Raw genomic sequence first — 51,489 nt, forward strand, 5'->3', positions numbered from 1 at the left:
TTCTGCCTCCTGCCTCCTGCCTCCTGCCTCAAAACTCCAATTTCTAGCGGAGGGCTGCAAAGGTGAGATGCTCCCATCCGGTGCAACCGGAATTGATATCAATTGCTGTTTGAATATCAGTCGGGTAATTTTAGATTTTAAATTTTAGATTTTAGATTGAGCTAATGTATATCGAACTTAGCATCAGCGAGATTTGCCCCCCTGAAGGAAGTACCCTCAGCATTTCCAATCTCTCGCACCATAGCCGAGAGAGACACAAACGCAAACCAAAGATACAGCAGCGACAGAAAACCGAAACACATACCCCAAAACAGTTTGTGAGTGCTCAGAAAAGCGCTCGCCGTTGCACTGAACAAAAAAGCTGCTGCGTAAGTCGCCACACTTCCAGCCGATGCGATCGCCACCTGTGCAAATTGGCTACGAATCCGGGAATTCACAAAAAACATTAACACCCCGCCGATCGACATTCCAGCAAGAGCAGCCTGGGAATTATTATTAGTTGCAGTACCAGCATAGAAAAATCCCAACAAAGCTCCTGATAGAATAGCAGAAATTGTTCGTGCCAATCTACCCGCTTTTGAGGTTTTTGGCTGTTTGCTGGCGATCGCCGAAGCGAAGCCAGCAGCGCTCAAAACCCCGTACAGCAACAGAACAAAAGGCCAACTGCCAGAGCCCGGTAATTGTCCTTGAGTTCCCAAAATCAGTCGAGTCAGAACATCGCCCACAACCAAACAAATCGCGATCGCCCCACCACTCAAAACAGCTATCTGTCGCCGAGAAAGGCCGATTTTCGCACCGACAAAATTCGCACCCGCTAACTGAGCATTTCTAAAATTGCAGCCTCGAACATCCGCACCGCTGAAATCAGCACCGTTAAGAACTTGTCCTTGGAACGATCGATTTCGTAAAATTTGATTGCTAAAATTATTGGAATCCGAATACTTCATATTAGTACAGGATGCTTGAAAATATATAAATATGTCAGTCTTCCCGTCCCCTATCTAAAATCTAAAATGGTATGACTTATCGACCCACGATCAAACAAATTTGGCATATTCTCGGTCTCGGAATATTGCTCGCACCAATACTACTCTACAACATTCCCTACTTTTTGCGTCCCCAACAAACAAACGAAGCCCGATCGCTCTTTCAAGGAATAGCCTACCGCAGGGAATTTCGGACTAATCCGCGTCCCACCCTAATTCACATTGTTAGCATCGACCTAAAAGCGCCGGGAATAGGAATTTTTGTCACTCCCGGAAACCCAACACCCGATTTAACAGAAACCAATGCCCGCACCGCTACTGAATTCCTGAAAGAATTTAAATTGCAATTAGCAGTCAACGGCAATTTTTTTTATCCCTGCATCGAGAAAGCACCTTGGGATTACTATCCCCGCAGTGGCGATCGAGTAAATAATGTCGGACACGCCATTGCCAAAAGCCAAGCTTATTCTCAACCAGATCCAGACTTTCCCGCCCTTTGTTTTGATGCCAAAAACCGCGCTAAAATAATCGAAAACGGCACTTGCCCTGCGGGAACAGCCTATGCAGTTGCCGGAGATACTTTGCTGGTAAAAAATGGCCAACCCGTAGCACAAAGCCAGAAAGAACGCACACAGGATAAACCCTATCCCCGTGCCGTCGCGGCGATCGACAAAACAGGCGACAAGTTGTGGTTAATTGTGGCAGACGGCAAGCAGAGGCTTTACAGTGAAGGGCTGAAATTGAGCGAAATAACTGATATTTCGATGCAGTTGGGAGTTGAGACAGTGCTAAATTTAGATGGCGGCGGGTCGGTAACTTTTGCAGTAGCATCGCCGTCAGGAGCGAAACTGTTGAATGCTCCGATTCAGAATAAAATCCCCATGCAGGAACGTCCAATTGCCAATCACCTGGGATTTTATGCGCGGGAAAATTAGGCTTTTAAATTGCGCTTTAATCTCAAAAATTAGGGTTAAAAATGATTCTATTCTGCACCGCGCCCAGCCGCTGCTTGTAACAAATCTGCTGTTAAAACCTATTTGAAAAAAAACCAAAAATGCCTCCGCCTACTCAAATAAATATGGTACTGATTGCCTTCATTACTAATACAAAAGTGCGCTTAAATACGCACAAAAATTTTTATTCAGCAGTGAATTTTTTTTTAATCTGCCCAAAATCCGGGAATAATTGCTAAAATTGTAAAGAAACGTAACAAAAATTTATAATTGGCTTATGAAAATTAGCGAAATCCAAGCAGCGCTGCAAAGTTCGGATTCTCAAGAGAGGCTGCGGGGGGTAACGGCTCTGAGAAAGTGCGATTCTGCGGTGGCGCTACCGATGTTGCTGAGCCAAGTGGACGATCGCGAGTTTATGGTGCGATCGTTCGTGGCGATGGGATTGCGGCAGATTCAAACTGCGGAAGCTTTTGCGGCGCTGTTAAAAATGATGCAGTTCGATCGCGATCCGAACGTGCGCGCCGAAGCCGCTAACTCTTTGTCAAGGTTCGGAACCGAGGCAATTTCTCATTTAGTGGAAGCTTTTCGCCGCGATGACAATTGGCTCGTCCGCCGCAGCATTATGGCTCCGCTGTACGAAATGCAGTGTCCTGATGCAGTATTTGAAATTTGTGCGATCGGTCTTGGCGGCGAAGATTTACCAGTTCAGGAAGTAGCAATTGACGGATTGGGCCTGCTGGCAAATACCCCGAAGCAAGAACAGGCATTGCAGCAATTATTACCTCTAGTAAGTTCAGATTACTGGGGAATTCGGCTGCGAGTTGCTCGCGCGCTGAGCAAATTTGACAATCCTCAAGCTCGCGCGGCTGTGAGCTATTTGGCAAAAGATCGAGATCATCGGGTTGCAGGTGGGACTTTACACCTTTAGGGTAAGATACTGTAGTTCTCTATCAGAGTATGGGACTCATGAAGCTCAATGAAGAACCCCGATCGGCTTCAGCTTTTTAATTCCATCCCTCAATTGCACGCAAATCCTCAATCCAGAGTCATCAAGGAAAGGACAGGTACGTTTACAGACAATATGAAATTACCTATCCATAGGTGGTTTCGCTATTCGGCGGGATTCTCAGCAGCTTGGGTCGAACAAGTCATAGCAGAGTTAGAACCTCAAACTATCCTCGATCCATTTGCAGGATCTGGTACTGTTTGCGTCACTGCCGATAAGCTTGGTATAAATTCTTGCGGTATCGAAGCGCATCCTTTTGTTTGTAAGCTTGCAAAAGGTAAACTCGCCTGGATGGTAAACATTCCTGAATTTTTGGCAGCAGTTACCGAAATTAAGGCTTTTGCTGCAAGTCTACCGCCAAAGCTTCCAGAAAAAATTCCAGTATTACTAAGCAAATGCTACACAGATGAGAGGTTAATAGACCTCTTCAAAATTAGACAAGCTTATCTTGAAATAGCCCCGTCTCTATCTGAAGAATTGCAGTCTCTCATTTTTCTAGCCATTTGTGCCATTCTACGACCATCAAGTCATGTAGGTACAGCACAGTGGCAATATATTCTCCCTAACAAACGCAAAGCTAAGACTTGTGAACCATTCGAGATCCTAGAAAAGCAGGTTGCTATGATGCAAGAAGATATGTATCAAATGCAATTTATTTCTAGAGAAAGTAGAGCCACTTTCATTCAAGAAGATGCGAGAAAATTAAAAAGTATTCCCGCTAGATCTATAGATTTAATAATAACTTCTCCCCCCTATGCAAATAACTACGATTATGCAGATGCTACACGTCTGGAAATGACATTCTGGGGCGAGGTAAATTCTTGGGGAGATTTACATGATACTGTTCGTAAATATCTAATTCGTTCAAGTTCACAGCACGTTTCAAAGGATCGAGTATGCTTAGATACTCTGATAGGTGAATCTATAATTTATCCGATTCGAGACGAGCTGATACCGATTTGTCAAGAACTAAAGGAGATTCGAGTAACTAAGAGTGGCAATAAGGCATATCACACAATGATTGCTGCTTATTTTATCGACATGGGATTTGTATTTCAGGCCCTGCGGCGAGTTGCAGGCTCTAATTGCAAAATTTGCTTTGTAATCGGAGATTCTGCTCCCTACGGAGTGTATGTTCCGGTCGAGCAGTGGCTTGGTCAACTGGCTGTTGGGGCAGGGTTTAATTCCTGGCATTTTGAGCAGATTAGGGAGCGTAACGTCAAGTGGAAAAACCGAAAACACAATATTCCGCTCCATGAAGGAAGACTTTGGATAGACAGTTAATTTATGGCGCAATCTCCATCACATAAGTTTGGGCAGGCTCTAGGCAAACTTTTTGAAGATATTGTACTCGACGATATTCTCAAACCTCGGCTACAACAGTTTGCACAAACCAAAAACTACTACCTCGATTGGCAGCGTTCTCGTCCAGCTAGAAGCGGTAAAAAAGTTACTTGGGAAGACAAATACGGGAACAAACATGATTTAGATTTTGTAATTGAGATCGACGGTACAGATGACCAGCTCGGTAGACCTGTTGCATTTATCGAGTCTGCATGGCGTAGATATACGAAACACTCAAAAAACAAAGCTCAAGAAATCCAAGGCGCTATACTACCTATCATTGAGCTTCATCATTTGTCAGCGCCATTTTATGGTGCGGTGTTAGTTGGAGATTTCACGAAAGCAGCTTTAGATCAACTGAGAAATAATGGATTTGCAATTATCTATATTCCTTAGAGAGATGTGGTAGCAGCATTTAAGGAAATTGATTTTGATGTTGCATTTGACGAAACAACTGCGGACGAAAGCTATACCGCAGCTTCAAAGAGGTTGGCGGGTCTCAAGATTTCAGAAAAAAATAAGCTGCGGCTGGCTTTGATGCGTGTTTCAAAACAAGAAGTCGATAGGTTTATGGATACGCTCAGAAACTGCCTCGATCGTTTCATTTCCCAAATAATTATCATGCCACTTTTCGGTACAAAATACGAGTTTGAGAATATTGATGATGCACTAACAGAGCTAAACACAGTTGATATCGATCGCCCAAGCGGTGAGTTTGAGAGGTTTGAAGTTATTATTAATTACAGCAACAGCGACACAATTCGAGCAACTTTTCAGAACAAGATTTTGGTGGCAGACTTCTTGAGGAAGCTGAAAAGCTGAACTCAGTATCCTGACGGGCGTTGGAGCGGACGGAACATACTGGGTCGATCGAACAAATTTTTCAAGCTCATCAACCGCACCTTCCCTGGAGTGGCGACTTTCCAGAGGAAGCTAAGCAGTTTTTCTCGTTGGCGTTTCTGTGGGATCGTCCCAAGGAAAGGAAAATTTTGGCAATTCCGGTTTTTGCAGGGTTCAAAGACTATGTGGCGGCTTATTTGGATTTGGTCGATCGCGCCGAACCTGTGAGATCGGGCGCAAAGTTAGATAGTATCTTAACAAGCTCAACTGTGCTATCTGCGGTATCTTGCCGAAAAAACCCCTGGTCAGGAAATGTTCACGCGGTGCTACGGGGAGGAATGGATCGAAGAATACATTCACGGCTTTTTGTTCAATTGGGAACGCAAGCTGGCACAATTGGTAAGTAACAAGAATTAATTTTAATACAAGCTTCAGCCACTATACTAATAAGTGTAGGTTGGCATGAGGAAAATGCCAATGGTCAAAAAAAATCGCAATGTAGTTAGTTCCAATTCAGACAGCAAAGTCAAAATCGGACTTTCGCTGACTTCTTCTAGTGCCGATCGATTGAACACGATCGCTCGCAAGCTCGGAATATCAAGGTCGGAACTCCTAGAACGCTTGGCACAAGGCGCTCTGGATATTTCTAAGGACAAGACGGAAGTTACTGTCACTTGGAAAAAAGGTGAAGAAACTGAGGTAGAAGCCGCTGACTTGGAAGGGGAAACAGCCGAAGAAAGCGAAATTAATGACGCTAGAACGGCAGAAACTCAATTGGACTCGGTGAACGTACAGCCAAATCCGCTGCAAGAAAGTTACGAAACTTTACAGAAGCAGTTGGCTGAACGCGAAAGTTCGATCGCATCTTTACAGCAGCAACTCGCTACCGAAAAGCAAAATCTCGAAAGCCAATTAGCCGAAACTGTAGCGAAGTCAAGTTACGAAAGTTTACAGCAGCAGTTGAGTGAACGCGAAAGTTCGATCGCTTCTTTGCAGCAGCAATTAGCTACCGAAAAGCAAAATCTAGAAAGCCAATTGCAGCAAACTGTAGCGAAGTCAAGTTACGAAACTTTACAGCAGCAGTTGAGTGAACGCGAAAGTTCGATCGCATCTTTGCACCAGCAATTCGCTACCGAAAAGCAAAATCTCGAAAGCCAATTAGCCGAAACAGTAGCGAAGTCAAGTTACGAAAGTTTACAGCAACAGTTGAGTGAACGCGAAAGTTCGATCGCATCTTTACAGCAGCAACTCGCTACTGAAAAGCAAAATCTCGAAAGCCACTTAGCCGAAACTGTAGCGAAGTCAAGTTACGAAAGTTTACAGCAGCAGTTGAGTGAACGCGAAAGTTCGATCGCTTCTTTGCAGCAGCAATTCGCCGAAAAAGACCACCGGGAACACGAGTTTCAGCAACAGCTAGCAGAAAAATCGAGTGCTCTGGAATCTTTGCAGCAGCAAATCGCCGAAAAAGACCACCGGGAACACGAATTTCAGCAGCAGCTAGCAGAAAAATCGAGTTCGATCGCATCTTTGCAGCAGCAAGTCGCCGAAAAAGAACACGAGTTTCAGCAACAGCTAGCAGAAAAATCCAGTGCTCTGGAATCTTTGCAGCAGCAAATCGCCGAAAAAGACCACCGGGAACACGAATTTCAGCAACAGCTAGCAGAAAAATCGAGTTCGATCGCTTCTTTGCAGCAGCAAGTCGCCGAAAAAGAACACGAGTTTCAGCAGCAGCTAGCAGAAAAATCCAGTGCTCTGGAATCTTTGCACCAGCAACTCGCCGAAAAATCCAGTGCTCTGGAATCTTTGCAGCAGCAATTCGCCACCGAAAAGCAAAATCTCGAAAGCCAATTGCAGCAAACCGTGTCGAAGTCGAGTTACGAATCTTTGCAGCACGAGTTAGCAGAAAAGTCAAGTGCGATCGGCGAATTCCAAGTTCAACGAAGCAAGTTGCAATCTCTAGAAAATCAATTGAGCCAGAGTGCCGCGATACAGCGAAATTACGACGCTTTGCAGCAACAGTCTCAAGAACAGCTAAGAACCATCAAAGCTTTACGGGAACAGCTAGGTCAAATGCAGGCTGTGGCTGGGATTGGCGAAGCTTATCTCAACAAGTGGCGCCGTCAGTGATTCTCTAATCAACACGGCACTGTCTAACGCTCCGGGTGCAGCAGGAGCACTTTACCCCTAAAACGTCCTCTAAACTCGGCCTCATTCCTCTTGTAGCGATAGATTTCAACCTGTCGCTACAAGAGCTTTTTATTGCAAAATATGAGCATACTATTAAGAAATATTACAATAAATAAATTTATGACAGGCGATCGCACCCCTTTTGGCAAATCCAGTCCCACAGACACTAAGGGCCGCGTCACGGTAATTGGAGGCGGAATCGGCGGACTCACTGCAGCAGCCCTGTTAGCCCGCAGAGGATACAAAGTGCTAGTCTTAGACCAGGCGATCGTCCCCGGAGGATGCGCTTCCACCTTCAAACGCAAAGGCTTTACCTTCGATGTCGGCGCCACGCAGGTTGCAGGATTGGAACCCGGAGGCATTCACCACCGAATTTTCTCAGAATTAGACATAGAACTTCCCGCAGCCACACCCTGCGATCCCGCTTGTGCGGTGTTTTTGCCTGGAGAAACCGCACCGATTAGCGTGTGGCGAGATCCGCAAAAGTGGCTGGAAGAAAGGCAGCGGCAGTTTCCGGGAAGCGAACCTTTTTGGCAATTATTGTCTGCATTGTTCCAAGCTAGCTGGAAATTTCAAGGGCGCGATCCAGTTTTACCGCCCAGAAACTTCTGGGATTTCTGGCAATTAATTCAAGCAGTTCGCCCCGATACTTTAATTACTTTGCCTTTCACTTTTATGACAGTGGGAGATGCTTTGCGGCTTTGTGGGTTAGGCGACAATTTGCGCTTGAAAACTTTTCTGGATTTGCAGTTAAAATTGTATTCTCAAGTTGATACCGAAGAAACGGCGCTACTTTACGCGGCGACGGCTTTAGGAGTTTCGCAAGAGCCGCAGGGATTGTATCATCTACAAGGAAGTATGCAGGTATTGAGCGATCGACTTGTAGAGGCGATCGAACGAGACGGCGGCAAAGTCCTGTTGCGACACACAGTTGAAAGCATTATCACCGCCAACGGCCAAGCCACCGGTACAGTGATTCGCAATCAAAAAACAGGCGAAGTTTGGACAGAAACAGCCGATCGCATTGTTGCCAACGTGACCGCGCAAAATCTAGTAAAATTGTTGTCAAGCGAGCCAAGTCTCGGCAATTTAATAGATAATTTATCGGTTAAATCAGAGAATTCAGAAACAACAAATCAACTCCCAAATCAAATGGCAGGCTACAAATATCGAGTCGATAAATTGCCGCCCGCATCCGGTGCTTTTGTGATATATTTGGGAGTCCATGAAAGCGCAATTCCGGCCAATTGTCCGCCGCACCTTCAGTTTCTTTACGATTACGACGGTGAGATTGGGGAGAATAATTCATTATTTGTTTCTGTCAGTCATCCGGGTGATGGGCGAGCACCGGAGGGAATGGCGACAATTATCGCTTCGTCATTTACTGATACTCGAATGTGGTGGAATTCGGTTGATTATGAAGGATTAAAGCAAAAATATACCGCAGGGGCGATCGCCCGTTTGAGCAAATATTTCAATTTGACACCAGAGTCGATCGTACACCAAGAAGCCGCCACACCCCGCACCTTTGCCCGCTACACAGCGAGAGATAGAGGCGTTGTCGGCGGCATCGGCCAGCGAATACCAACTTTCGGGCCCTTCGGATTTGCCAATCGCACACCAATTAAAAACTTGTGGTTAGTAGGCGACTCCACCCATCCCGGAGAAGGAACTGCCGGTGTTTCCTATTCTGCTTTAACAGTAGTGCGGCAAATGGAAGCTGCCTCTAAAATCTAAGGAATGAGAATTAAATAACTTAGAATTTTGATAGTTCTTGTGGGATGGGCGTCCCGCCCGTCCAGAAAGGGCGGGCTAAGAGTGCCCAATCCCTACTCCCCACTTTCCTTGTGTAAATTATTTAATTCGCGATCCTAAGAGGACACAGCAAGGCCGTTTCCCTACGCCAAAAATAATTAATCGCGCGAGAGATGTAACTATCGCGCGATTAATTTTAAGGAATAGTTAATAGTTAACAGTTAACAGTTAACAGTTAACAGTTAACAGTTAACAGTCAACAGTCAACAGTCAACAGTCAACAGTCAACCATCATTCCGGTGTCACCGGAATTGATATCAACTACATTCTCTGACTACTTGATAGCAATCTTTGCGCCCACAGCTTCAAGCTGTTTCTTCATTTCTTCAGCAGCTTCCTTAGCAATAGCTTCCTTAACTGCTTTCGGTGCGGCTTCTACCAAGTCTTTCGCTTCCTTCAGGCCCAGACCGGTAATCGCGCGGACTTCCTTCAGAATTGCGATTTTCTTGTCAGCAGGAACTTCTTCAAGAATCACGCTGAACTCAGTTTGTACTTCTTCGGGTTCAGCAGCGGCAGTAGCAGGGCCGCCCATCATCATCATGCCGCCGACAGGAGCAGCAGCGCTAACGCCGAAAGCTTCTTCAATTTGCTTGACCAATTCAGAAGCTTCGAGCAAAGTCAGAGACTTAAGTTTATCCAAGATTTCGTCAGTTGCTGTAGACATTTTTTGAACTCCTAGTTCGATTGTAGATTTGGAATTTGAGACTTTCGATTGCTCATTAATTATTAGTTTCTCGTCTCCAGTGATCAGTTTGTTTCTCAAAACTAACGACTCTTGACTCGTGACTAATTACTAATGACTTACGCAGATGTGCTGTCTGCTTCTGCTGGTGCTTCTGCTTCAGGTTGTGCTGCTGCTTCTGCTTCAGGTTGCGCTGGTGCTTCTGCTTCAGGTTGTGCTGCTGCTTCTGCTTCAGGTTGTGCTGCTGCTTCTGCTTCAGGTTGTGCTGGTGCTTCTGCTTCTACTTCTGCTAAATCGCCGTCTTTTTCAGCATAAGCTTTAAGACCGCGAGCGATCGAAGTAGGAACTTGATTGATACCCACAGCCAACTTGGTTGCGACACCGTTGATAGCGCCAGCAATTTGAGCCATGAGTTGTTCTTTCGACGGCAGATCAGCTAATGCTTTAACATCAGCTTCTTTCAGTACCCGTCCTTCCATTACGCCGCCGCGAAGTTCTGTCTTCTTAGAGACTTTTTGGAATTCTTGGTAAGCTTTAATCGCGCCGCCAATATCTTCTTGCACGAACACGAATGCCGACGTACCGGTCAGCAATTCTTGTATCGGCTGCCAGGTTTCGTTGCCTTCAACAGCAATTCGCATTAGCGTGTTTTTTGCCACTTGGCAACTGCTGCCTTTCGGACGCAAACGCCGACGCAAATCTGTGATTTCAGCAACAGTTAAGCCCGTGTAGTCAATCACGATCGCCAATTGAGATTCGCTCAAGGTTTGCTTGAGGTCTGCAATAATCTCATTTTTTACCGCTAAAGTTTTGCCCATACTTATTTCACCTCCTTTTAGGATCGAAAACTGCCCGTCAAAAACCCCGACCTTCGAGCCGGGGCAGAGAATTAAAAATTAACAAGTCAGAATTAAAAATAGAAAATTTCTAATCTTTGAGTCTTGAGTTTTTATTTCTTCAGCCTCGGCAGGAAATTAAGCGATCGGCACCTGCGGTCTTCAGCTTATTGATTTTTGATTAGGCTATCACTAGAAGGCAGACATAGCAAGGCTATGACGCAAATCTTGTGAGAGATTTACACAGACAGCCGAAGCTGTCTTTTACCTTCTGCCTTCTGCTTAATTCTTTCTACGCAGCATCAAGTTTGGTATCGCGCAGAGCACTGATATCGACTTCGATCGACGGGCCCATTGTTGCGGATACGTACAAACTGCGCCAGTAGCGACCTTTAGCACCAGAAGGACGGTTGCGGTCAACAGTTTCTTGCAAAGCATGAAGGTTGACGAGCAAATCTTCCGCTGAGAAAGCTGCCTTGCCAAACATAACATGAACGATGCCAGTTCGATCGGCACGGAATTCTAGTTTACCACCTTTAAACTCGTTGATCGCCTGAGCAATGTCAGTCGTCACCGTGCCACCTTTCGGAGAAGGCATCAAACCGCGCGGGCCCAACAACCGACCCAATTTTGCCACCAACGGCATCACGTCTGGGGTAGCAATCAGGCAATCGAAGTCCATCATGCCCTTCTGAATTTCATCGATCAACTCTTCAGAACCAGCAATATCCGCGCCGGCATTTAGGGCTTCTTTAACTTTTTCGCCCTTAGCAATCACCGCAATTCTGACTACTTGACCAGTTCCTTTTGGTAGCGATACAGTTGTCCGCAACTGTTGGTCAGTATATTTCGGGTCAATTCCCAAACGGATGTGAGCTTCAGCAGCTTCGCCAAACTTAGCGGTTGCTGTTTCTTTCAAAAGTTGCAGAGCTTCCAGCGGTAGATAAGGTCTGTCTTCAACTTTCTTTTGAAGTTCTTGCAGTCTTCGCGATACTTTCTTTGCCATTGTTATCTCCTGGGGTCAGTCGATTTTAGATTTTAGATTTTAGATTTTAGATTGAACCTATCGGACAATCTTAAAATCTACCAGTTTTCGGTTACTAGCGAAGCTTTGCTTCTCCCCCTGAACCGATCGATTTTGGATTTTGGATTTTGGATTTTGGATTGAAGATTTTACCTTCAAAATCAGGAATTTTGGATTAGCAATTTGGAACTTGGACTAGGAAAACTCTTCCTTCTTCCTTCTTCCTTCTTCCTTCTTCCTTCTTCCTTTAATCCGCGATCGCCACGCCCATATTTTTAGCCGTTCCTGCCACAATTTTCATAGCAGCCTCAACATCATTAGCATTGAGGTCAGGCATTTTGGTTTCAGCGATTTCTCGCAGTTGAGCCTGTGTAATCGAGCCTACTTGCTTGCGATTAGGTTCTCCCGAACCCTTAGCAATGCCAGCAGCTTTTTGAATCAAAACTGAAGCCGGCGGGGTTTTGAGAATAAATGTAAAACTGCGGTCTTCAAAAACCGAAATTTCTACCGGAACCACCAGACCCGCTTGGTCTGCGGTTCTAGCATTGTACTCCTTGCAAAACATCATAATATTGACGCCGTGCTGACCCAGAGCTGGGCCGATCGGAGGAGCTGGGTTGGCTTTTCCCGCCGTAATCGCCAACTTAATTACTGCAACAACTTTCTTTGCCATTAGTTAGTTCTGTTTCTGAACCTGATTGAACTCCAATTCTACAGGCGTATCGCGCCCAAAAATCGAGAGTAAAACTTTGAGCTTGTTTCGTTCCGGGCTAACTTCAATCACATCACCTTCAAAATCCTTAAATGGCCCGGAAAGTACCACAACGTGGTCTCCAGTAGACATCGATACTTTGACAACTGGTTCTGATTCCTGAGCGTTTCTGAAGATCCGTTCTACTTCCGAATGACTCAGAGGTAGCGGTTTGACGTGACCCCTGCCGCGCCCGTAGCGGCGTTTCTGCTCTGCCCCGACAAAATTAATTACATTCGGGGTATTCTTGATCACCTGCCACGTATCCTCGTCCATAAACATACGGATGAGTACGTAGCCGGGAAAGATTTTTTCATCTGACTGCCGCCTGGAACCGTCTTTGCCGACTTTGATTGCCGGAGTTTGCGGAATTTCTACTTGAACGATGCGATCGGCAACATCCAAAGTTTGAATCCGCTGATCCAAGTTTGCCTTCACCCGCTTCTCGCAGCCAGAGGCAACTTGAACAGCATACCAGCGAGCATCAATTTCCGGCACATCTGGCGATGCTGCCTGTCCCGTCGCTTCTGTGGAATACTCAGATTCTTCTGATGCAAAAGTCATGGCCCAAACACCTTTCCCGCGCCCCAGTTAAAGAAGTTATCCACCAAATAGATCAGGCTTGCTGAGAGGATTACCATCAAAAGCACGGCCAAAGACTCGCTGATTAGCTGCTGCCTGCTGGGCCAAACCACTTTGTCGAGTTCTTCTCTAGTTTCCTTTAAAAAACCCGTAGGATTAAACCCAGGCGCCGTCATTTCTTGAGTTTCTTGAGCTTCGTCTTTTTTCGCCACGATTCAATCCCCCTTGCGATTTTAGATTTTAGATTTTAGATTTTAGATGGTGTGAGTGGCCCGCGGCTCTCAGATTTTGTGACACTAACCACTTACGCCAAAGTCCCAAATCTCAAATCTAAAGCCACGACTTTTTTACAAGCCCAACCAATCAACGGCGTAAATGCCGATCGCCGAAACCGACGATCGAGAAGCGACACCGAGGATTTGTTGATGGCATTTTTTGCGAACCGCCCACAAAAATTAATTCTACCCGAAAGTTTGCGGTTTTGACTGTTGCCAGCCAATAATCCGGGCGCTTTCGGGCAGAATTTAAAGTTTGGTGATTCAGCGCGCCCTGGAGGACTTGAACCCCCGACATCAGGTTTTGGAGACCTGCGTTCTACCAACTGAACTAAGAGCGCACAGGTGAGGTTGCTGAAATTCGCTTAACCTCTAGATTTCTATTTTAACACAGTGCGCTCTAAATGGGAAACTTTTTTTTTAAATTTCTCAATTTCCCATGAACCATGAACCAAGGGGAAGCTGGGTGCATTCCTACAGGGAGCGATCGAACCGCTGTTTGACGCGAGTAGCTTTGCCCACCCGATCGCGCAGGTAGTAAAGTTTTGCTCTGCGGACTTTCCCGCGGCGCATCACTTGGATCGTGGCGATTCGGGGCGAGTGAATCAAAAACACCCGTTCCACGCCGACGCCCTGAAACACGCGGCGGACGGTGATTGTTTCATTAATCCCGCCGTTACGCATGGCAATCACAGTCCCTTCGTAGGGCTGAACCCGTTCTTTGTTACCCTCTTTAATTCTTACGCCGACTCGCACTGTGTCGCCCACGTAAATTTCGGGAACTTGTTTATTGAGTTCTTGCTTGACTCTATCTATTTCTGCCGTTTCGATCGAACGGATTATTTCTGCGCCTTTCATAAAAAAACTCGGTAAGTGGGACACTCAGTGGCTTGAGCCCTGAGAGGGAAACGACACGAGCGGTTTAAACCGCCTACCCCTTTCGGGGCTAGACAAGTAGAGGAATGGTACTTGTCTAATCCCTGTATTGCCGGGAGCGCCTTGCCATTCCAGTAATGTTAGCTTCGCCAATGTTTAGTGAGCTTTTTAGACTTGCAACACTGTCTCAGTGACCTTAAGACTGTTTAATTGCAAATGACAGAGCAGGAAACTAGCTACGCATTTCCAGGTGTCGTGACTCAAAAAACGTAGTCAGTTAAGACTGAGGCTGGTCAGTACGGCTTGCGGGAATTGCTCTTGCAAGCCCCATCTCTTTTAGACCTGGGTTACTGACAATCCCTTATCATATATCGAACTACCAGTTTTATGTCAAAAAACTTCTATGTTAAATACCTCTGGGGTCGTATTTCTGCAACTAGGGGCAATGGCCGCACTCGCGTTGTACGTCGCCGCCAACTTGGGGGCCAACGATGTCGCTAACTCGATGGGGACATCCGTAGGCTCGAAGGCTCTAACGCTGCGACAGGCAATAATTGTTGCAGGCATACTGGAGTTTTCCGGCGCAGTGCTGTTCGGACAAGGAGTTTCCGAAACTCTCGCAACAGGAGTTGTGAATGCAGAAGTGTTCGCGGCCAAACCGCAAGTATTTTTGATCGGGATGGTGTCAGTGCTGATAGCTTGCGGGATATGGCTGCAAATCGCTACCAGTCGAGGTTTGCCGGTTTCTTCATCCCATGCAGTCGTGGGCGCGATCGCGGGTTTTAGCTGTGTTGCAGCCGGAATTAATGCAGTTGATTGGCGAACCATCGGCACCATCTCCCTAACTTGGGTGGCGACACCTGTTGCCAGCGGTGCTTTAGCCGCACTATTTTACAGTGTGGTGAAGTATTCGATTCTCGATCGACCAGATCCTCTATCTCAAATGCGCGAGTGGATACCCTGGCTGAGTGCAGCAATGCTGAGCGTATTTGGGATAATTGTACTGCCGTCTGTTGTGAATGTCGCTTTCGTGCAGACAGGGGCGATCGCCGCCGCGCACGATCGATTTGGCTGGAATCTTCCAATTCACGATATTGTCATTGGCATCGGGGCAATAGCTGCGATCGCCCTCACACTCAATAGCTGGAAAAAATTAGAATCAGTTGAGAAGGAAGAAGGTTCGGCAGCGGATTTTGTAACGGATGTAACGGATGTAACGGATGCAAGGAATAAGAAAGAGGGAATATTTTCCCAATCTCCCCCTCTCCCCCTCTCCCCCTCTCCCCCTCCCCGCCACTCTCCCATCGAGCAACAAATGGCGAGATTTCAAGTCTTGAGCGCCTGTTTTGTAGCATTTTCCCACGGTTCCAACGACGTAGGAAATGCAGTTGCTCCCCTAGCTGCGATCGCCTACATCCGGCGTACAGGTTCCTTTCCCTCAGAAGATTTCAGCGTTCCCCTGTGGATTTTAGTCCTCGGAGGCGCAGGAATAGTCATCGGTTTAACCATCTGGGGCAAAAATGTAATAGCCACAGTCGGCGAAAAGATCATCGAACTCCAGCCAAGCGGCGGATTTTGTGCGGAATTAGCCACAGCCACCACAGTCTTGCTAGCATCCCGCTTCGGTTTGCCAGTTTCCACATCCCACGCTTTAGTCGGTGCAGTTGTCGGAGTCGGGCTGATCAAAGCTTGGAAATCAGTACGCTTGCAAACTTTGCTGTCAATTGGTTCGGCTTGGCTGGTGACAATTCCGATCGCAGCAGGTTTGGCTGCTATCATCTTCAGCATCGCGCAATCCATTGGGCAATTTTAGATTTTAGATTTTAGATTTTAGATTGAGGCATTTCAGAACAGTCAACAGTCAACAGTCAACCGTCAACAGTCAACAGTCAACAGTACAGTAGGGACACGGCAATGCCCATTAGTGTCAATTTAACGTCAAACCCAGTCACAGACTACTTTTTGACGATTGAGGCCAGATCCCCCCTAGCCCCCCTTAAGAAGGGGGGGACAGGAGTTTTTTTCAAAGTCCCCCTTCTTAAGGGGGATTTAGGGGGATCTAGACTTAGGGAAAAACGAGATTTATCAAGGCTTTCAGGCTTAAGTGGACACCTATGGGCTTTTGGAGTGTCCCTTTAGTCTCATAAAACTCACTCGGACTAAAGTCCTCACTACAAACGTGATAAAGATTATTTTATTCGACACACAAGCACGCGGGTTCCTCAATCACTTAATTCCTTCTCCAAGCAATGCCTTAGCTGTTGAGCCAGCACCTCGACGCAGGGCTTTCTCAGCATAGTAAGATGATTTCCCGGAACTCTAATCACCTCTACTTTTTCCGTCGTTAATTCACTCCAGCCAAGAGTCGGATCTTGATGACTCATGCTTAGCTTTTCCCTCGATCTAAACAGAGTAATTCGCTGCGGATAAATTTTCGATCGATAGCTGAGAGTTGCTTGACTATTAGCCTGAAATACAGTAAACATCGAAGGAATTGCCAGCTCGCGCCAGCTTCTTTCTTTTGACTCCTGAGATAGGATGCTAACCATAACAGCCTGTTTCCAATTCCAGCGATGCAAAAAATTAGCTGCCAAATTAAGCATCTTATTTAATTTCGGAAATTTGGCAGCAATACCGCCACTTTGAACATTTTCCGCAGCAGCCACCAAGCGAAAATAATCTACTACAAAAGGCCAGATAGAGCGCGAAACAGTAGTCAGAATAAACTTGCAACCGTCCCAAAAAGAAGGTTTGTTAGCAGAAACAGGCGCTAAAGTATCCAGCACAGCAAGCAAAGCCACTTCATCCCCCGCTGCGAGCAACTGTTGAGCCATCTCAAAAGCAACCAAACCCCCAAAAGACCAGCCTCCTAAAAAATAAGGCCCTTTTGGTTGAACGGTACGCAAGGCTGCGATGTAGTCAGCCGCCATGTCTTCAATGCTAGTTAACGGAGAACTTTCGCCGTCAATACCCCTTGGTTGCAGCCCGTAAAACGGTTGATTTTCTCCTAGCCCAAAGGCTAACTCGACATAAGGAAATACGACGCCAAAGATGGGATGGACGCAGAAGAACGGGGGATTTTTACCGCGAGGCTTAATTGCAACTAAAGGCGACCATTCCAGAGAATTTGTTTCTGAAGATAGCGAATCGGCTAAACCTTCAATTGTCGGATTTAAAAAAAGAGCAGACAGCGGCAACTCGCGCTGAAATTGCTGGTTAATCTCATTGATGAGGCGGATTGCCAGCAGGGAATCTCCACCCAAATCAAAGAAGTTATCGCGAATACCAACGCACTCTGCGTTGAGGATTGTGGCCCAAATGTGGGCGAGGGTTGACTCGGTTGGTGTGCGAGGTGCAATGCAGCTTTTATCTATTGAATTGCTAGTTAGAGTTCCCGGTACAGGTAGGCGCAGGCGGTCAATTTTGCCATTGGGAGTTAGGGGCAGAAAATCCATCGCCACAAAAGCACTGGGAATCATGTAATTGGGCAGTTGTTGTTTGAGGAAATTGCGTATTTCCCCGGAATTAAACGTCTGATTTTGATTGGGAACGACATAAGCAACTAGGCGTTTGTTGCCCGACAAATCATCCACAGCAACCGCCGCTGTTTCTTTGACTGCTGGATGCTGAACCAGCAGCGCTTCAATTTCTCCCAATTCTATTCGATAACCGCGAATTTTTACCTGTTCGTCAGTGCGGCCTAAAAACTCAATATTGCCGTCGGGAAAATAGCGCGCTAAGTCACCAGTTTTATAAATTCGTTCTCCTGCTTTCTGGCTAAACGGATTAGCAATAAATCGCTGGGCGGTTAATTCGGGGCGCTTCAGGTAGCCTCGCGCCAATCCGCTGCCGCCGATGTACAATTCACCAGGAATTCCAACGGGTAAAGGCTGTAAATTTTTATCTAAAATATAGAGTTGAGTGTTAGCTATTGGGCGGCCGATGGGCGGTTTTTTGGGCTCGCCAATTTCGGCCAAACTTGACCAGACTGTCGCTTCTGTAGGGCCGTAAGCGTTAAAAAATCTGCGCCCAGAAGCCCAGCGTTTAACAATATCCGGGGAACAGGATTCCCCAGCACAGATGATTGTTTGCAGTGCGGGAAGTTCGGCGTTTGGAAGGACAGCTAGCAGCGAGGGCGGGAGGGTAGCGTGGGTAATAGCATTGTCCTGCAAAAATTGGATTAATGTTTGTCCTGGCAACAAAGATTCTTTCTTGGCACAGTAAAGTGTTGCTCCGGTTCCCAAGGCCATGACAATCTCAAAGATTGAGGCATCAAAACTCAGGGAGGCGAATTGCAAAATGCGGTGATTGGAGTTTATTTTAAAAGCTTCTATTTGAGCTAGGGCTAAGTTGTAGAGTCCCCGATGTTCGATTAGAACGCCTTTGGGTTTTCCGGTTGAACCAGATGTGTAAATGACGTAGGCTAGGTTTTTTGGGAGGATTTTTATAGTTGGGTTTTCTGGGCTTTGTTGGGCGATAATTTCTCTGTCGGAGTCCAAACACACTACTGAAAAAACTCCGAAATTTTCCGGCTGCGTCAAGTTTTGGGCTAAGTGCTGCTGAGTTACCAAAATCGACACCTGAGCATCTTCTAACATGAAGTTAAGCCGCTCTTGAGGATAAGTTGGATCTAAAGGCAGGTAGGCTGCGCCTGCTTTGATAATGCCTAGCAATCCGACGATCGCATCTAAGGAACGTTCTACACAAAGGCCCACTAAAACTTCTGGTGCTGCTCCCAATTTCTGCAAGTAATGTGCAAGTTGGTTGGCTCGGCTGTTGAGTTGGCGGTAGGTTAACTGCTGGTTTTCAAAGACGGCGGCGACAGCATCGGGCGTTAGCTCGACTTGCTCTTCAAATAGCTGATGGAAACACTGGTTTTGCGGATAATCTCTCTGAGTGTCATTCCAATCGATTAATAATTGCTGGTATTCTGGCGCTGTCAGCAAAGCCAAGTCGCTGAGGTGCTGTTTGGGATTGGCAACAATGGCTGCGAGCAGCGTTTGGAAATGTCCCGCCATCCGCGCAATTGTGCCGCTATCAAATAAATCTGTGCTGTAGACAAATTGCCCTTGAATACTTCCTGCATCTTCCCACAAGTGGCACTCTAAATCTAGCTTGGCGGTTCCCGCATCAAAGTCGATCGCCTCTCCAACGATTCCCGGCAATTCCAGCGCTGCTACAGGAGTGTTTTGCAGGCTAAAACTAACTTGAAATAGGGGGTTGCGGCTCAACTCGCGATCGGGGTGCATTTCCTCAACCAACTTCTCGAAGGGCAAATCTTGGTGGGCGTAGGCTGCCATTGCGACGTTTTTTACCCGATGCAATAGTTCCCGAAAAGTTGGATTTCCTGATAAATCTGCACGCAGCACCAAACTGTTGACAAAAAAACCGATTAATGCTTCTATTTCGCTCAGGTTGCGATTGGCGATCGGCGTTCCTACTGCAATATCTACTTGTCCTGTATAGCGGTACAGCAAAGTTTGAAAAGCGGCTAGTAGAGTGATAAATAAAGTCGCGCTTTCTTGCTGGCTAAATGACTTTAGCGCCTCGCTCAAAGCAGGTGATAGTGTTATAAATTGTTTAGCGCCGCGGTAGGATGGAACGGCTGGTCTTTGCCTGTCTGTTGGTAGATTGAGTGTGGTAATTCCATTTAACTGCTGCCGCCAATAAGCTAACTGGGTTTCTAATACTTCGCCCTGCAACCATTGGTGCTGCCACTCTGCAAAGTCGGCGTACTGCACGGGCAGTGCTGGTAAGTGCGAGATGCCATTTTTTACAAATGCTGTGTAGAGCGTTCCCAGCTCTCGAATTAGCACTCCAATCGACCAACCATCAGCCACAATATGATGTAAATTCAGCAACAATATATGTTCTGTTTCACTGAGTTGTAACAGCGTTACTTTGAATAACGGCCCGGCGGCTAAATCGAAAGGGCATTGCGCTGCATCGGTTGCGAGTTGCAGCGCTGCGGTTTCCTGCTGAGTTGGCGAGAGATTTTGTAAGTCGATTGTGGGGAGGGATACGGTTAGAATGGGAGCAATAATTTGTACGAGTTCCCCTTCCAAAAGCGTAAAAGTTGTGCGTAAAGTTTCGTGCCGCTGCACAATTTCATTGAAGGTTTGCTCTAAGGATCTTAAGTTGAGGGAACCTGTTAAGCGGAGCGCTGTTGAGACATTGTAGAAAGGATTGCCCGGTGCTAATTGATTGAGGAACCAAAGCCGCTGCTGGGCAAAGGATGCCGGGAAGACGAAAACTTCTGTTTCTTCGGGAAGATTAAGCTTTTCTTCACCAGCCGGGAGGGAATTGTCGGAAAGATACTGAGTCATATCAAATTATCAGGCAAGCCTCAAAGGAAAGCGCGTACAAAGTAGCCTACAAATATTACATAGATAAGATTTCATCTCTTTGATTAAAATCTTTACCAAGGCAATACTAGACTATAACTCGTTTCGATATGCTGCTTCATGCCGAGGTCGGTAACATTCACAAGATGTGTAAAAAACACATCAACATCGTCTATCGCTTTAGCCGTAAGCCGAACTTTTCCGGTTGCTGTTTGAGTCCAAGAAAGCGCGGGAATAGCAAAACCATGTGCAAAACTGTGCCGCACTCTTAAAATCTCATTTAGCTTCTGCCGAACGGCTAATCCGCTCAGGCTTCTTGCAGACCAAATCCAATCGCCAATAGGATCGTAACCAGTGTTTTGAATCAGAAGGTTTCGCGTGTTCTCCGCGTTTGGTGTATTAAATCTTTCAAGTGCGCGTTCCGCCGCATCTCTAGCAATAGAATGTACGGCATGAAATTTGGGATCTAAAGGATTTGCAGTTGCAGCGAAAAAGTTGCGAACGAGTTCGTTTATGTAAGCATCCCATACAGCAACAAATGCAGCTAGAGCGGAGTGATAGTAGACTTGAGTTTTACTGCGCGATATTGGTTGCAAGCGGGGATCTGTAGCTGTTTCGCGAAGTGTTCTAGCCGTGTTGGACGCTGTTTTGTACTTCAATGCTGCTGGTGACGGCACGGCGATTTCCTAAATACAGTTCACGAACTTTTCAAGTGCATCTCGGTACCTTTGCAATGACTCTGCATTCAATTGCACCTGCTCGCCCGCGATGTTTTTGGCTGCTGGTGTGAGTTTGTGCAAGGGCGTGCCAGTCGTAGCAGCGAGTACAGAACCGCTGGTAAAATCTGGGATTTCAATGAAGGTGTTACTCGGCTTGTCTTTGGAGTTAGCAAAAATATGACGGTGCTTCTTGTGTATATCATCCATCATCTGCATAATTCTCTGGTTTACAGCTTCGGATGCCTTGCTCGCTCTCCCTTTGTACAAAGTCAAATTTAGGCTCACGAATGTATGTAATTTTGGTACAGGTACACCTTCTTCCTTAGCGCGTTTTGCAAAAGCAATTCGTGCGTATGGCGCAGTATGGGGGTCGGTTATGGCATAGAGAATTGCGAGGACATTCTCGATCGCAAGACGTGAAGTATAGTCCGCTATAAATGGTACAATCAAGTTTTCGGCAGCCACAAGAGCAAGCTGTGTAGAAATAGCAAAAGTAGGACTACAGTCTATGAAGAATATGGTATCGCGATCGCCGCTATATGAACGCAGGGCAACCGTCAGGTCTCGTCCCCAAGTTAGCACCTGTTTCCACGAGTCATAAGGTATTTCCAACTGGGATGTTTGTCGGATTGCTTCAGAAATTATTTCCAGGTAATTGTCCCCGCATACAAGTCTTAGATTCTCTGGTATATTCTGATTGAATTCTCTCGGTTCGCATAGATATGGGGATACGTCTGCAACCATCCGAAATGGAGAATTCAGACGCGCTTCTAGATAGCCTGCTACTGTTGCGCGCGGAGTTTTGCTCATTAAAAAATGCAGCGCATCTGGGCTAGTGAAATATCCGCCAAGTAGCATTTCTGACACATTCGCCTGCGGACATAAATCAATTACATAGACATCTGTATCGGGGTAACGGTAAGCATATTCGGAAGCTGCTGCAAAGCAAAGGAAGCTTTTGCCGACGCCGCCTTTATTGTTCCAGAAAGCGTATGAACTCATGGGTATAATTTCTTTAAAAATAATATAATTTTCATGATTTCTCTTTGCTTTCTTGGTTGAGAGATGATAATTTGAACCTGCGGCTCTCGCGAGAAACAGGCACTAAAGCAGGAGCTTTAATTTTAGCATCGCTCTCTTTCAAACTCTCAACAATCTTAGATAATTCTGCAATTGTCGGTGCTTCAAAAACCCGGCGCAAAGGTAACTCTACCGCGAAAGCATCTCGCACTCTAGAAACAAGCTGAGTCGCCAGCAGAGAATGGCCTCCCAATTCAAAGAAATTGTCCCGGATACCCACTCGCTTTATCCCCAAAACCTCAGCCCAAATTTTCACTAAAACTTCCTCAATAGAAGTATGAGGCGCAACATAACCGCCAGCCCATTCTAACTTAATCGGCTGCGGTGCAGGCAAAGCGAGGCGATCGACCTTTCCGTTAGCCGTCACAGGTAGCGACTCCAGCACCACAAAAGCCGACGGAACCATATATTCCGGCAGTTTTTCTGCTAGATAAGCCTGCAACTGTGGCACTAATTTACGCGCTGCTTTAGCTTGTAAGGGATTGTTAGCATAAGAGCGCCAAGGACGCAAGTTATCGCTTCTGGTTTCTGGCACAAAATCTCTAGTTTCGCCCCGTGCAAACACTACATCGTAGCGCCCTTGACTGTCGGAATTAGACCAACTAATATTAACATTATACGGAACTTCCAAAGCATACCACGCTTCGGGATCGACTCCTAAATCCTCGACTTTTTCCACGGCTTTCTGCAACTGACCTGCCGTTGAAAATTTATCGACAACAGACAGCAACTCTGTCGCCTTAACTGCTGCCGTTACCCGCGCATTAGGCACATTAGCAATTCTTAAAACATCGAGTTGATTTTGCAATAATATTTGTTGCACCTTGGTAACAGTCAGATTCTGATTTTCATCCAACCAATCCAGCCGTTTCGATCCCCCCAACTCCCCTTGTGCGGGGGATTGGGGGCAGGGCGGTTTCATTCTCGGTAGGGGCAATCCCCCTGTGGTTGTCCCCATGTCCCAAACGCCTGTGAAATCGTCTGTGGGTGGGGGCGGGCACGGGGGCACCGCCCCTACAAAAGCCTGATTTTGGTGAGAATGAAACCGCCCTGCCCTTGCTAAGGGGGGGAGCAAGAGTTTATTTCTATTGGTAAAGGGATAAGTCAAGCCTTCTTCCTTCTTCCTTCTTCCTTCTTCCTTCTTCCTTCGGGTATAATGAAATGCTGCACGCAAAAAACGGTAATCTGGAGGGAAGTATGTCTCGGAAATGTCAGCTAACGGGAAAGAAGGCTAATAACGGTTTTGCAGTTTCTCACTCGCACCACCGCACTCACAAATTGCAAGACGCCAATTTGCAGTGGAAGCGGGTTTGGTGGCCGCAGGAGAAGCGCTGGGTAAGATTGCACCTTTCTACAAAGGCGATTAAAACCTTGCAACACAAGGGTTTGGAAATCATGGCGAAGGAAGCTGGAATTAACCTGTACAAGCTTTAAAAAACTTGGCTAGTGTAAAAGTAAGGGCGATCGCACATTTGAGAGTGCGATCGCCCTTACTTTTAGAGAAAAACCTTTACTAAAGCAACTTTCTGCCTTGCAGTAAATAAGTAGTCATCTCGCCTTTGCCTTTAACTTCGATCGCGCCGCGGTTTTCAAAGAAATACTTTTCTCGCAATTCCTGATAAGTTGTTTCTGTTACCTGAATACTCCCTGGCTTGCCGTGAGATTCCATGCGGGAAGCAGTGTTAACGGTGTCTCCCCACAAATCGTAAATAAATTTTTTAATACCGATGACTCCGGCAACAACCGGGCCAGTGTTGATGCCGATTCTGATGCTAAAATCTTGCTTGTGGGTATCGCTGAAGTCAGTAATTGCCTGCAGCATATCGATCGCCATTTCTGCGATCGCTTCTGCGTGATCCGGGCGAGGAATTGGCAGCCCTCCTACTACCATGTAAGCGTCGCCAATCGTCTTAATTTTTTCCAAACCGTGCCTTTCTGCTAGGTTGTCGAAGGTCGAAAAGATGTCATTCAGCAAGGCTACTAATTGCGTTGGAGAAACTCGCGAGCTCAATTGAGTAAAGCCTACTATGTCCGCAAACAAGACAGTAACGTCAGCAAAAGTATCTGCGATCGTACTGTCTCCTCGTTTCAAACGACTTGCTATTTCTTCAGGCAAAATATTCAACAACAAGCGTTCTGATTGTTCCTGTTGAACTTGCAGTGCACTTAAAGTATCATTCAGAGCATTAGTTCGTTCTTCCACTCTAAATTCTAACTCTTCATTCAGCTTGTAAAGTGCCATTTCAGCCCGCCTGCGGTCTGTGATATCCGTACCGATTGCCAGCATTCCCGCGAACTTTCCTGCCGCGTCAAACAGCGGTTTATTTGCCCAGGATACCCAAACGCGATCGCCGCTGCGCCGGATGCTTTCATTTTCATTTCGCGTGTATTGTTCTGGGTTTTGCAAAATATCTCTCACCTTTGCGGCCAAGTCATTTCCTGTTGTATCTGTCTGGGGAATAATTGTTCCCACGGCGTTTTTGCCAATTATCTCTTTTTCATCGTAACCAAAAAACTTCTGTGCAAATTCGTTAAAAAAAGTAATATTTCCTGCCCTATCTACTTTTAAAATAATGCTGTTAGCATTTTCCACTAATTCCCGATACTTAATTTCGCTTTGGCGCAGCGAATCCTCTGCTGATGCGCGTTCGGCTACAGTGGCGGCCAACAGCAGCGATGTAACTACAATTACGCTCATAAAAGCCTGCAAAAATAAGATTGCCTGATTGATATTTTCCGCTTTGGCAATAAAAGGCCCGCCTCCCTGAGAACCGCCCCAAATGGCGATACTGGATACAATGAAAGATGCTAAAACCGCCCCTACCTGACCGAATTGAATGGTTGCCCAAATTACTAAGGGAAATGGCAAGTATTCGAGGGGATAACCGGAGAGATTACTTTCACTTTTTGAGTTGTAGATTAGCCAACTGACTGTTACTAATAACAGCAGGCATATTCCGGCACCGATGCGATTGAGAATCGTTTGAGAATCTGTATTTGGTGAAGGGCGGGGCGCTGGTTTGTGGTTGTATATAATCAACAGCAGGGGAGTAAAGATTAACACTCCTAATGTATCTCCGAGATACCAATTCCATCGAATGTTCCAATATTCGCTCCAGTCAACTAAACCAGTTACACAGAGGCGCAGCGTGCCGAGAGTGCAGTTGATTTGAGTGGCAACTATAGCGCCGCCCAAGACTAAATTGACTACATCTATGAGCCGAGATAGTGATGAGCGAAAGTTGAGTCTTCGCAACAAAGCAAATGCAAAAAAAGCTTGCAAGCAAGCACTTAACGCAGCTAACAATGCACTAAAAAATGACATTTTGTTGATAGTCTCGAACAAAAATACGCCTAAAGCTATTCCCGGCCAAACTCGCCGACCCAATAATAAAAGTGCAGCTTGTGCAATTCCTGCCGGCGGCCAGACGCAGCTAGCTAATGTATTGACGCCTGGGATTGAAATTGCTATTTTTCCTCCCAAAGCGTAAGCAAAAGCAATGGCAGCTACTTTTGCTAAGTATTGCGAATTTCTAGATTGAGTAAATCGCAGAAACTGATTTTTTTTTGGAATCATACTGAGTGTTATATTTTTAACTAACTATAGCAACCGCCAGCGAATATTAGGATGTTCTTAATTGCTGAAACATGAGTTATTATATTGCTTCTTCCTTCTTTTTATGCTGAGCGAAGCCGAAAAGCCTTTTTCCTTACAGCTATAACTTGATGCCTGTAAGAAAATAAGTGTTCATCTCGCCTTTGCCTTTAACTTCGATCGCGCCGCGACTTTCAAATACATACTTGTCCTGCAATATATCATAAATTGCCGACGTGACTTGAATGCACCCCGGCAAGCCGTGGGATTCCATGCGGGAAGCGGTGTTAACGGTGTCTCCCCATAAATCGTAAATAAATTTTTTAATACCGATTACTCCCGCGACAACTGGGCCGCTGTTGATGCCGATTCTGATGCTGAAATCTTGATTGTGGGTATTGCTGAAGTCAATAATTGCCTGCTGCATATCAAGGGCCATTTGTGCGATCGCCTCTGCATGATCGCTGCGGGGCATGGGCAGCCCTCCTACTACCATGTAAGCGTCGCCAATAGTCTTAATTTTCTCCAATCCGTGCTTTTCTGCTAGGCGATCGAAGGTGGAAAAAATGTCGTTTAGCAAGGAAACTAATTCCGGTGGAGAAATTTGGGAACTAATTTGGGTAAAACCGACTATATCTGCAAACAATACTGTTACGTCGGAAAAAGTATCGGCGATGATGCTTTGGTCTTGTTTTAATCTATCGGCGATCGCTTGCGGTAAAACGTTGAGCAGGAGACGGTCAGATTTTTCTTGTTCTAAGCGCAAAGCGGCCTCAGCTTGTTTGCGAGTTGTGATATCTTGAACAGTACCTTCGTAATAAAGCAAATTTCCATGTCTGTCGCAGACAGTATAAGCATTCTCCGCAATCCAAATTATACTGCCATCTTGGCGGTAAACTTGAGATTCAAAATCTGATACCTTGCCGTTTTTTCGCATTAACTTAATGACTTCGGCGCGGCGTTTGGGGCATACATATAGCTGGCGGTTAATATTTGTTAAATTTTCCTTCAACTCTTCAAAGGAACTATAACCGTAAATACGAATTAAAGCAGGGTTGACGCTGAGATATTCCCCATCGGGAGTAGTTTGAAAGATGCCGACGATCGCATTTTCAAAAATGCTGCGGTATTTTGCCTCAGCTTGTCGCAGCGCTTCTTCAGCGCGCTGGCGTTCTCGCGCTTCCACTGCGAAAGTTACAGAGTCTGCTAGAGAAACAGCGAAACTTTGTTCTTCAATCGTCCAATAGCGGGGCATTCCTACGTGTTCTAAACAGAGGACTCCTGCTGTTTCTCCGCCTATTTGAATCGGCGTATCTAGCATGGAAGTGATGCCGAACGGAATTAGGTAAGATTCCGCAAATTCTCTCGTTCTAAAATCGTTTTGCGCGTCAAAGGCAGCAATTGCGCGTTCTTCTCGCAGTGCTTGGAAATAGACAGGATAGTCTGCTTCTGCTAATTCCAAACCGTCTGAGTGCTGGTTGACAGCGCGATCGAACAAATCCAGGCACTCGATCTTGGATTTAGTGCGATCGTACAGCCAGACGCTCGATCGGGCAACTTCCAGAGTACGGCTAGCAGTTTCAGTTATTTCTTGAAGCGCCTTTGTTAAGTCGCCTTGATTCAGCGCTTTATTTTTGGCTAAATCAATTAATGCCGATTTCTGTTTCTGTAGCTGAAGTTCGCTGTGTTTCAGGGCATTTGTCCGCTCTTCAACTCGGATTTCCAGCTTTTCATTCAGCTTTTGCAGCGCTATTTCAGCTTTTCGGCGAGCGGTGATATCTGTGCCGATGCAGAGGATTCCCAGGATTTCTCCCGCTGAACCAACCAGCGGTTTATTTGCCCAAGATACCCAAACGCGATCGCCACTGCGCCGGATATTTTCATTTTCATAGCTGGTAAAGCGATCGGGATTTTGTAAAATTTCATGATAAACCAACTGTAAGTTATTCCCTTCGATGTCTGTCTGCGGAAGAATTGTTCCCATTGCATTTTTACCCAGGATTTCTTCCTGAGTGTAGCCAAAGAATATTTCGGCAAATTCGTTAAAAAAAGTAATATAGCCGTCAGCATCCAATTTCATAATAATGCTGCTAGCATTTTCCACCAATTCTCGATATTTTATTTCGCTTTCTCGCAGGGAATTTTCTGCCTCGGCGCGTTCAGCTACCGTCGCTGCCAATAACAGCGAGGTAATTGTAACTACAGCCATAAAAGCTTGCAAAAATAAGATAGCCTGAGTGATATTTTCGGCTTTGGCTATGAACGGCCCCCCTCCCTGAGAACTGCCCATAATTGCGATGCTTGAGACAATGAACGAGGCTAGGACAGCGGCTCGTTGACCGAATTGGAGCGCCGACCAAATTATGAAAGGAAACGGCAAATATTCCAGGGGATAACTAGAAATAGAAGCTTCATTTTTCGACACAAAGACAATCCAGCTCACCCCAATTAATAATAATAACCATACTGCCCGCCAAATTAAATATCTTTGCTGGTGGCCTGTTTGTCTTTTTAAACGATCGGCGGTTACTTTAGGGCGAAAAAATATTAGGATTAAGGGAGTTAAAATTAAAACTCCCATTGTGTCTCCCAACCACCAATTCCATCGAACCGACAAATATTCTGTCCAATCTACTTTGCCCGCAAAATATAGGGAAAACGCGCCAATCGTGCAACTGATTTGAGTAGAAATTAGACCGCCAAACAAGATTAAATTAACTACATCTTTCAAGCGAGCGAGAGATGGACGAAACCCCATCCAGCGCAGGGCAGTTACTGCAAAAACAGCTTGCAGAATTGCCCCGGCGTTTCCTCCCAGCCAAACCGCGAATATCTGTTCATTTGGGTTAACCAAATTTAGCAGAAATGTACCCAAAACTATGGCCGGCCAGACTTTTCTCCCAAACAATAAAAGTCCAGCTTGTGCAATTCCTGCGGGTGGCCACACCGAGGCCGCAAAGGGACTAACACCTTGAATTGAAATTGCTAGCCTCGCTCCCACGGCGTAAGCGACAGCAACGACAGTTACTTGAGCTAAGTACCGCCCAATTCGGGATTGAGGGAATCGCAGAAACTGATTTAGGTTCAGATTCATACCGAGTTTTAAGTTTTAGGGAATTTCACATCTCAAAGAAGAGGGAAGTTCGGCAACGGATTCTGTAACGGATGTAACGGATGTCAGGAAGAAGGAAGAGGGAAGAGGGAAGAGGGAAGAAGGAAGAGAGAAGAAGGAAGAGAGAAGAAGGAAGAAGGAAGAGAGAAGAAGGAAGAGGGAAGAGCATCTCATATTTGTAAAAACACTGGGAGCATCTCATATTTGCAAAAACACTTCTTTCTTCTTCCTTCTGACTCTTTTCTCCTGGCTCCTGACTCCTGACTCCTAATTCCAATTTCGAGCTTTGCTGCTTTCATTGAGATGCTCCCAAAACACTTCTTGTGGCTCCTTCTTTTTTCCTCTTTCCTCCTGCATTTTGCATCCTGCCTCCTGTCTCCTGCCTCCCAACTCCAATTTCTAGCTGGGCTGAAAAAGTGTGATGCTCCCAAGAGGCTCGCAATGTAGGGTGTACACCGGGAACATTGCGAGCCTAAATGTAGGTGCACGGTGCGCGCACCTTACCAATTATAAAGGCTTAGTTGATGGCGGCTTCAATCCACTGTTTTAAAGTAGAATTTACTTCATCAATGAGAATTTCATGTGATTTGTGAGTTGCTCTTTCCACGACTTCAACTTTGCCTGCTTTGAGCGAACGACCCGGAACAATGCGATAGGGAATGCCGATTAAATCAGCATCTTTGAATTTAACTCCGGCTCGTTCGTCGCGGTCATCTAGTAGGGTTTCAATGCCAGATTGGTTGAGTTCTGCATAGAGTTTTTCGGCGACTTCTACTTGTTGGGCGTCGGAAATATTGGGGATGCTAATGATGGCGTGATACGGGGCGATCGCCACTGGCCAAATTATCCCGTCTTTGTCGTAGGATTGTTCTACGGCCGATTGAGCTAGCCGCGACACGCCGACGCCGTAGCAGCCCATCACAAAGGGCATTTCTTCGCCTTGTTCGCTGGTGTAGGTGGCACCCATTGCTTGAGAGTATTTGGTTCCTAATTGGAAGATGTGGCCGACTTCGATGCCTCTGGCGCTTTGCAAGGTTTGTTCGGGGTTGTGCACTGCCCGATCGCCCTTTTTGGCTGTTCTGACGCCTACAACCGTTGCTGGTAGCGGAAATTCTTTATCCCAATTAGCCCCGACAACGTGGTATCCTGATTCGTTTGAACCAGTGACAAAGTTTGTCAGGTCAACTGCGGTGCGATCGACCAAACGCAAAAACTTAGAGTTTACCTCCTTGCTCCCAGCGATATAATCATCAGCAAGATCCGGAGCCATATAACCCAGAGGTAAAGATTTAGCCGCCCATTTCCGCTGAGCTTCCGCATCGGGAACAGTCAAAAATAAAACAGTTTTAGCTTGATAATTGCCCGCTAACTTCGTCAACTCATTCAGCAACTTTACCTGATTCACATCTTGGTCGCCGCGAATGCTTACCAAGACCAAGACTGTGATCCCATTCTCGTAAACAGCTTGATAAAGCACATTTTTGACAACTTGCGTCGGAGAACATTTCAAAAATTTGCAAAGTTTATCAATTGTTTCAGTTCCCGGCGTTTCCCGCTTTTCAAACGTTGCAAAGGGCGACGGTTCGGCATCAGCAGGCATCGATACAGCCTTTTCCACATTAGCTGCATACTGACCATCTTCAGTATAAAGAACTTCATCTTCTCCCGCTTCAGCCAACACCATAAACTCTTGAGAACCAGAGCCGCCAATTGCTCCAGAATCAGCATCTACTGCTCGGAATTGCAAGCCCGATCGGCGCAGCATATTGCTATAAGCTTGAGCCATATCCTGATAAGTTTTTTTCAAACTTTCTTCGTTTGTATGGAAAGAATAGCCATCTTTCATAATGAATTCGCGACCGCGCATCAACCCAAAACGCGGGCGAATTTCATCGCGAAACTTAGTTTGGATTTGATAAAGATGTAAAGGCAATTGCCGATAGGAACGAATCATATCTTTAGCAATTGTAGTAATTACTTCTTCGTGAGTTGGGCCCAGTCCCAATTCTCGCTGCTGCCTATCTGTCATGGCAAACATAATACCTTCAGCTTGAGTGTAGGTGTCCCAGCGGCCGGATTCCCGCCACAAATCAGCCGGTTGCAATTGCGGGAGGAGACATTCTTGAGCGCCGGTAGCGTCCATTTCTTCGCGCACAATTTGAGATACTTTTTTGAGAACTCGCCACATTAAAGGTAGATAAGCGTAAATTCCGCTACCGATGCGCCGGATGTATCCGGCACGGAGTAATAGTTTGTGGCTAGGAATTTCTGCTTCTGCCGGGTCTTCGCGCAGGGTAACAAAAAGCATTTGAGATAGTCGCATGGCTGATTTCCTTAAAATACCGGATGAGTGTAATTTTAGATCAACTTCTGATATTATCAGAACTAAGCCCGATTTGATTAAATATATGAATAAAATTTGGCAAAACTACGAAAAAGGTATGGCAGTCTTTGATAATTGTCACTCTCCTACTGTGCAATCTCAGTGGCTTGCCTTAAAAGATGAAATAGGAGAATTTGTTCAAGAACCTAATTTAAGCGAAATTTGGGATATTGTTCATGCTGCTGGTCGATTGCTTTACAAACTAATCGGAATTCCATTATATTTACTGGCCTATCCTACTGTTCGCAAACACAGTCAACGTTTCGAGGAGTACGGCTGTATTCGCAGCATTCGCAACTGTGAGGGTAAATGCTGCGGCAAAAATTCGTAGGGTACGCTGCGGCGCACCTGATATCATGTTTGTTGAATGACGCGCAATTACATTCTAATGACCGACAGCATCCAGGATACCCGCCACGTGATTCATCCGTCCAGAAATAAAAAACCTGTATCCGATGAAACTTGCCGAACGTATTTATCCGTGGGATCAATGCTTCAATTCTTTAATCTAAAATCTAAAATCTAAAATGGATTGACCGGATTCAAAAAACCATGCAACTTGAGGCAAGCGCCAAACCCATATCCAGTAACTAATTCCCCCTCTAAAATCTAAAATCGCATGACCAGATTTATTCACGACCAATTTGCCAAACAGTATCTGAAAGAACTATTAACCCCTCTCGGTAATGTAGAAACCAGCCGGGATGTCGCTGGAGAAGTAAGGCAGGTTGACGTTTTATTTTCCCCGAAAGCAGAACCGGAAGTCGAAGCAACAGCCCTCGGCATTTTGGGTCAAATTGCAGCAAAACCCGCTGTATTTGAACCCTTCCGCAGCCCCGTCCAAATCGGAGAAATTCGCAGTTGTCTGGGCAAACTCTTCGATATCCACGGCGAATTTGAACGCGCGGCAGTTAGAGAAAATACCCGGATTGCAGAGGCAGACTTGCCCCAACTTTGGATACTGTCGCCGACTGTTTCCGACACGATATTAGCTGGATTTCGAGCGATTCCCGAACCGGAAAATTGGGTAAGTGGAGTTTATTTTATGGGTGCGTCTCTGAAAGCAGCGATTATTGCCATTCACCAACTCCCCCGGACTCCAGAAACCCTGTGGCTGAGAGTTTTAGGGAAGGGAAACGTGCAGAAGCAAGCTATTGCCGAATTGAGAGAGTTACCCTCAGATAATGTCTTTCGGTTGAATGCGTTAGAATTGTTGTACAACTTGCGAACGATATTAGAAGTACGTCAAGACATAGATCGAGAAGATCGGGAGTTAATTATGGAACTGTCACCCCTCTACTTGCAACGGTTGGAAGATGCAACTCAGCGCGGTATCCAGCAAGGTATTCAGCAAGGTATGCAGCAAGGTATGCAGCAAGGTATGCAGCAAGGTATGCAGCAAGGTATTCAGCAAGGTATTCAGCAAGGTATGCAGCAAGCTATGCAGCGCGCTCAACGCCTGATGGTTGAGAGTCTCCTACAACTAAAATTTGGCGAGATTGATGAAGAATTAGTCCAAATAATCGAGCCTTTGATTCAGCTAGAACCCCTCGATCGCACGCGACTAATTAGGCAGCTCGATCGCTCTGAATTGCTAGCTCATTTTGAACAAAAAAATCAACCGGAATCCTGAGTCAGCAGCGCACTCTACAATCGGTAGGGTGCGCTCAATATCACTTTACTATTTATTATCGATAAAATCTGGAGTTAATTATGGAACTATCACCCCTCTATTTACAACGGCTTGAAGAAGCAAGTCAGCTAGGTATCGAGCAAGGTATTCAGCGAGGTATCGAGCCAAGTATTCAGCAAGGTATCGAGCAAGGTATTCAGCAAAGTAAACGCCATTTTCTTGAGAGTATATTACAAGTAAGATTTGGCGAAATTGATGAAGAATTAGCCCAAATAATCGAGCCTTTGATTCAACTAGAACCTCTGGAAATCACGCGACTGAGTATGGATCTCGATCGCCCGCAATTACTCGCTCGTTTTGAGCCTAAAAATCCAACGGAATCCTAACTCGGTAGCGCACTATAGCAATCCTAAATGATTTGTGTAATTCTTGTAGGGGCAAAACCCACGCCCGGTTGCCCCGCCTTGGCTGGGCTAGGCACGGGGAGTAGGGGTAGCACTACCCCTACATATTTTTACAACTGATTTAGGATTGCTATATACGATATGTAGAGTGCATCACATCGCACTTTACTACTATTGATAATTGGTGGAGATTGCCCCCGCCTCAAACTTGCCAGTTTTATGCGAACTCTGCTGCTACCAATCCCTTAAAAAGTAATTTCTGACTTTAGACGGATTTATTTTTTAGCTTCCAGAGCCATAATAAGCAGTAAGGATGAGATTACTATAGAACTGAGTTACCACTCATCCCAATGTCACTAATAAGGGCTTCCGTAAGATAAAGCCGAACCCAAACAAAACCTCATCTAAAGATTACAAACACCCCGATAAAAAAGTAGGGGGCAATTTTCGCTATGCCGAGTTAGGCATAAAAATTCAGGAGGTAAATTATGTTTCAAAGCGAGTTATTAATGTCGCTGTACACTCCAAAACTCGATAGGGGCCAAATGCCAGTACAAATGCCAGTACAAATGCCAGTACAAATGCCAGTACAAATGCCAGTAGAAATAGATGTGCCATTTGACCACCCCGATATCGGAGGGCTGATGTTTTTAAGCCCTCAGTTTTTCGTAGCCTTAATCGCCGGAGTCATTATGGCTTTCGGCTTCCAATTCCTGTTAACAAATTTCTCGATCGCCGCCAAGATATCAAATTGGGACGAGGCTTTACCCGACGATGACGATGATGATGATGAGTCCGAAAGTTTAGGCAAGAAAGTTCGGAAAATCGAAGGTTTAGTCGGGGGTTGGATTTTAGTCACCGTTAACCTGGCTTTATTTTTGGCTTGTTTTTTGGCAGTCAAACTAACTTCAATTGCCAGCGTAGACGGAGCGGCAATTATTGGTGTGGTCATCTGGGCTGCGTACTTTTTAACGCTGGTGTGGCTGGGTTCTAGCGCCGTCGGTTCTATGATCGGTTCCTTGATAAAAACTGCTTTTTCTGGCATTCAAGGCGTCATGGGTACTGCTGGTGCTGCGATCGGCGGCAAGATGGCCAGCGACCAAATGGTCAATACTGTAGAGGCATCTGTTGCCGCTGTCCGCCGCGAGTTGAGTTCGGCGGTAGACCCCGATAGCATTCGCGAAACACTGCAAGATTATGTGGGTTCTTTGCAGTTACCGAAATTAGATGTTAAGGAAATTCGCGGTCAATTTGAAAAGTTGCTGGGCGATGCAGATATCAAATCTCTTGCGGGAAGCGACGTTCTGAAGAATGTTAACCGCCAGACTTTTGTGGATTTAGTTAAGAGTCGCACAGACTTTTCTCAAGAGGAAATAACTCAAGTTGCTGACCAACTCGAAGGCGTTTGGAAGCAAACTTTCGGTAAGCAGCAAGAGCAGAAAGACCCGAATTTAGAGTTGGTTGATTTTCTCAAGTTTGCGGCTCCCGATTTGCTGAAGTCTGACGAACTAAATGCCAAGCTGTCTCAAATTCTGGAAAGTAGGGAAAACAAATCGGAATCCAGCAGCCCCATGAAGCGAGCGATGCAGTTGGGAGTGGGCTCTCTTGTGAACACTGTTTTGTCGCGGACGGATTTGTCGGATTTGGATGTTGAAAAAATCACTGGTCAGTTGCAGCAACTGACAGCCAAAGGGACGGAACAAGCTAAATCTTTGGCTTCTAAGGTGGGCGACAAAGTGCCTGCGCTGCCTTTCAATACAGCTAAGGCTGATGTGGAAAACTACTTGATGAATGCCCAACCTTGGCATCTCAACCGGGAGACAATCAAGCAGGAATTTAGGGATGTGATTTACGACCCGGAAGCTTCTCCGGGGGCAGTTTTGCGCCAGTTAGAGCTGTTTAATCCAGATTATTTTGTAGGTATTCTGGGTCGCCGTGAGGGGTTTGCTCCTGAACAGGTGACGGAAATTGCCGAACAGCTTGAAGGTGTCCGACAAGAAGTGTTGGAAATTGTGCAAGCTGCTGCTGGTGAAGAACAGTCTCAAGATTTGCGGAGTCGGATTGAGAATTATTTGCGATCGACCGGCAAGGAAGAATTGAATCCTGAAGGTATCGAGCGGGATTTCCAAGCGCTTTTGGAAGATCGAGATGCTGGTTTTGAGGCTTTGCGCGATCGCCTTTCGCAGTTTAACCGCGATACTTTGGTGCAGTTGCTGGGTCAGCGCGAAGATTTCAGTCCAGAGGAAGCCGATCAGTTAATCGGGCGGCTCGAAAGTTCGCGCGATCGCGTGATTTCTAAAGCTCAAGAATTGCAAGAGCAAGCGCAATCGAAAGCCCAAGAATTGCGGCAAAAGGTAGAAGACTATCTCCGCAATACTAATAAGGAAGAACTCAATCCTGAAGCGATCGAGCGCGAGTTTCAAACGCTGTTAAACGACCCGGAAGCCGGATTTAAAGCGCTGAGAGAACGCTTATCTCAATTCGACCGCGATACGCTGGTGCAGTTGCTGTCACAGCGCCAAGACCTCAGCGAAGAACAGATCAATCAGACGATCGACCGGATCGAATCTGTGCGCGACAACATTATCCACGCGCCGCAAATAGTTGCAGATAGAGCTAAGCAACAGTACGAGGAAGTTACTGCAAAAATTGGCGATTACCTGCGGAATACAAACCTGGAAGAACTCGATCCAGAAGCCATCAATCGGGATTTGACTAAATTGTTTGAAAATCCGAAAGAGGGTGCTTTGGCACTTCGGGACAGACTTTCTCAGGTCGATCGCGAAACTTTAGTCAAGCTGCTGTCGCAGCGGGAAGATTTGAGCGAAGAACAGATCAATCGGACGATCGATCGCGTGCAAGATTCGATTCGCAGCATCGTGAAATCTCCTCGCCGCTTGGCATCTCGCGCTCAAAAAACAGTCCGGGATTTCCAAGGAAGTTTGGAAAATTACTTGCGGAATACGGACAAGGAAGAACTCAATCCTGAAAGCATCAAACGCGATTTGCAGTTGCTGTTTAGCGAGCCGGGAATGGGGATGCAAAGTTTGGGCGATCGCGTGAAGCACTTCGATCGATCGACTCTGGTAGCATTGCTGTCGCAGCGGGAAGATATCTCGGAAGAGGAAGCCAACAAAATTGCCGACCAAATTGAATCTGTCCGCAACCAAATTGTCGAACAAGTTCAAATGGTTCAGGACAAGTTTCAGTCAGCAATGGATGGTATTTTCGGGAAAATCCGGGATTACCTCAATTCGCTTGATCGACCAGAACTCAACTACGAAGGCATCAAGCGGGACTTACGCAAAGTGTTTGATGACCCGCAGGCAGGATTTGACGCGATTAAAGAGCGTTTAGGTGAGTTCGATCGCGGTACTTTAGTTGCCCTGCTGAGTTCTCGTTCCGATATTTCCGAGACTGACGCTCACCGAATTGTTGACCAAATGGAAGGAGCCAGGGACAGCGTTTTATTGCGATCGGAACGCCTGCAACATGAAGCCAAAAAACGCATCAAACAGCTCAAGAAAAAGACCAAGCAGCAAGCAGAAGATGCACGCGAAGCGGCAGCAGCCGCAGCTTGGTGGCTGTTCGGTACGGCTCTGACTTCTGTGGTTGTTTCCGCTTTGGCTGGAGCAATAGCAGTCAACGGGATTTCGGGTTTGTTTAGCTAGATTTTCAACGAGTTTGAAATAAAGTTCTCCTGATTCTAGGCTGGCTGTTTGCCAGCCTATTTTCTTTGGAATAATATCAGAGTCCTTCAGGATTCTATAGTTGGCGGAAATACTCTCGATAAATCGAGCGCCAAGTCGTGAAAATAAGGCAGATTAACAGACTCGTTGGGCAGAAAAATCAGCGTCCTGCGATAACCAAATTGGCCAGGGGCATTCTGATACGGATCGCTGTAACATTCCAAGCAAGTTTGTAATAAATTAAATATCCAATAGTTCGAGATTCCGGCTTCAGCATAAAGGGGGAGCTTAACCTGTTTGTCGTAACTCAAAGAAGAATCTGCAATCTCAATCAGCAACAGTATATCCCCTGGACAGGGGTGAGAGGATAGATAGTCGTCAGGGCGATTTTGTACGAGCGAAAAATCAGGTTCAGGTTCGCTGTTTGTCGGTAAAACGATGGGAGATTGACACTGTAAAGTTGCCCGCTCTGCTACTATGGCGCTTAATTCCCGCAATAATCTTCTCAGACAGGTTTCGTGAGCGGTACCTTTAGCTGCCATTTTCACAAGTTCTCCATTAATTAACTCAACTCGATCGTCCTCACTAAAGAACCCCAGTTCTGTCAGGCGGTGATATTCCGCTAGGGTGAAGCGTTTTGCAGTTGCGATCGACATAACAGCCACCTCAATACAGGTCTGTTGCGATTATAGGCGATCGTCGATCGGCTAAACAATGCTAATCCTGAGATCCGCTAACAACAATTTTGTCAAATTTGCCTCATCCTTTGGTTGCAAATATTCCCTATTTTGGTTAATTTACTCGCCGAACTTAGGTCCTGGCTCATCTCTGTCTTAAGCAAGATTCTAGCCTCACTCTTTATTAGGTACTTTAACTTAAGTAGCAAACAAAAGTTTTCTCACAAATAAGAAAACTGAGCAATACATATTATTTTGGAGGCTTGAATGACCTTTACTACTACCAGTGCTTACGACCAAGGAAAAGCAGATATTAAGAAGTTGAGTGTAGACGACCAATTAGGTTTGCTGTGGTTTGTTTACACCCAAATGGGCAAGTCAATAACACCAGCGGCTCCCGGTGCTTCCGGTTCCGAAATCGCTCAGGGTTTGTTCGAGCAAGTCAAGCCGCTGCCCCACGAAGAACAACTACAAGTAATGCGCGACATTGCCTCAAAAGCCAATACCGAAATCAGCCGGATGTACGGCTCGATGAGCCCTGAAACGAAACTGGCTTTTTGGTATTTTCTAGCAGTAGGAATGGACGAAGGAACTATTATTCCTGTCCCTCCAGACTATCAACTTCCCGACGCAGGAAAATCTTTATTAGGAAAGATTGAGGGCATGGACTTCCAGCAGCAAATTGATTTCCTTCGCGGTACAATTTTAGAAATGGGTGCTGAAGCCGCTCCGGGGGCTGGCATTTAAAAATAGGACTTACGAAAAACAACCCGGTTTCTCGGAGAATATTGGGGGCTGCAACGACGCATCTAAGAAGAAACCGGGTTTTTAGCACCGTTTGATGCGTAAGTCCTCAAAAAGATTAGTAAGTAGCTCAAACTAATACGCCGCGCCAGAAACCCGGCTTCTTCAAGAAACCGGGTTTCTGGTTGTTGTGTTTTTTTAGGTTTACGGCGAATATCCGCACTTTACAGCTAATAACTGAATTCAACGGCTCTGTTTCCCACAACTTCCGGCGCACTGACTGTTAAACGCATATCTTCGCAGGCAACTGTTAGCAAGGGCTGACCTAAGTTTAAACTGCCAAAAGGACTTTCTTCTGCCACTTCTAATTCGCCTTTAATCAAACCGATGCGAGACTGTAATCCTCCTTTAAACAACAGCAAATTGCTGCGGTCAGCGCTGAAAACATTTCCGCTAAAAGGCAGCGGTAAGGCTAAGCTTTGCTGGCTGTAATTGAGGCTGCACAGTTGACGGTTTCCTTGGCTAACTGTGACGCGGTAGCCTAGGGGTGCTGCTTTTACCGAATCGCTGCCTTCCCAACTAAATGTAGCTAATTCTTTAGGAAGTCCCCAAATTTCCCGCCCGCCGGCTACCGAGTTAGGGTTGTCTACGTAAATATGGGAAATCCAAGCGCCCCATTTTCCTGCATAATTGGCGATCGCGCTAACTACAATTAACTCATTGTACTCCATAACCGAACCCAACCCGTAGGAGGATATATAAATGCCACCTAGGGTTTTTCCGGGCAATACAGAGACAATTTCTAACTCAGAGGGAACCAAGAGGCGCACTCGTGCCACATCTACCAATTGTAAAGTCTGAACAGCATAACCTTGCAGACTCCAAGGTGCAGGTGGATATACCATTTTAAGTGATTTAATGTCTGATATTTTATATTTATTTTAGCTTGGCGCTTCAAAAAGCAACAAGGCTTTACATTTCTTCGCAGCTTGTTAGTAAATTTACTTACTTTCAAACCAATAATAGTTTTACGCTCGGCAAATAGTTGACATCGGCTCAGCATTTACCTATGCTCTAAAGGTGGATACTTAAAAGGAAACCTAAACCTGTATGCTGACATCTTACAAGCCAGATATTTTTGATTGTTTAGATCATTTTTTCACTGCGAAAGACCTGTTAGAGCAAGCCAAAGACAACATGACAGAACTGGGCGCGATCGTCCGCCGTCACGGTTTACAAAAGCAGGTTGGTATCTGTTTGCTGCACAAACACTTCGACCTTTCCGATAACGAAAGATTGGTCGAAGAATTTGAAGGCAACAATGCTTATATCAAACCCACCACAGAATATACCGATGCGATTCCCTATATGTGGAAGGTTGAACACAATCAAACATCGGGCGAATCGGTTTGGTTTCCCTTAGAATTTGTCCGCGTTACAGAGGCTGTCTCCGCAGCAATCGAACGATCGGAAGCAGTTGTCAACAACTCGGAATTTCTCAATGAAATTGCCTCTAAGTTGTCAGAATTGGGCATGACCAATATGTTCGGCATCAGCATTTTGCACCGAGATGCAATTCAAGTTGCTGAGGGTGAAATTTTGGTAGAAAGCACAGACGACGAAGCCCGCGTTTTGACTTTTTCTTCAGTTCCCAGGCAGGATGTTGACCCGACAACTTTAACGCAAACCCTCTGGCAATTTCCTCATGCTGAAGGGTGTGAAGTAGGGGCTTTGTGCCGTCACTGTACTCACTGCACTAATCACTGCTCTCACTGTTCTCACTGTTCTCACTGCGGTCATTGCGGTCATTGCTAACAAGTTAAGCTAAGAAAGCATTTGTCAATCAGCAATTATGCTCAACATTTACTCGGATTTTGGGCATAAAACTGAGATTTGGGCGATCGAGGAATCATGCCTCCCATGATATTTATACCTACTCCCTCTCAAATCGTAAATTTTCCACTCCTAAAAAAGCAGTTTTTTTTGAGTAATATTACTGATTGACAAATGCAATTAAGTCTTAACTTGTCACCAATGCACTGCGGTCATTAAATAAGACTACAAAAGAGCAATAATTTTGTAGTAAAAACTTGAATTGTTCCCAGTTCGTAGTAAGGACTAAAGTCCTTAATTTTGACCAAATTAAGGACTTTAGTCCTTACTACAAACCTGTTTTTCAAATATAGTAAAAAATGTCTTATCTGCGCCGGAGTATCGTAATTTATAGATGTCAAAATTTGGAGTTAGAAACTCCAGAATCAGACTGGCAAATTCCCCGAGTGTGGCTGAGTTCGGGGACTCAGCTAGCTGTTGACAGCGTACCCCATCGCATTCCGTATTGCGAAGGGGCTTTTATGCCACAAGAACCTTGGAGGGAACCAACACCAGCAGAGTCTGCACTGCTTTGGGTTCATGAACCGCCGCCGCCATATTCGGGTATAGGAATTGTGCGTTTACCGCCGGATGTTTTAACCTTGTTTGCTGCTGCCGGTATAGCTTCGCTAACAACTCGGCTACAGGTCGCTGAGTTTAAATCGCAGGAAAAATGCCAGCAAGCACTCGATAAATTAATTGAATATTTTAAGCCTTTTTGTATGTCGGACGCGTCGCCAATTATTAACGGTATGGGAGGCAGGCAGCCGGGATTGAGTACGGCAACAATTGATAATAAACGGGGTTGCCGCAACGGTTTGCATACTGATAATTGGGACTGGTTGCCGCTGGCGAAAAAGCAGGACGCTACTAATCGGATTTGCTTGAATTTAGGGCGGGACAGCCGTTATTTTTTGTTTGTGAATTTGACTGAGATGGACATTTTTGAGATGTTGGGCTGTCGCGAGTCAGATGTTAGCAAACCTTGGAGGAGGCAGTTAACTCATGAGTTTATGAGACGCTATCCTAATTATCCGGTGGTGAAGCTAAGAATTGCACCGGGTGAGGCTTATATTGCACCGACTGAAAATATGATTCACGATGCTTCTACTGCCGAAATGAAGCACTTGGATGTTAAGGTGATGATGCGCGGTTATTACAGGATTCCAGCATGAGTTTTGCCCTTAGCGAAGCCTTCGGAGAGGATCGCACTTTTACAGATACTTTTAGAGATAGTTTAAAGGATGAGGGAAAATTGCAAGAGTCGATCGCCCTTTACGAACAGTCGATCGCCCAAAATCCCAATTCGCCCTCCGCTTACCACAATTTAGGCAAAGCGCTGCAACAAAACGGACAAATTGCAGAAGCTGTCGCCTGTCACCAAAAAGCCATTCTCCTACAACCAAACTTTACTGCTGCTTACTTCCCCTTGCTGTACGCGCCGCTGCCTCAATATTCTCCTCTGATTGACAGCCTGGTTGCTCTTTACCGCGAAGTTATCGAGATTTTGCCAAATTTTCCATTAGCCTACATTAACTTGGCTGTAGCGCTGAGCAAGCAGGGAAAAATTCAAGAGTCGAGCGCACTTTTTCAAACTGCAGTCCGCTTGCAAACAGTCGCATCTCGCCCGGAATTGGCACAAGTAGAATGGAATTATGAAAAATTGCGATCGGCCGATTTCATTATCATCGGTTCTCCCCGTTGCGGCACAACTTCTCTCTACAAATATATCACTTCCCACCCTCAGATTTTACCGGCAGCCAATAAAGAAATCTGTTTTTTTTCAGAAAATTTTAACAAGGGATTAGCTTGGTACCAGGCGCATTTTCCGCCGCCAATAGATTCGCATCATTTTTTAGTAGGAGAAGCAACTCCGACTTATCTGACTCACCCGCTGGCTGCAGAAAGATTGCACGGTTGTTTACCAAAAGTTAAGCTGATTGTGATTTTGAGAAATCCAGTTGATCGGGCTTTTTCGCACTATCAAATGCTGGTGAGGCGCGGTACTGAACGCAGGAGTTTTGAAAAGGCGATCGATTCCGAGTTGCAATTGCTTGCTGGTGCAACCGAAACCAGTTTAGAAGATAGGGCTCAGTGGAAAGATTGTCATTATATTTATAAGAGTCTTTATGCTTGCAGTCTCAAACAGTGGATGAAACTTTTTCATCGGGAACAGTTTTTGATTTTGCAGAGTGAAGAATTTTATGCCAATCCGGCTGCGACACTCAAACAAGTTTTTGAGTTTTTAGATTTGCCAGATTTTCCACTCGGGAATTATCAAAAGTACAACGGTGGTGATTATCAGCCTGCGGATGATGTTGTCAGCCAGCGATTGCGCGAGTATTTTCAGCCGCACAATATGAAATTAGCGGAAAATCTGAAGAGAGAATTTGCATGGTAATTACAAAAAACTTATAGGGGCGGGTTTAGCACGAAATACCAAATACTGAACAGCTAATCTAAATACCAAATCCGCCCCTACAGACACTATCCGCGTTAATCCGCGTTCCTCTGCGCTTAAAGACCTGCAAATCTACTTACTCGCATAACCCGTACTTACCAAAAACTCCCGCAACTTCCCAAAGTATTGAGTGCGATCGCGTCCTTGATAAACTTTCTCCAACAACTGCCAACCTTCCGCCTCCTGGCCCATGACATACTTGTTCGCCATGAAAGCCGCCAACACCCCCTTCACCTCCCCATCTTCACTCAGACGCTTGTTAGATTCCAGCCAAAGCTCAGCAGAATTCGTGTATACTTCCACCGGATACTGTTTGCTAACATCTTGCATTTTACCTTGGCGGTACTGCCAAACTTGCAGCGGGAAGCGAGAATCAGCATAATTGGTAAAAGCCTCGGAAAATCTGCCGTCCTGACTCTTAAACTCTGGGATATCATTTTTGCCAAAATCGACAATTTCGTAACTCACATTGCCCCAGAAATGCTTGATATGAGTGTATTTGTTAGCTGCCGAGTCGTAGCGGTAAATAAACGAATAATTGCAGCAGCGGACGCCGCTTTTGGTTGACACTAAATCTGCCAGGACTTCCGGTTCCTTGTCGCCGTCCAAATCACGGATTCGCAGCGATAAAAAACGTCCTTCTGATATTTCTTCGCTGGCTCTTTGGTCGGGGTTATCTACTAGAGAACGAGTCGGAATCAGCACTGGTTCTTCTAATAATTTTTTACCGTCGCGGATGATTTTGATGCGGAGATTTTTAGCATTTTCTGCTTCTTTTACGAAAGAAACTTCTGCGCGAAGTTTCCCCGATTCCGAGGTTTCTGTTGTTCTCGGCGGGCCGATATTCGCCGGAACTTGGGCGATATATTCCGCAGGAACTAAGGCCGTTTGACCGGGTTTGGCGATCGCCTGACAGAAAAAAGTGGCGACTTCGGCGCGAGTAGCATTCCGAGTAGGTTCTAGCTGTTTTACAGCCGGATAATTGACCACAAGTTGTTTTTCTGTGGCGGCGGCGATCGCACTTCTGGCCAGTTCGGGAATTTGCGGCGCATCCTCAAAAGTCGCATCCAAAATCTCAGCCGCCGGCCCCGTCGTAGGTGTATATTTCAAGCCGCTGCTTAAAGCTACCAAAGCCTGCCAGCGGGTAATATTCAAAGTGGGGTTAAAGATACTGCCACTGTATCCAGACATAAAACCCGTCTGATAAGCTTCTCGAATTGCTTTAAAACCCCAGTAATTTGTAGGAATATCTGCAAAGTCGATCGGAGCGCGGACGGTTTTGGCATCGGGAAAAGCCATGCGAACCATCGCCGCAAACTCAGCGCGGCTGACTGGGCGATTCGGGCGAAAAGTGCCGTCTTCGTAGTAGCCGCTGATAATTTTTTTCTGTGCTAACTCCTCAATGCAACCTTGCGCCCAATGGTCTTTAACATCCTGAAATTTAGCTTGAGCAAATGCCGGCGGTACATTCATGCCCGGAAACATTGAATTCCCGATGATTATCCCCAGGGCTACCAGTAAACCGATGATAGCTTGCCATCTGTGCGATCGAATCATACAGCATCCTCCTTTATTACCAAATCTGGAAGAGAAAATTACGCAAATTTTACACGTTATCAGGTATTTTAACCCTATCTAGCGCTCATTTAGAATCTAAAGTCATCTCCATCGACATTTGTGTTTTAAATGTTAGTTCTTCCGGATTACCAGGATTTTTTAGAACAATTTCCGTATGAGAATTAAAAGACATGATAAAGCGAACAGGCTGTAATTGATCTAGTCGGATTATAAATTCTCCTCCACCTTGACCAACAAAAGATTTTAGGGTTAAAGTAGCTCCGGCCGGCAGTTGGGGCCTGGTCAAATTTTGGGGGTTTGCTTGCTGCTCTATACTGCTATTTAGAGTAACAACTCCATCTTGCAATCCAGTTAATTCATAGGTAACAATGTTATTCACATTTATGCCATTGAAATTAGAGGCAGAAAAAACGCGCCATTTGGCTCCTTTGCCGACAGCTTCTGCGGGCAGTGGCAAGGAAAGTTGCTCTTTAGATATTTGTTGAAACTGTTGTTTTAATTGGCTGTCAACTCCTTCAGGGTAAATAAATTTACCTCCTTTATCAAAACTACGATTGTCCATGATGAAAGAACCTTTCACTCCGACCATTTTTTTGAGTTGCGAACGCAGGGCATCAATTGCGGTGGCTGGGAAATTTGCAGTATCGCCTGCGATATCTGCGTTAGCGAAAAAAAACTCGTAGTGAATATCCCCGTTGGCATCAATCTTAGTGACTTTTGTCTCGAAGGTCATCACTGCTCCTGGCAATTTAAGCGCAGGCGAAGACTGTGCGTTCACGGATGTTCCTCGCTCGATTTTTAGGGTGATAACTCTCGCTTGTTTGACATTAATAGCGGGTTCCAAACGCAGTTGCTGTCGCGGCTCTGCTCCAGGATTTAGCAATTCTATTTTAGGGTGAGTTGATCTGCGATCTGGCTCCGCTGCGAGGCTGGCTGGCTGCTGCGCGACAATTCGACTTTCCGCTTTGGTAACAATAGGAGAAAGCTCGATCGCCCATCCGGCACTTACCAAACAAAGAGATGCAATAAACTGTCTTTTTTTCTTTAACTTAATTTCCTGGTATTTGAATGTTAGCCTGTTCCCACAGTCGATCGACTGTCACGAATTTGTAACCTTTGTACAAAAGCAAGGGAATTATTTTATCAGCCGAAGCTGCCACATCTTCGCCACCGCAATAGCCGTCGTGCAGTACAATAATTGAGCCGTTTTCTGTTTGCTGCACGATGCGACTAATAACTTTCCTCACCCCCGGCCGCACCCAATCTTCCGGGACAACACTCCACATTACAGGGCGATATTCCCACTGTTGCAATAACTCTAATGTTCGCGGCGTAAAAATGCCGTTGGGCGGCCGCACGTCCAGGATTAATTTGGGATCTAAATCGCAAGCTTTGGCAATTGCTTTCTGCGTGTCTTCTAAACTTTGTTTGAGTTCGTGGGTTTTGAGTTTGGGAAACGATATATGCTGGTAGCCGTGGAGACCGATCCAGTGTCCGCGATCGTACACTTCTTTAGCCGTTTCTGGATGCCTGTCCACGCAAAATCCCAGCCAGAAAAAACTAGCTTTGATGTCGTATTTATCTAAAATTTTTAACAATTGAGGTGTGTGCTGACGGTGCGGCCCGTCGTCAAATGTGAGGGCAATTTCTCGGCTGTTGATATCTCCAGTCCACAGACATCTGGGAAAAGCCGATTTGAGGATGGGATGAACGACAGGAAACAGGGGTGCTAATGGCATTGATTAATGTTGTTTAGTGCGATCGGGTAGAAATGAAGCTGCGTTACAATAGAATAAAGTTAACTCAATCTAGGTAAATATGACAACTGCCGTTGATATAGGAACGCTAATTGTCCGCACGCCCGGAACTTGCGGCGGCCGCCCGCGAATTGCAGGAACTAGAATTACGGTACAGAATATTGCTATTGATTTTAATGCCGGGATGACTCCACAGCAAATCATTGATGAAATACCGCATTTGACTTTAGCACAAATTTATGCAGCACTCACTTACTATTACGCGAACAAGGAAGCAACGGACGCCGAAATAGCAGCTTACTACGAAGAGTATGACCGTTTGGAAGCAGAATATATGGCAGGTAAGCTATCGTGAGCCGAATTTGTTTATACATGGATGAGGATATTCTCCAACGCTCGCTGATACTCGCTCTGCGAACCTCTGGTGTAGACGTAATAACTACCTCGGACGCTAACAAGCTTAGCTGTTCAGATGAGGAACAACTGATCTGGGCAGCGGAGCAAGGGCGTGCCATATACAGTTTCAACACTAAAGATTTTTGTCGTTTGCACAGTACCTTTATTGCCCAAAATATCGGTCATGCTGGAATTATTATGGGAGTGCAACAGCGGTACTCGATTGGCGATCAGTTGCGGGGGTTTTTTAACTTGATTGCTGCTAAGTCAGCCGAAGAAATGATAAATCAATTGGTGTTTTTAGCTGAGTACATTAGATATGAATAAAAGCTTGAAATAACCGATTGCACCGGAAACTACCAGCCTCTTTAACTCCTTTGATATAGACTCAATCTAGCCACAGTCGCATCGACCTCTATCTCGCGGTCGATGCGATCGCCCTACAGCGTCCTCCTATACTGAAAACCAGCATAACTAATCGAGAAACGATCAAGGAGGAACAATGACCGAGGAATATTTAGCCGAACGAACAGTTTCAGCCGTATTTAAGGAAGAAGAACAATTAGACGGCGTAATTCGGCGGTTGCTCGATCGCGGAGTTTCCCGCGACCACATCTCAGTAATGGGAAAAAACTTTCAATCTAAAACTAAAATTGCCGGCTTTATTACTAAAAAAGATGTAATTTTAGGCGGTCTGCGAAGCGGGGCAATTTTTGGTTCCTTATTCGGTTCTTTTTTGGGTTTGCTAACAGGCGTCGGCGTGCTGTTTATTCCCTTTGTCGGTGCAGTAGTCTCGGCGGGCCCGCTGGGTGCTGTACTGTTGGGTGCTGCTAGCGGCGCGATCGCAGGTTCGGCCGGTGCGGGTCTAGTTTCCGCTTTAGTCGCTGTGGGAATGCCCGAAGACAAAGCAACTATCTATCAAACGCGCGTTGAAGCAGGCGAATTTCTAGTGATGGCCGAAGTTCCCGCAGATAAATCGGGCGAATTTCAACTCTTGCTAGAAAGTGCAGGTGGCGAAGAAGTTTCAGTTAGCGAAATGACGCTGCCGCGCGCCGTTAAAGGTCGCTGCAATAGTCCGGCAGACTTATCTCCAGAAGTGCGATCGCACCTGTCGGAAGCAGCTCAAAAAACCTTTATGGAATCCTACAACGCCGCATTTGACGAAAGCAACGACTCGATACAAGCGGAACACACTGCTTGGGACGCCATTCACCAGCAATACGAAGAAGATGAAAACGGCGTTTGGACTAAGCCTTTAGCAAAAGTCTAGTCTTCCCATCACAGTAAACTAATAAAAAATACAATCAAGCCTCTAGAACTGCGGTTTTGGAGGCTTTGACGATTTTAGATTTTAGATTTTAGATTTTAGATTTTATAAGTGTGCAAGACTTAATTAGATTTTAGATTTTATGATTGTGCAAAATTTAATTTTTAATAATTTGGGAATCGCCGAAAGTCGCATTACGTTGGGAAATTGGTATTGCACTAGGTTGCGTTGTCAAGTACAATCTATAAGCTTACAATATAAAATTGAGTTAAGCAAATGCAAAAATACGTTTGTACAGTTTGCAATTACGTCTACGATCCAGAAGTAGGCGACCCCGACGGAGGCATAGATCCCGGTACTGCCTTTGAAGATATCCCCGACGATTGGGTTTGTCCGACTTGCGGGGCGAAAAAATCCGATTTTGAACCAGAATAAGCGAGAAAAAATTTGTCCGATCGAATGCTCAAAATTACAGTTATCGGCGGCGGTGCTGCTGGTTTTTTTAGTGCAATTACCTGTGCCAAAACCTATCCGCAGGCCCGCGTCACTTTACTAGAAGCTGGCCGGCAACTCCTGGCAAAAGTTCGCATCTCTGGCGGCGGGCGCTGCAATGTGACTCACGCTTGTTTTGACCCCGGTGTTTTAGTGCAGAATTACCCCAGAGGAGGGAAAGCTCTGCGCGGTGCTTTTACTCGATTTCAACCCCGCGATACTGTAGAATGGTTTGCCGGTCACGGTGTGAAGTTGAAAACAGAAGAAGACGGGCGAATGTTTCCGATTACAGACGATTCGGCGACAATTGTTAACTGTTTGATCCGGGCTGCTGAGGATGCAGGCGTAAAAATTCGCACCGGCGATGCAGTAGTTTCAGTAAAGAAGTTAACATTGGAGGGCGGGCACGGGGGCACCGCCCCTACATTTGAAATTGAGTTGAAGTCGGGGGAGAGTTTTAAGTGCGATCGCATTCTTCTCGCTACAGGCAGCAATCCGTCGGGTTATAAGTGGGCAAAAGAGTTAGGTAATACTGTAGAACTGCCCGTTCCTTCTCTATTTACTTTTAATATTTCCGACAGTAGAATCAAAGATTTAGCCGGAATTTCGGTTCCTAATGCTAAGGTGAAATTGCCGGGAGCTAAATTAGAACAAAGCGGGCCTTTGCTAATTACTCACTGGGGTTTAAGCGGGCCTGCTGTCCTCAAACTTTCGGCTTGGGGTGCGAGATTTTTGCACGATCGCCATTATAAAACCTCTGTCCTGATTAATTGGCTTCCCCAGTACAATGCGGAAGTTTTGCGGCAGCAACTGCTAGCGGTTAAGTCGCAGTTGTCGCACCGATTGATTGTCTCTAGCTGTCCCTTTCCGGTGCCGCGCCGCCTCTGGGAACGTTTGACAAGTTCGATCGGCATTGATGAGCAAAAACGCTGGGCCGACTTATCGAATAAAATCCTCGATCGCCTCCTGCTAGAACTCGTTCAAGGCGAATATCAGATTGCCGGAAAAGGCGCATTTAAAGAAGAATTCGTCACCTGCGGCGGTGTCAACCTCAAAGAAGTCGATTTTAAGACAATGGAAAGCCGCCGCTGTCCCGGACTTTTCTTTGCTGGGGAAATCTTGGATATCGACGGCGTGACGGGCGGTTTCAACTTCCAAAGTGCCTGGACTACGGCGTGGTTGGCCGGGAACGCGATCGGCAAACCATCCGATTGTAGATTGTAGATTGTAGATTTTAGATTGGGGAATACTTGCTTTGTAAAGGTTTGGGAGTTGCGATCGGGCGATCGGCTTGCCTGTATTAAATTTTGTGTTATTTTTGACTGAAGGCGCACCAAATGTGTGTCAAATTCAGCTTGTAGACAAAATTCGCAGTTTTGCGTCCTTCAACATCGGGTGAGATACATGAAAAACTTGAATCTAAAAACCCTAAAGTTCGATCGCAACCTTGAGGGCCATTTTGACTCACCTTTCATCGAAAAAAATGGCTTGCTGGAATTCAACCCCAAATTTATCACTCCCGAATTTTTAACAGCCTGGACGTTTGAAACACACCTGTACGACGAACAAGTTGCGATCGACCACTTTGTCATCACATTTCCCAGCCGAACCGAACTCGAAAAATATGCCGAATCTTTTTACCCCTTCGGTGCCAAAATTGTCGAAGGCCCAGACTTGTTCCCGATTAACTTTTGTGCGGAAAACATTAATGTTCCCTCCGATTTGTGGCTGCATTTAATGACCTTATTGATGCCAGCCGGCGGCTTAGTAGTATTAGATGCGCCCCACGCAGCCGGCGACCAAAAAAACCGCTTTCAGCAAGAAAGAGGATTAGAAGCAGTTCACCACGTCGCGCTTCGAGTCGAAAACGTGCAGAATGCTGCTAAAATATGGCAAAATAAAAACTTTAAACCGCTATCAGAGCGCCCTCTAGACTACGGCTCATTAACCCAGTGGTTTCTGCAAAACCCCGCCGGACAAATCATCGAATTAATAGAACGTCGCCCCGGCAACAACGCCACCTTTGACTGCAAAAACATCGCAGGCTTGCGTCTCAGCGAAGATAAAGTCAGTAGTCAGTAGTCAGTAGTCATTAGTCAGTAGTCATTAGTTAACAGTTAACAGTCAACAGTCAACAGTCAACGGTTAACAGTCAACAATGCCCCATGCCCTGTTTGGCCAATGCCCAATTCCCAAATCTATGGTTGCAATAAAAATCCCCAAAGTCACTTTTCAACCCCCAACATTCAACTCAATTGAAGAAGAACGCCGCCACCGCAAACAGCGTTTAGCCGCCGCATTTCGATTATTTGCCCGCTTCGGATTCAGCGAAGGAATTGCCGGACATATCACCGTCCGCGACCCCGAACACCTCGACCATTTCTGGGTCAATTCTTTTGGAATGCACTTTGGTTTAATTCGAGTCAGCGACCTAATTTTAGTCAACCACAAAGGCGAAGTTGTTGAAGGAAATAAACCCGTAAACGAAGCAGCATTTGCCATTCATTCCCAAGTACACAGCGCCCGCCCCGACGTAATCGCAGCAGCCCACGCTCATTCTCCCTACGGCAAAAGTTGGTCGAGTTTGGGCCGCCTGCTTGACCCGCTGACGCAAGATGCTTGTTCTTTTTATGAAGACCAAGCTTTATTTGACGATTACACCGGAGTTGTTTTGGAAATCGAAGAAGCTAAACGCATAGCCAAAACTTTAGGTGAGAAAAAAGCTATTATCTTACAAAATCACGGACTGTTAACAGTAGGTCAAACAGTAGATGAAGCCGCTTGGTGGTTTATTGCAATGGAACGTTCTTGTCAAGCGCAGTTAATGGCCGAAGCAGCGGGAAAACCAATTCTCATCAAGCCAGAATGTGCGCGTTTAACACAGCAGCAAGTAGGGTCTCACCGTATGGGATGGTTTAGCTTTCAACCGCTTTATGACATGATAGTGCGTCGGGAACCCGACTTATTAGATTAGAAACTCGGCGGTTTCAACCGCTATTACACAAACACAGTGGGAGCATGTCACTTTTGCAGTGAGCAATTATACTCATGGAGGTTTTACCTGATTACCAATTAAGCCGTTTAAGTAAGCACAACTCGGAGCTAATACTTGTCCCACATCTTCTGATT

Annotated in this window: 45 protein-coding genes, 1 tRNA gene, 2 pseudogenes and 1 other annotated feature; of the genes and pseudogenes, 27 read left to right on the top strand and 21 right to left on the bottom strand. The window is 45.8% G+C overall.

All coding sequences use genetic code 11. The features are described 5' to 3' along the window. Positions 1-161: 161 nt before the first annotated feature. Positions 162-947, bottom strand: coding sequence for a pentapeptide repeat-containing protein (locus QT990_RS24825; RefSeq protein WP_333148333.1), 786 nt, complete (start codon positions 945-947; stop codon positions 162-164). A 71-nt stretch (positions 948-1,018) separates the two neighbouring features. Between QT990_RS24825 and QT990_RS24830 the strand changes: the two genes are divergently transcribed. The 9 genes and pseudogenes from QT990_RS24830 (at position 1,019) to crtD (ending at position 9,053) form a co-directional block, all read left to right on the top strand. Next, positions 1,019-1,921, top strand: a complete 903-nt coding sequence (locus QT990_RS24830) for a phosphodiester glycosidase family protein (RefSeq protein ID WP_333148331.1) — start codon at positions 1,019-1,021, stop codon at positions 1,919-1,921. A gap of 295 nt (positions 1,922-2,216) precedes the next feature. Next, positions 2,217-2,867, top strand: coding sequence for a HEAT repeat domain-containing protein (locus tag QT990_RS24835; protein ID WP_333148329.1), 651 nt, complete (start codon positions 2,217-2,219; stop codon positions 2,865-2,867). A gap of 48 nt (positions 2,868-2,915) precedes the next feature. Then, positions 2,916-4,229 (top strand): DNA methyltransferase, encoded by a 1,314-nt coding sequence (locus QT990_RS24840; RefSeq protein ID WP_333305667.1) that lies wholly within the window; start codon positions 2,916-2,918, stop codon positions 4,227-4,229. Positions 4,230-4,232: 3 nt separating this feature from the next. Beyond that, complete coding sequence (locus QT990_RS24845; protein ID WP_333141943.1) at positions 4,233-4,685, top strand: hypothetical protein; 453 nt, start codon at positions 4,233-4,235, stop codon at positions 4,683-4,685. Positions 4,686-4,691: 6 nt separating this feature from the next. Then, a complete protein-coding gene (locus QT990_RS24850; protein WP_333141944.1) occupies positions 4,692-5,111 on the top strand; it encodes a hypothetical protein in 420 nt (139 codons plus the stop codon). Between the two features lie 20 nt (positions 5,112-5,131). Then, positions 5,132-5,371 (top strand): annotated as a pseudogene (locus QT990_RS35875) (phycoerythrobilin:ferredoxin oxidoreductase); the annotation flags it as partial. Positions 5,372-5,441: 70 nt separating this feature from the next. Continuing rightward, positions 5,442-5,546 (top strand): hypothetical protein, encoded by a 105-nt coding sequence (locus tag QT990_RS35880; RefSeq protein WP_445252024.1) that lies wholly within the window; start codon positions 5,442-5,444, stop codon positions 5,544-5,546. Positions 5,547-5,606: 60 nt separating this feature from the next. Beyond that, positions 5,607-7,256 carry a ribbon-helix-helix protein, CopG family gene (locus QT990_RS24860; RefSeq protein ID WP_333465879.1) on the top strand — a complete coding sequence of 550 codons (1,650 nt, stop codon included), beginning with the start codon at positions 5,607-5,609 and terminating at the stop codon, positions 7,254-7,256. A gap of 180 nt (positions 7,257-7,436) precedes the next feature. Continuing rightward, the gene (gene crtD / locus QT990_RS24865) at positions 7,437-9,053 is read left to right on the top strand and encodes a C-3',4' desaturase CrtD (protein WP_333465886.1); all 1,617 of its coding nucleotides are present in this window, start codon (positions 7,437-7,439) and stop codon (positions 9,051-9,053) included. A 352-nt stretch (positions 9,054-9,405) separates the two neighbouring features. Here crtD and rplL read toward each other — a convergent pair whose 3' ends face one another. From rplL to secE, 6 genes and pseudogenes are all read right to left on the bottom strand, one after another. Further along, on the bottom strand, positions 9,406-9,795 hold the full coding sequence (gene rplL, locus QT990_RS24870) for a 50S ribosomal protein L7/L12 (RefSeq protein WP_333141946.1): 390 nt from the start codon (positions 9,793-9,795) through the stop codon (positions 9,406-9,408). A gap of 305 nt (positions 9,796-10,100) precedes the next feature. Further along, a pseudogene (gene rplJ / locus QT990_RS24875) lies at positions 10,101-10,631 on the bottom strand (50S ribosomal protein L10); the annotation flags it as partial. A gap of 29 nt (positions 10,632-10,660) precedes the next feature. Next, positions 10,661-10,833 (bottom strand) — a sequence feature (ribosomal protein L10 leader region). A 108-nt stretch (positions 10,834-10,941) separates the two neighbouring features. Next, the gene (gene rplA, locus QT990_RS24880) at positions 10,942-11,655 is read right to left on the bottom strand and encodes a 50S ribosomal protein L1 (protein WP_190663916.1); all 714 of its coding nucleotides are present in this window, start codon (positions 11,653-11,655) and stop codon (positions 10,942-10,944) included. A gap of 265 nt (positions 11,656-11,920) precedes the next feature. Further along, entirely contained in the window at positions 11,921-12,346 is a 426-nt protein-coding gene (gene rplK / locus QT990_RS24885; protein ID WP_333031062.1) for a 50S ribosomal protein L11, read from the bottom strand. A 3-nt stretch (positions 12,347-12,349) separates the two neighbouring features. Continuing rightward, complete coding sequence (gene nusG / locus QT990_RS24890; protein ID WP_242721257.1) at positions 12,350-12,988, bottom strand: transcription termination/antitermination protein NusG; 639 nt, start codon at positions 12,986-12,988, stop codon at positions 12,350-12,352. Next, positions 12,985-13,218, bottom strand: coding sequence for a preprotein translocase subunit SecE (secE, locus tag QT990_RS24895; RefSeq protein ID WP_333141947.1), 234 nt, complete (start codon positions 13,216-13,218; stop codon positions 12,985-12,987). The genes nusG and secE overlap by 4 nt, the downstream gene beginning before the upstream one ends. A 78-nt stretch (positions 13,219-13,296) precedes the next feature. On the opposite strand from secE, the gene QT990_RS24900 reads away from it, so the two are divergent. Next, on the top strand, positions 13,297-13,491 hold the full coding sequence (locus tag QT990_RS24900) for a hypothetical protein (RefSeq protein WP_333141948.1): 195 nt from the start codon (positions 13,297-13,299) through the stop codon (positions 13,489-13,491). A gap of 58 nt (positions 13,492-13,549) precedes the next feature. Here the strand turns inward: QT990_RS24900 and QT990_RS24905 are convergent. Then, positions 13,550-13,622 (bottom strand) — tRNA-Trp (locus tag QT990_RS24905). A 133-nt stretch (positions 13,623-13,755) separates the two neighbouring features. Next, positions 13,756-14,139: a 50S ribosomal protein L19 gene (rplS, locus tag QT990_RS24910; RefSeq protein WP_333054363.1), complete on the bottom strand. Its 384-nt coding sequence runs from the start codon at positions 14,137-14,139 to the stop codon at positions 13,756-13,758. 421 nt (positions 14,140-14,560) lie between these two features. Between rplS and QT990_RS24915 the strand changes: the two genes are divergently transcribed. After that, positions 14,561-15,970 (top strand): inorganic phosphate transporter, encoded by a 1,410-nt coding sequence (locus tag QT990_RS24915; RefSeq protein ID WP_333141949.1) that lies wholly within the window; start codon positions 14,561-14,563, stop codon positions 15,968-15,970. A gap of 409 nt (positions 15,971-16,379) precedes the next feature. Here QT990_RS24915 and QT990_RS24920 read toward each other — a convergent pair whose 3' ends face one another. The 4 genes from QT990_RS24920 to QT990_RS24935 all read right to left on the bottom strand — a co-directional run bounded on the left by QT990_RS24920 (position 16,380) and on the right by QT990_RS24935 (position 23,474). Further along, a complete protein-coding gene (locus tag QT990_RS24920; RefSeq protein WP_333141950.1) occupies positions 16,380-20,483 on the bottom strand; it encodes an amino acid adenylation domain-containing protein in 4,104 nt (1,367 codons plus the stop codon). A gap of 92 nt (positions 20,484-20,575) precedes the next feature. Further along, the gene (locus QT990_RS24925) at positions 20,576-21,178 is read right to left on the bottom strand and encodes a HEPN domain-containing protein (protein WP_333409583.1); all 603 of its coding nucleotides are present in this window, start codon (positions 21,176-21,178) and stop codon (positions 20,576-20,578) included. 9 nt (positions 21,179-21,187) lie between these two features. Beyond that, positions 21,188-22,222 (bottom strand): ParA family protein, encoded by a 1,035-nt coding sequence (locus QT990_RS24930; RefSeq protein ID WP_333409584.1) that lies wholly within the window; start codon positions 22,220-22,222, stop codon positions 21,188-21,190. A gap of 31 nt (positions 22,223-22,253) precedes the next feature. Next, positions 22,254-23,474, bottom strand: coding sequence for a phosphopantetheine-binding protein (locus tag QT990_RS24935; protein ID WP_333465880.1), 1,221 nt, complete (start codon positions 23,472-23,474; stop codon positions 22,254-22,256). 23 nt (positions 23,475-23,497) lie between these two features. On the opposite strand from QT990_RS24935, the gene rpmB reads away from it, so the two are divergent. After that, positions 23,498-23,734 (top strand): 50S ribosomal protein L28, encoded by a 237-nt coding sequence (gene rpmB, locus QT990_RS24940; RefSeq protein ID WP_006634309.1) that lies wholly within the window; start codon positions 23,498-23,500, stop codon positions 23,732-23,734. Between the two features lie 79 nt (positions 23,735-23,813). On the opposite strand, the gene QT990_RS24945 is transcribed toward rpmB, so the two are convergent. The 3 genes from QT990_RS24945 to proS all read right to left on the bottom strand — a co-directional run bounded on the left by QT990_RS24945 (position 23,814) and on the right by proS (position 31,330). Then, complete coding sequence (locus QT990_RS24945) at positions 23,814-25,877, bottom strand: adenylate/guanylate cyclase domain-containing protein (RefSeq protein WP_333465881.1); 2,064 nt, start codon at positions 25,875-25,877, stop codon at positions 23,814-23,816. A gap of 139 nt (positions 25,878-26,016) precedes the next feature. After that, positions 26,017-28,989 carry an adenylate/guanylate cyclase domain-containing protein gene (locus QT990_RS24950; protein ID WP_333465882.1) on the bottom strand — a complete coding sequence of 991 codons (2,973 nt, stop codon included), beginning with the start codon at positions 28,987-28,989 and terminating at the stop codon, positions 26,017-26,019. Positions 28,990-29,524: 535 nt separating this feature from the next. Further along, the gene (gene proS / locus QT990_RS24955) at positions 29,525-31,330 is read right to left on the bottom strand and encodes a proline--tRNA ligase (protein ID WP_333308977.1); all 1,806 of its coding nucleotides are present in this window, start codon (positions 31,328-31,330) and stop codon (positions 29,525-29,527) included. An 85-nt stretch (positions 31,331-31,415) separates the two neighbouring features. On the opposite strand from proS, the gene QT990_RS24960 reads away from it, so the two are divergent. From QT990_RS24960 to QT990_RS24975, 4 genes are all read left to right on the top strand, one after another. Beyond that, complete coding sequence (locus QT990_RS24960) at positions 31,416-31,721, top strand: hypothetical protein (RefSeq protein WP_333142010.1); 306 nt, start codon at positions 31,416-31,418, stop codon at positions 31,719-31,721. 288 nt (positions 31,722-32,009) lie between these two features. After that, a complete protein-coding gene (locus QT990_RS24965) occupies positions 32,010-33,023 on the top strand; it encodes a hypothetical protein (protein ID WP_333142011.1) in 1,014 nt (337 codons plus the stop codon). A gap of 80 nt (positions 33,024-33,103) precedes the next feature. Beyond that, positions 33,104-33,409: a hypothetical protein gene (locus QT990_RS24970; protein WP_333142012.1), complete on the top strand. Its 306-nt coding sequence runs from the start codon at positions 33,104-33,106 to the stop codon at positions 33,407-33,409. A gap of 506 nt (positions 33,410-33,915) precedes the next feature. Further along, positions 33,916-37,098, top strand: a complete 3,183-nt coding sequence (locus QT990_RS24975) for an MFS transporter (RefSeq protein WP_333142013.1) — start codon at positions 33,916-33,918, stop codon at positions 37,096-37,098. Positions 37,099-37,184: 86 nt separating this feature from the next. Here the strand turns inward: QT990_RS24975 and QT990_RS24980 are convergent, their stop codons facing one another. Continuing rightward, a complete protein-coding gene (locus QT990_RS24980) occupies positions 37,185-37,772 on the bottom strand; it encodes a Uma2 family endonuclease (protein WP_333308981.1) in 588 nt (195 codons plus the stop codon). A gap of 288 nt (positions 37,773-38,060) precedes the next feature. Here QT990_RS24980 and QT990_RS24985 point away from each other — a divergent pair, with 288 nt between their 5' ends. Continuing rightward, positions 38,061-38,540, top strand: coding sequence for an orange carotenoid protein N-terminal domain-containing protein (locus tag QT990_RS24985; RefSeq protein ID WP_333142015.1), 480 nt, complete (start codon positions 38,061-38,063; stop codon positions 38,538-38,540). A gap of 227 nt (positions 38,541-38,767) precedes the next feature. On the opposite strand, the gene QT990_RS24990 is transcribed toward QT990_RS24985, so the two are convergent. After that, positions 38,768-39,442, bottom strand: a complete 675-nt coding sequence (locus tag QT990_RS24990; protein ID WP_333142016.1) for an acetoacetate decarboxylase family protein — start codon at positions 39,440-39,442, stop codon at positions 38,768-38,770. 205 nt (positions 39,443-39,647) lie between these two features. Between QT990_RS24990 and QT990_RS24995 the strand changes: the two genes are divergently transcribed. From QT990_RS24995 to QT990_RS25005, 3 genes are all read left to right on the top strand, one after another. Beyond that, positions 39,648-40,352 (top strand): glycerol-3-phosphate ABC transporter substrate-binding protein, encoded by a 705-nt coding sequence (locus QT990_RS24995; RefSeq protein WP_333142017.1) that lies wholly within the window; start codon positions 39,648-39,650, stop codon positions 40,350-40,352. Positions 40,353-40,729: 377 nt separating this feature from the next. Further along, the gene (locus tag QT990_RS25000) at positions 40,730-41,584 is read left to right on the top strand and encodes a hypothetical protein (RefSeq protein WP_333411947.1); all 855 of its coding nucleotides are present in this window, start codon (positions 40,730-40,732) and stop codon (positions 41,582-41,584) included. Next, entirely contained in the window at positions 41,581-42,810 is a 1,230-nt protein-coding gene (locus tag QT990_RS25005) for a sulfotransferase (RefSeq protein ID WP_333465883.1), read from the top strand. Before QT990_RS25000 ends, QT990_RS25005 begins: the two co-directional genes overlap by 4 nt. A 132-nt stretch (positions 42,811-42,942) precedes the next feature. Here QT990_RS25005 and QT990_RS25010 read toward each other — a convergent pair whose 3' ends face one another. The 3 genes from QT990_RS25010 to QT990_RS25020 all read right to left on the bottom strand — a co-directional run bounded on the left by QT990_RS25010 (position 42,943) and on the right by QT990_RS25020 (position 46,187). Continuing rightward, positions 42,943-44,427, bottom strand: coding sequence for an S-layer homology domain-containing protein (locus QT990_RS25010; RefSeq protein WP_333465884.1), 1,485 nt, complete (start codon positions 44,425-44,427; stop codon positions 42,943-42,945). Between the two features lie 85 nt (positions 44,428-44,512). Further along, on the bottom strand, positions 44,513-45,460 hold the full coding sequence (locus tag QT990_RS25015) for a hypothetical protein (protein ID WP_333465885.1): 948 nt from the start codon (positions 45,458-45,460) through the stop codon (positions 44,513-44,515). A gap of 37 nt (positions 45,461-45,497) precedes the next feature. Beyond that, positions 45,498-46,187, bottom strand: coding sequence for a polysaccharide deacetylase family protein (locus QT990_RS25020; protein WP_333280004.1), 690 nt, complete (start codon positions 46,185-46,187; stop codon positions 45,498-45,500). Positions 46,188-46,266: 79 nt separating this feature from the next. Here QT990_RS25020 and QT990_RS25025 point away from each other — a divergent pair, with 79 nt between their 5' ends. From QT990_RS25025 to QT990_RS25055, 7 genes are all read left to right on the top strand, one after another. Continuing rightward, positions 46,267-46,560, top strand: coding sequence for a DUF433 domain-containing protein (locus tag QT990_RS25025; RefSeq protein ID WP_333106892.1), 294 nt, complete (start codon positions 46,267-46,269; stop codon positions 46,558-46,560). Further along, positions 46,557-46,928: a DUF5615 family PIN-like protein gene (locus QT990_RS25030; protein WP_333142024.1), complete on the top strand. Its 372-nt coding sequence runs from the start codon at positions 46,557-46,559 to the stop codon at positions 46,926-46,928. Before QT990_RS25025 ends, QT990_RS25030 begins: the two co-directional genes overlap by 4 nt. Positions 46,929-47,103: 175 nt before the next feature. Then, complete coding sequence (locus QT990_RS25035; protein ID WP_333142025.1) at positions 47,104-47,871, top strand: ChaB family protein; 768 nt, start codon at positions 47,104-47,106, stop codon at positions 47,869-47,871. A gap of 273 nt (positions 47,872-48,144) precedes the next feature. After that, the gene (gene rd / locus QT990_RS25040; RefSeq protein ID WP_333142026.1) at positions 48,145-48,303 is read left to right on the top strand and encodes a rubredoxin; all 159 of its coding nucleotides are present in this window, start codon (positions 48,145-48,147) and stop codon (positions 48,301-48,303) included. 24 nt (positions 48,304-48,327) lie between these two features. After that, positions 48,328-49,584 (top strand): NAD(P)/FAD-dependent oxidoreductase, encoded by a 1,257-nt coding sequence (locus tag QT990_RS25045; protein WP_333142027.1) that lies wholly within the window; start codon positions 48,328-48,330, stop codon positions 49,582-49,584. A gap of 180 nt (positions 49,585-49,764) precedes the next feature. Continuing rightward, positions 49,765-50,442, top strand: coding sequence for a hypothetical protein (locus QT990_RS25050; RefSeq protein ID WP_333142028.1), 678 nt, complete (start codon positions 49,765-49,767; stop codon positions 50,440-50,442). 118 nt (positions 50,443-50,560) lie between these two features. Further along, positions 50,561-51,334: a class II aldolase/adducin family protein gene (locus QT990_RS25055; RefSeq protein ID WP_333142029.1), complete on the top strand. Its 774-nt coding sequence runs from the start codon at positions 50,561-50,563 to the stop codon at positions 51,332-51,334. Positions 51,335-51,489 lie beyond the last annotated feature (155 nt).

Origin of the sequence: Microcoleus sp. T3_B1 (assembly GCF_036700445.1) — a bacterium.
In the GTDB taxonomy this organism is placed as follows: Bacteria; Cyanobacteriota; Cyanobacteriia; order Cyanobacteriales; family Microcoleaceae; genus Microcoleus.

Bases quoted from the DNA above. Each gene is read 5' to 3' on its own strand.
- QT990_RS24825 (WP_333148333.1), bottom strand. From the start codon at position 947: ATGAAGTATTCGGATTCCAATAATTTTAGCAATCAAATTTTACGAAAT.
- QT990_RS24830 (WP_333148331.1), top strand. From the start codon at position 1,019: ATGACTTATCGACCCACGATCAAACAAATTTGGCATATTCTCGGTCTC.
- QT990_RS24835 (WP_333148329.1), top strand. From the start codon at position 2,217: ATGAAAATTAGCGAAATCCAAGCAGCGCTGCAAAGTTCGGATTCTCAA.
- QT990_RS24840 (WP_333305667.1), top strand. From the start codon at position 2,916: ATGAAGAACCCCGATCGGCTTCAGCTTTTTAATTCCATCCCTCAATTG.
- QT990_RS24845 (WP_333141943.1), top strand. From the start codon at position 4,233: ATGGCGCAATCTCCATCACATAAGTTTGGGCAGGCTCTAGGCAAACTT.
- QT990_RS35880 (WP_445252024.1), top strand. From the start codon at position 5,442: ATGTTCACGCGGTGCTACGGGGAGGAATGGATCGAAGAATACATTCAC.
- QT990_RS24860 (WP_333465879.1), top strand. From the start codon at position 5,607: ATGGTCAAAAAAAATCGCAATGTAGTTAGTTCCAATTCAGACAGCAAA.
- crtD (WP_333465886.1), top strand. From the start codon at position 7,437: ATGACAGGCGATCGCACCCCTTTTGGCAAATCCAGTCCCACAGACACT.
- rplL (WP_333141946.1), bottom strand. From the start codon at position 9,795: ATGTCTACAGCAACTGACGAAATCTTGGATAAACTTAAGTCTCTGACT.
- rplA (WP_190663916.1), bottom strand. From the start codon at position 11,655: ATGGCAAAGAAAGTATCGCGAAGACTGCAAGAACTTCAAAAGAAAGTT.
- rplK (WP_333031062.1), bottom strand. From the start codon at position 12,346: ATGGCAAAGAAAGTTGTTGCAGTAATTAAGTTGGCGATTACGGCGGGA.
- nusG (WP_242721257.1), bottom strand. From the start codon at position 12,988: ATGACTTTTGCATCAGAAGAATCTGAGTATTCCACAGAAGCGACGGGA.
- rplS (WP_333054363.1), bottom strand. From the start codon at position 14,139: ATGAAAGGCGCAGAAATAATCCGTTCGATCGAAACGGCAGAAATAGAT.
- QT990_RS24915 (WP_333141949.1), top strand. From the start codon at position 14,561: ATGTTAAATACCTCTGGGGTCGTATTTCTGCAACTAGGGGCAATGGCC.
- QT990_RS24920 (WP_333141950.1), bottom strand. From the start codon at position 20,483: ATGACTCAGTATCTTTCCGACAATTCCCTCCCGGCTGGTGAAGAAAAG.
- QT990_RS24930 (WP_333409584.1), bottom strand. From the start codon at position 22,222: ATGAGTTCATACGCTTTCTGGAACAATAAAGGCGGCGTCGGCAAAAGC.
- rpmB (WP_006634309.1), top strand. From the start codon at position 23,498: ATGTCTCGGAAATGTCAGCTAACGGGAAAGAAGGCTAATAACGGTTTT.
- QT990_RS24945 (WP_333465881.1), bottom strand. From the start codon at position 25,877: ATGATTCCAAAAAAAAATCAGTTTCTGCGATTTACTCAATCTAGAAAT.
- QT990_RS24950 (WP_333465882.1), bottom strand. From the start codon at position 28,989: ATGAATCTGAACCTAAATCAGTTTCTGCGATTCCCTCAATCCCGAATT.
- proS (WP_333308977.1), bottom strand. From the start codon at position 31,330: ATGCGACTATCTCAAATGCTTTTTGTTACCCTGCGCGAAGACCCGGCA.
- QT990_RS24960 (WP_333142010.1), top strand. From the start codon at position 31,416: ATGAATAAAATTTGGCAAAACTACGAAAAAGGTATGGCAGTCTTTGAT.
- QT990_RS24965 (WP_333142011.1), top strand. From the start codon at position 32,010: ATGACCAGATTTATTCACGACCAATTTGCCAAACAGTATCTGAAAGAA.
- QT990_RS24970 (WP_333142012.1), top strand. From the start codon at position 33,104: ATGGAACTATCACCCCTCTATTTACAACGGCTTGAAGAAGCAAGTCAG.
- QT990_RS24975 (WP_333142013.1), top strand. From the start codon at position 33,916: ATGTTTCAAAGCGAGTTATTAATGTCGCTGTACACTCCAAAACTCGAT.
- QT990_RS24980 (WP_333308981.1), bottom strand. From the start codon at position 37,772: ATGTCGATCGCAACTGCAAAACGCTTCACCCTAGCGGAATATCACCGC.
- QT990_RS24985 (WP_333142015.1), top strand. From the start codon at position 38,061: ATGACCTTTACTACTACCAGTGCTTACGACCAAGGAAAAGCAGATATT.
- QT990_RS24990 (WP_333142016.1), bottom strand. From the start codon at position 39,442: ATGGTATATCCACCTGCACCTTGGAGTCTGCAAGGTTATGCTGTTCAG.
- QT990_RS24995 (WP_333142017.1), top strand. From the start codon at position 39,648: ATGCTGACATCTTACAAGCCAGATATTTTTGATTGTTTAGATCATTTT.
- QT990_RS25000 (WP_333411947.1), top strand. From the start codon at position 40,730: ATGTCTTATCTGCGCCGGAGTATCGTAATTTATAGATGTCAAAATTTG.
- QT990_RS25005 (WP_333465883.1), top strand. From the start codon at position 41,581: ATGAGTTTTGCCCTTAGCGAAGCCTTCGGAGAGGATCGCACTTTTACA.
- QT990_RS25010 (WP_333465884.1), bottom strand. From the start codon at position 44,427: ATGATTCGATCGCACAGATGGCAAGCTATCATCGGTTTACTGGTAGCC.
- QT990_RS25020 (WP_333280004.1), bottom strand. From the start codon at position 46,187: ATGCCATTAGCACCCCTGTTTCCTGTCGTTCATCCCATCCTCAAATCG.
- QT990_RS25025 (WP_333106892.1), top strand. From the start codon at position 46,267: ATGACAACTGCCGTTGATATAGGAACGCTAATTGTCCGCACGCCCGGA.
- QT990_RS25035 (WP_333142025.1), top strand. From the start codon at position 47,104: ATGACCGAGGAATATTTAGCCGAACGAACAGTTTCAGCCGTATTTAAG.
- rd (WP_333142026.1), top strand. From the start codon at position 48,145: ATGCAAAAATACGTTTGTACAGTTTGCAATTACGTCTACGATCCAGAA.
- QT990_RS25045 (WP_333142027.1), top strand. From the start codon at position 48,328: ATGCTCAAAATTACAGTTATCGGCGGCGGTGCTGCTGGTTTTTTTAGT.
- QT990_RS25050 (WP_333142028.1), top strand. From the start codon at position 49,765: ATGAAAAACTTGAATCTAAAAACCCTAAAGTTCGATCGCAACCTTGAG.
- QT990_RS25055 (WP_333142029.1), top strand. From the start codon at position 50,561: ATGGTTGCAATAAAAATCCCCAAAGTCACTTTTCAACCCCCAACATTC.